We start from the raw sequence: 57,671 nt of genomic DNA, 5'->3' as shown, positions 1-57,671 counted from the left end.
GTTAGTACAACCCACCTGCTTGCGCGACCTTGACCGGCTCAGAGGTGTCGATGCCGGACTCTTTGGCTACATCGCTGCCGCCATCCGCAGCCTTGGTGCCAACAATGTTGATCGGTCCCTGCGGGTAGCGAGTGCGCTTCTCTCCCACACGCTCCGCCACGAAATCAGCCACCTTGCTCAGGCTCACACGCTCCTGGCTCATGGAATCACGTTCGCGAATGGTCACGGCCTGGTCGTCGATGGTGTCGAAGTCCACGGTGATGCACAGCGGGGTGCCGATCTCGTCCTGACGGCGGTAACGACGGCCGATGGCACCGGACTCGTCGTAGTCCACCATCCAATCATGCTGGCGCAGGTCAGCAGCCAAATCCTGAGCCAAGCCCTGCAGTTCGGGTTTCTTGCTCAGCGGGAACACCGCGGCCTTGACAGGCGCCAGGCGCGGGTCGAGACGCAGCACCGTACGGCGATCCACCCCACCCTTGGTGTTGGGAGCCTCGTCAACATCGTATGCATCCACCAAGAATGCCATAAGAGAGCGCGTCAGGCCAGCTGCCGGCTCGATGACGTACGGCACGAAACGCTCTCCGGTAGCCTGGTTGAAATAGCTCAGGTCTTCGCCGGAATGCTCGGCATGTGCCGAAAGGTCAAAGTCGGTGCGGTTGGCGATGCCCTCGAGCTCGCCCCAATCCGAACCTTTGAAGCCGAATTTGTATTCGATGTCGACCGTGCGCTTGGAGTAGTGCGAGAGCTTCTCCTTGGGGTGCTCATAATGACGCAGGTTTTCGGGGTTGATACCCAAATCGGTGTACCAACGGGTGCGCGTGTCAATCCAATACTGATGCCAGTCCTCATCGGTGCCGGGCACCACGAAGAACTCCATTTCCATCTGCTCGAACTCACGGGTGCGGAAGATGAAGTTGCCGGGCGTGATCTCGTTGCGGAAGGACTTGCCGATATTGGCAATACCGAACGGTGGCTTGGAACGCGAAGAAGTCATGACATTCTTGAAGTCCACGAAGATCCCCTGTGCGGTTTCAGGGCGCAGATAGTGAAGGGCGTTGTCATCGTCCACCGGGCCGAGCTGGGTGCGCAGCATCATGTTGAAGTCACGAGGCTCAGTCCATTGACCACGTGTACCGCACTCGGGGCAAGCAATGTCTTTCAGTCCGTTCTCCGGCATCTTGTCGCCGTGTTTCTCAGCCCACGACTCCTCAAGCTTGTCGGAACGCTGACGCTTGTGGCAGTTCAGGCATTCGATAAGCGGATCGTTGAACACGCTGACATGGCCGGAAGCCTTCCATACCGCCGAAGGCAGGATGACGGATGTGTCCACGCCCTGCACATCGCCGCGGGTGACGACCATGGAACGCCACCACTCACGCTTGATATTGTCTTTGAGCGCCACACCCAACGGGCCATAGTCCCAAGCCGAGCGCGTACCACCGTAGATTTCCCCGGCGGGGAACACGAATCCGCGCCGCTTAGCCAGCGACACCACCTCATCAAGTTTGGAAACAGCCACAATCACACCTTCTGGTCAAAGACAACAACGGATAAAGATATAGCGCCATGCTAGTAGCAGTTACTGACAGCCAAAACCGCCGATTGAGCCATCCGGCAGAGTTCTCCTGCCGTGTTTCCCGCACTCGCGGCAAGCCGACGGGGCTACTTCTTCACACCGCCGAATCTGCGGTCTCGGTGCACGTAATGGTCGATGGAGCGCCACAACGGCTCACGGCCGTATTCCGGGAACAGTTCGGGAGCGAAATCCAACTCGGCATACGCCGCCTCCCATGGCAGGAAGTTCGACGTGCGCTGCTCCCCCGAGGTGCGTATCATCAAATCGCAATCGGGGATGTCCGGATTGTACAGGTGCTGGGCAATCATCTTCTCGGTGACGCGATCTCCGCTGATCTCACCGTCGCGTACCTCACGGGCGATTTGCGCGCACGCATCCGCGATCTCCGCACGGCCTCCATAGTTGATGCAGAACACCACATCAATGGTCGTGTTATGGCGCGTGCGTTCCATCGCGGTTTCCAACTCGTCGATTACCGACTTCCACAATTTGGGACGTCTGCCGCTCCAACGCACACGCACGCCCCACTCGTCCATCTGCGCTACACGGCGATGGATGATATCTCGGGAGAATCCCATAAGGAAGCGAACCTCCTGTGGGCTGCGCTTCCAGTTCTCGGTGGAGAAGGTGTACAGGCTCAGATACCGCACACCGGCCTCGATGGCACCGGCGATGGTGTCGAACACCACGGGTTCGGAAGCCTGATGCCCGTTGGTGCGCGCCAATCCGCGGTTCTGCGCCCAACGTCCATTGCCGTCCATGATGACACCGACATGACGGGGCACGGAGCCTTTCGGGAAATCAGGAATGATGTCAGGGTCGGAGAATGGTGCCGCAGGAACACTCAACGACTGATAGTCCACTTGTTCAAAAGCCATACCTATGAATGTAACAACTGCCAAGAACGGATGGGGCGTTCCAGGTAATATTCGCACCATTCCTCCACAAACCGGCATGTCTGCTGATCTGGAACAGTCCGGTCAAGCACCGACCAATCGCCTTCAAGCAACGCCTCGAGCAGCTCACGCCCTTCCAAACCGATGGGTCTGGACTGCCGGGTGTGATGTACAGAGCACATCACACCGCCCGCTTCCGAAGAGAAATACCCCAGGTCGTCACGTGTGGAACACACCACACACGAGTCCAGACGCGGCGTCCACCCAGCCAAGGCCAAGGCTCGCAACGCATACGAATAGCCGACGCTCGACGCTTGGTGCCGGTTCAGCTCCAGCGCATGCAAGGCAGAAATGAGCAACAGATACTGAGCTTGAGCCGGTTCGTCTTCGTTGGACACCAGCTTGTCGACCACCTCGACCATGGCGCTGGCCGCACCATAGGATTCATAGTCCGCACATACCGTGCTGGCATAAGCCGAAATCGAGGATGCTTGGGAAATCACGTCGAGCGAGCGTCCCTGAGCCACCAGCAGGTCGCAGCGCATGAACGGTTCAAGACGACCGCCGAAACGTGATTTGACACGACGCACCCCTTTGGCCACAGCACGAATCTTGCCATGGTTGCGCGTCATGAGCGTAATGATGCGGTCGGCCTCGCCTAGTTTGACCGTGCGCAGCACCACGCCTTCGTCACGATACAATGCCACGGCCGTCTCCTCTCCGTGCCGGTTTCCTACCGATCTAGTAGATGAACAGCCCCCAGAAAGCGAAGACCAGCAGCATCTGCAGCATGGCCGCCGCCACCACCCAGAAGAAGATTCTGCCGAATCGGGTGGTAGCCAGTGCCGGTTCGTTCTTCACCGATGACGGCTGCGCAGTCTGCAGGGATAAACCTTGCTTCGTCTTGGAGAACGGCAAACGCACCCTGCCGGTCTGCGTCAATTCCACAAGACGTGCCACGACTCGCGCCCACGCCCAGACCATGACCACGGCAATAATCTGCACTACCGGCCAGCTCCAATGCATCATGCCCGGATCTTCATCGGGTGCGCCTCCCCAACCAAGCTTGACCAGCGCCATGATGACTTGACCCAAACCGGCTCCGAACAGTATAAACGTGGCGAATGTGGTGACCGTGATGGCCAGCAGTTCACTGCCGAAGCCATGCCGGAACCCGAACACACGGCGCTTGTCACGACGCAACCATCGCACAGCCTTCATCACCAAAGCGACCAACGAAAGTACTATGGCCACTGCCAACAGCACCAACATGGCAACATGCACAATGCATCCGTACACCGTCAGCGGTCTGTCGGCATGCAATTCGGTTGGCACCGCCGTGGACTGGTGGATGGTCACCCCCGCCACACGCTCGCTCGTCTCATGCAGTCCGGCTAAGGTGCCGACCGTCCAGTCAGTGATATCACGCTCATACTCGTCGGCGAACGGAGTGCCGGCTTCCGCCTCGTCTCCCAGACGCAGCACATGGTTGGCCACAGGGTAGCTGCGTACGGTCACATTCTGGTTTCCTGCTTTATGTGCGGAATCGAAGATGTGTTCAGCGCCTTGCACCTGCGCGGTCATCACATCTTTGGCGCCATACATGACCATGGTGGGAACCGAATATGCCTCCGGCAAATCCACCGGTACGTCCAGATTATGCATGCCGAACATATCTGCATCAATGTGGAACAGACGGCGCACAATCGACTGGTATCCATCATTGGCACCGACCAGAGAGAAGTCTTGGGAGACAAAGAAACCGAGCGAAAGCCTAGGCTGGTAAACCATAGGGCTCAGCAGCAGTTGGAAGGCAATACGCTTGTCTTGCTTGATGACATACGGCGAGATCCATGTGCTCTCCGAAGTGGCATACAGACCGATGTTGTCGGGATTGACGCCAGGCAGACCGCGTACGTAGTCGACCACCTGGTCGTAGGCGACCGCCGACCCCGGATAGTCTCGGGTCAGGTCGTTGGTATTCCATACCGGTTTGTCGAGCACCGCCGTCACGAAACCGGCCGAGGAAAAATCAGTGGCCACGTCACCAAACGAGTTGTCACACGTACCATAGCCGGCGCCATGCAAGAACACCAGACCCGGCATGCCTTTGGGCGCACCCTTCGGCTCGCGAATGTTGACGTTGATACGTTGCACCGCACCGGTCGAAGGCTGCTTGGCATCGATTGTGATATGCCGGCTCGTTACCTCGTAGTCGCCTTTCCTGTTCAAGTGCACACCTTGTGGGTTGTCGAAGTGCACGCTGGTGTCGGGCGTCAACGTTTCGATGCGCTGATCGGTCGGCTCCTTGTTCCATGAGGTCGCTGTGGCACCTGATATGGAAACCAGCAGTCCCAGCATAATCACGAAGATGGGCAGCGTGGCAAGCATACGCTTGCCGAACGTCCATGCCTTGGGGCGCTCGGCACGCTCAGCCTTCTCGTCCGGCTGCTCGGCACCGTTCATCACATCACTCAAACTCACACCAACCTAGGGGACGTCACCCCGCCCGCATAATCAGAAACGATACCCGTTGCCGCCATTGCTCAGCCCGGGGAACGTGACATTGGGAATGCCCATGTCGCTCTGTTCGTCCTCATAGAGAGCATCGTCATAATGTGCTCCGGCATCTGCGGATTTGCCATCGAACTGAGGTGCGGGAGGGGCAGCGGGGGCCGGGGCATTTGCCTGTTGGCCCATACTCGCCAGGGCAGCAAGCGAGGGGCTGGCTGCGGCAGGAGCCGGAACGTCGCTTTCCACTGGCTGCGGGGGCACCGGAGCTCCATCAAACGACGAGGGTGCCGGAGCCGGAGGAACACTGGGGGCGAATGATTCCGTCGCACTGAAAGCAGCAGGAGCCGGAACGGGAGCTGAGACAGGAGGAGCTGGATAGTCAGACATCTGACTTGCACTCGGTGCTACCTGCGCCGACTGCGAAAAATCCGGTGCAGGCGGTGCCGCAGGAACATCCATCGGTTCCGGCTCATATGCAGTCGCAACCGGTTCATAAGCGCTGTGCTGCTCATACGCATTGCGCGGTTCAACAACCGAATCATCTACCGCCGAATCACCAAAATCATCGTCGAACCCGAAATTCGAAACGCTGGAACCAGCATTGAACGGCTCAGCAAATTCATCACGTGAATCGTCCTCAAGCTGCCCGCCAGACGCATAGTCGAAACCATTGGCGTACTGCTCGTCCGCAGCGCTGTTTGGCATCGGCGCTGGTACTGCAGCAACCGGCACGGGAGCAGAAGGCGCGCCATCGAAAGCACCGGCAGAACCGACACTTTGCTGATAGCCATCCAGACGGTTGTAGGACTCAATGCGGTTGAGCAGGTCCACACAGTAGCTCAGAAAGTAATCGACCTGACGCTGATCGTAGCCGCGCGAACCTTTACGCTGGGTAAAAATAGAATTCGACACGCTGGTGGAACTAAGATTATCCAACTTTTTGGATTGCTTGATGTCATCGTCCATGCCCAATCCCAGGGCGATCTTATCGACCACCATGTTGACGAGCTGATCGACTTGCTTGACATCATAGGAGATACGTTTCCGCTCGCCCCTGGCGAAACGGTGCTTGGCAGGACGCTCAGCATGGTTCTCCACCACGCGGTACAGATGCCGGGTGCGTGCCTTCCATCCCTCGTTCCCCTGCTCATTGAGTTCACGTGCGGTCTGCTTGTCTGCAACGGCACGGCCCAAACGAGCCAGGGCGGCATCGACCTGGCCGATAGCGTAGCCTCCGTTGACCAAATGGAAGGCGGCGTTTTGGATATCGTTGAGCGTCAGCGGCATGCGGTCGCTGTCGTACATGGCATGCGCCCTGTCCAGGAACGCGTCCACCTGATCCACGTCATACCCGCGCTTGCGACTGCCGACACGGGCAATCCCGGGCATTTTCTGACCAGTCTCGGTTTCCTCGGCCATAGGATTTGCCTCCTCAAGGTAATCGTTGACTGCGTCAAGTTTACGCGAGCGCACAGACGCATCAACGAGAAAAACCAAACTACAGCAGCTGCACACACCGGTTATGCGCGCGTGTTCCGCCCTGCCGCGGCAACGATTCACTGAAGTTGACCGCACGGTGCGCTACAGTATGAATCTGCAACGCGAACATATGAAGCATGTACGATTGCGGGCGATTAGCTCAGCTGGTTAGAGCGCCACCTTTACACGGTGGATGTCGGGGGTTCGAATCCCTCATCGCCCACATCTCTTTAAACACTTGAAATGCAAGTATTTCACTATGAATGAAGCCCCGACAGGCGTGTAAGCATGTCGGGGCTTCATTCATCTCAGCGGCCTTTGCCGAAAGGACGCAGCCGTATTCCGTTCCAATCCGGTGCCACAGTGAGCGGTGTGGCGGCATTCATGCCGGCGGTCTTGGTCGCAGACTGCACTATGTTGGGATTCGCGGACCCTGAACGACCAGGCTTGGGGGTAATCAGCCACATAGGACCGTCATCTCCAATCACCGCATACGCATCCACAATGGTGTCGCTCAGACCATCTTCATCATCGCCGTCGCGCCACCAGATGATAGCCCCGTCAACTGTGGAGTCGTAATCTTCATCAACAAGGTCTTCGCCTGTCAACGTTTCAATCTTCGCACGCACGGAGTCGTCAACGTCATCGTCCCAGAGCCACTCCTGGACAATGTCGCCTTCGCGAAAACCGAATTCTTCAGCGTTTTGAGATGCCGTTTCATTCACGTGGCTCATAGTAGCAAACGGCTGCGAACTGCGTCACGTTTTGTCGAAATACGCTGTGCAGCAACGTTGTAAGGCTAGCGTTGAGAGCTCCGCCCCGCACCACTGGCCGAGCAGTGTGGCAGTGATTCGCCACGCCCCTGTCCAATGGCTTCGAGCGCACGGTACGCATCGTCAAGCGTCGCTACCTTCACATCGCGCAACCCTTGCGGCACATGACCTACCACTTCCCCGCAGTCTCCCGCAGGAGCAATGAACCATGTGGCGCCGTCACGTTTGGCACCCTGCATTTTCAGCGTGATACCGCCGATCTTCCCAACCGTTCCAGCTTCGTCTATGGTACCGGTGCCGGCAATGACACGCCCTCCGGTCTCATCGCGAGGCGTGAGCTTGGACAACACGCCGAGCGCGTACATCATGCCGGCCGACGGGCCTCCCACATCCTTGCTGTGCAGGGTTATTTTCGCTCCCTCCACATCTATCCCTCGCTGCTTTGCATATGCCAGTGCAGCCTTCGAAGCCTCATCCTGGGATCCGCTCATCTGCGAGTCGGACTCATGCTGATACTCCTTGGCACTTTGACCCACCGGGAACACAGCCTCACTCGGTACGACTTCCTGATTGCTGTCAGCCAACGCAGGAATAACTCTGGACACGGGCACCACATATCCGGGAACCCCTTCAACACTGACGGTGACCATCAGCAGTTTGCCACGAGATTTGTGTGCTTTCACCCCGTCCAGGGCAATCACCTCAGTGCCGTCAACGGTACCGAGCACATCCTGGGTCGGTCCTGGAGATTTGATGACGTACGGGCTGGGAACAAGCATGGCCAGCAGGCAGAGCATCACACACCACGATCCCACATGCAGACCTGTGTTGCGCCTACGCCTGTTGCCGGAAGCCGATGCCTTGGAATCAGGCTTGTTACTTGGTGCGTTACGAATCTTCACTCGGTTATTCTATGACCCGCTGCCACCAACATCGCGCGGGGCGGAAGACCATGCGAACCAATAAGATTGGTCGTGATTCAGTTACGACGAGTTGCAACCCGAGGAGCAAACGATGGATGAGAATGCAATCCACCAGTGGATCGTTGAAAGCTTTGGCCCCGTGCAGGGAGAGTTGGTATGGAATCAGATTCAATCCATGCCTTCTGTGGTGCGCGACCAGCTGTTCAGCCAGGATGTATCCAAACTCCCCCGTCCCTCCGAAGTGCAGGCCATGATGCAGGCGTTCACCTCACAAGGATTCAGCACAGTCGGAGACATGACCGATGCGATGCAAGGCGGCTCCATCAACGCCAAGTTGGCCTCTTCCATCGCCACAGCGCAGGCCAACGACGAGTCGAGTGAGAAAATCGTAAGCGCCGAGAACGCACAGGAGGTGCGCCAGGCGATGAGCGAAGCAAACCTGTGGCTTGACACCACCTGCGACATCGACCCTGCACACGGGGAGGTGCAGGTACAGACCCGTGCCGACTGGGTGAGCTCCACGTTGGACGCTTGGGTGGATATCGCCAGCCCGGTGGCACAGGCAACCAACGACGCACTGGCTGAAGTGATGACCGACCGTTTAGGAGACTCGGGCGAGATCTCAGGAGTCTTTGCCGGACCCATCCCCATTTCCATACCTGACAACATGAAAGATCCTGCGAGTCTTGTCAAGATGCTGGGCAGTACCGCATTCGCCATGCAACTAGGAAACTCGGCGGGAGAAATCAGCCATGAGGTACACGGCAGTTTCGATCAAGGTATCGCCTTGCAGAACAATCCCGCCGGTGCGATTGTGGCTCAAAACGTCTTCGCTTATGCGGACGATTTGGGTATCGACAAAGCGGAGGTTCTGGCATATGTGGCACTTGAGGAAGCTGCACATGCAAGGCTCTTCGCAAACGTGCCCTGGCTCATGCCTCGTTTCAAGGCGCTTATCGGAAAATATGCCCGTGGTGTCGATATCGATCTGGATGCCGTAGAGGAGCAGTTGCGCGATGCCACTAGCATGGATCCTGAATCTCTCTCCGGAGCCGTGGATCTTTCCAAAGTAGCCATTCCCGATACCCCGGAACAGCAGGAAGCCCTGCGAGCGCTGGAAAATCTGCTGGATCAGGTCGAAGGCTGGGTTGACTGCGTTACCTGGCATGCCGGCATGGCCCATATTCCGCATATCGAGCAGCTGCGTGAGATGGCACGTCGCGAGCGTGCGGTCGGAGGCCCCACCGAACATACTTTCTCCTCCCTGCTGGGCTTGAAACTTAAGCCCAAGCGTATGCGTGAGGCCGCTGCTTTGTGGGAACGCCTTACTGCCGAGCAAGGAGTGCAGGGACGAGATCACGCTTGGTCCCACCCCGATCTGCTGCCCCAAATCGACGATTCGACTCCACGCATCGACGCACAGGATGCCTCTGCAGAACATCCCACAAACACTCCTTCCCCGGAGCGGCAGAGCGAATCCTCGGCGAGCGCCGATACTGAACACGGCACCATAGATTGGGATGCCGAACTCGCCAAGCTACTGCGCGAAAGCGATATGGGAGCAGCCGATCAAGGCGGTACCAATCACAACGACTCAGATGAGGGCGGTTCTGCACAGGCAAACAGCACAGATTCCGGAGCCGGCGCACCTGACAGCTCCGGCGAAATAGACACAGCGAGCGACGATGATGCTTCAGACGGCACAAACCGTCCAGCTGCAAACGGCGGGCAGGGGCAGGAACCTACAGGAACCGACTCGGCGAACGAGTGAGCGAACCGGTGCCGTCCTTGCTGCGCGCGTAAGAGATGTGCAGCGTGTCCTCGGCACGGGTCACTCCCACGTAGAGCAGCCTCCGCTCCTCTTCCAAAGCGTCGCCCTCAGCAGGTGATCCGTACGGCAGCAGGCCTTCCGAGCAACCGATAAGGAAGACATGCTTGAACTCCAAACCCTTCGAAGCGTGAATCGTCGAGACCGTCACCGCTCCGGCGGCGCGCAGGCCCAATGCCTCCAACGCCGCGCGCCGCGATTCGTTATCGTCTTCCAATACGGAGCTTTGTGCGGCTCCGTCGCGTCTCATCCTGTAGTTCAGACCTGCCGCCCTAAGCGCTCGACACACCACCTGCTGTTGCGCGTTGATGCGGGTCAATACCGCGCAATCAGCCACATCGGCGCCCGATTCCACCAGTTTTACAATACGATGAGCCACGTCTTGCGCTTCTTGCACGTCGTTGTCGTACACAGTTCGTAGCACTTTCCTGCCACCAGCTCTCACTGCTTTGAGACGAAGATAATCCTGGCGGTTTGGGGCTTTCTCCAGTACTTTGTTGGCGCTGGAAACGATTGCTGCCGTGGAACGGTAGTCGATGCCCAAATTGATGTCGGCGCTCAACGGTGCGAATTCATCGGCGAACCCCAGCAAATCGTAGCTACTGGCTCCGGCGAACGAATAGATGGTCTGTGCCGGATCCCCCACCACGCATACGTTGGTGTTGCCGTTCAGCCATAACGTCATAAGCCGGTGCTGCAGAGGCGATACATCTTGGTATTCATCAACGGTGAGCCAACCGATGGAGGAACGTATGGAAGCAGCGGCCTCGGGGAACCGGTCAAGCACATGACAGACCATGAGCAAAATGTCATTGAAATCCATCTCACCTCGCGAGGTCTTCTCCTGCTCGTACGCCGTGTATATATCAGCAAATTCCGCTGCCTCTAGTCCGGCAGGCGGCTCACGATGGGTTGCGGCGCACACTCTGACATAGTCGTCGGGTGCCACCAAAGACACTTTCGCCCAGTCGATCTGCGCCATGAGATCCCTCACTTCGCTGTCACCGAAACGATCCGGGTCGTCGAACCGCTTGAGTGCCCGGTGCATCACCTCCTGTGCGTTCTCCACAAGACGCGGGAACGGCGCTTCGCTGATTTGCTGCCAGACGCGACGCAGTTGATGCAGGGCCGCAGAGTGGAAGGTGGCTGCGGTGATCGACCCGTCCACACCAAGGTTTTCGAGACGTCGACGCATCTCGTCTGCCGCTTTCACCGAGAACGTCACCGCGAGTGTGCGGCTCGGATCCCATGCCCCCGTGGCGCAGGCGTAGGCGATGCGCCTGGTGACCGTACGGGTTTTGCCTGCACCGGCACCGGCGATGATGCGCACCGGCCCTTCCAACTCGGTCGCGGCGGCTCGCTGGGAGTCGTCAAGGCCCTCCAGCAGGGCTTCGGCGTCGTCATGGGGCAAGGTCGAGGTGGTCATGGTTCCATTGTGGCAGTCGCATGCCCCAAATTTTTTGGACGGCTGGCCGAAAATTTCCTCACGGGGGTGCACTGTATTACTGTAGGGGTGTGACGACTTTACAGAGCAAGCTTACGTTGGCAGCACTAGCCTCGGCCGCGATGCCGTCCATCGCCGTTGCCGGCGTGCGCGACGTACACCAAACGAATGAGACCGATGAGGCCGCAGGCATAGCATTTGCCGTGGTTCAGGACACACGCGGCCGCTTTTACGACGTATATGCCGCCCGTAGCGAAGAAGGCCGCAAGCGCCTTGCCGAGCGTGCGCAAGCCTCCCAGACACTGGCGGGGACCCGTGGGCCCAATGGACTGGGTTTCTCTGTGGACGATATCAGCGCGTTCGAACCCGGTGGGGACGAGTCTGTGCTGGTGGCCCCTCACGTCAACGGCGAATCTCGCTCGCTTGATCTGCTCACCTTCGAGGACTGTGCCAGCGCCGGCACCGCCATCGGTGCGATTCACCGTCTCAACCCCGATTTTCTTGAGTCGGGCGGCTACGCGACGTTCACCACCGACGAGATCCGCATCCAGCTCACCACATGGATCGAACGTCTGCAACGGGCAGGACACATCCCTCAGGCCATCACGTCCAGTTGGGCCAAGGTCATCAATACCGACGGTCTGTGGATGTTCTCCACTTGCCTGGTACATGGCGGGTTCAACGATGGCGATTTTGTCTTCTCAGGCTCAACCATCAACGCGGTTACCAACTGGCAGAGCATGCAGTTGAACGATCCGGCACGAGACCTGGCTTGGATATTCTCCAAACTGGACGAAGAGCACCGCAACCAGCTGATGAGCGCCTACGGGCACATGATGGGTTCACGCGTGGATGATCTGATCATGCTGCGAGCCAACCTGTGGATGCAGATGGAACAGGTGGGCGAGTTCATCGAGGCTCTCAGCCGCGCCGATTCCCGCCAGATCTCCAAGTTCAAGGCACAGGTTGAGAAGCTGGCGCACGAGCTGACCGTGCTCACCAACCGCAATGAGGCCAAGGCCAGCGCGGAGCGTGAGGCGCGTCAGGCGAAGGCCGCTGCTGAGGCTGCTCGACGTCAGGCCAGCGAACAGGCGCAGGCGCAAGCCCGTCAGGAACAGTCCGACGAAACCTTCGACGGCGACTACACGCAGGATGAGGACATCGTCTCCGACAACACACTCGACGAAGACAACACCTTCGACGATGTGCCGGTGAGCGACGACACCTTTGACAACGACAACACCCATGACGAGGACATCGTCTCCGACAACACACTCGACGAAGACAACACCTTCAGCGCTGAACGTCCGGCCTCTTCGGGCACGCAGCGGCCAAACCCTGGCAGCAAGGCGAACAGTCCCTCCTACAAGGACATGCCGGATCCCTCGTCGTCAGCCACGGTTGTGATGGCAGCCGGCACGGTGTCTGCCGGCAACGAATCGCAGACCATCGATCAGCCTGCGCCAGACAATGCTGTGCACGCTGCCGCAGCCAACGATCATTCCACCCACAAGACCACGCGAGACAGCGGTCTGCCTCCCACCTTGTTCATCCCCAAGCTTGAACAGGAGCAGCAGGCACTGCGTGATGCCCAGGAGGGACTTGACGAGTACGAGAGCCGCAAGTTCGCCCAGACACCGCAGCCGGGAAGCTCAGCGTCAAACGAACCGGATGCGGAAGATGACACCAATAGCTCTTTCCACTTCTCCGACATCACCTTCGACCATACGGCAGGCAGTGACGATACCACGGACAATAAGCGGACAGAGTGAACGCCAGTACGCAACGGCGTACAATCATACGACAAAGCCAATATGCGGCCGGCGGATACCGGCAGCGGCCTAACAGAAAAGGAAACACACATGGACGTTGAATTCGGCATTCAGAATGTAGCGCGCCCCGTTAACTTCAGCACTTCGGACAGCGCCGAGAGTGTGGAGGCTGCGGTGGAGCAAGCGATGAACGAAGGCAAGCCCATCAGCCTGCTCGACGACAAGGGCCGTCGCATCATCGTACCCGCCGGAGCATTAGGCTACGCAATGATCGGTTCCGAGACCAAGCATGCCGTAGGGTTCGGCGCCCTTTAAAGCACCTGACCGCTCACTATTGCCTCGCACATTGAAATTTCACGTGCGAGGCAATTTTGTTATCGTTATCTCCTCGCACGCTATGTGATGATTGCAAACTCGCTATTCGCAGAACGTATCCGATTTGCCCGCCCGATTTGCCCGAAAATCTTGTTAGGGCAGATTACCATCAATGCAATCGACTGAACGCACCATTGCGCCGCACAAGATGGTCAACTTGTTGCAAGCTCTGCACTGCGGCTGATAATCTCAGCCACCGTGTCGTCATCAGTAACACACTCCCCCAGAAGATTCGGCTTGCCTTCCCCATGCCAATCCGAGCCTCCGGTGACCAACAAATCATTGCGCCTCGCCAATTCCAGCAACCGGGCACGTTGCTCGCTACTGTTGCCCCGGTGCCACACCTCGAGACCGCCTAGCCCAGCTAGCGCCAAGCGATGTATCTGTTCGTCGCTCAGCAATGTGGCGTTGCGGCTGTGATCGCCCGGATGCGCCACCACGCTCACCCCTCCTGCTTGTCGCACTGCCTCGACCACTTCAACGGCACTGGGAGACGGCGTGGGAATGTAATATTCGCTCGAGGCTGAAATTGCGCCGGAAAACGCATCCGACCTTGTCGGGTAAACACCTGCGGCCACAAGGGCATCGGCCATGTGCGGGCGGCCTACTGTGGTCTGATCGCCTTTCTTGGCCTGCTCCAACACACTCTCCCAGCTGATGGGAAAATCGCGGGACAGGTGTTCCACCATAATCTGCGCACGCTCAAGCCTTGCCTGACGAGTGCTGGTAAATAGTCGCACGATGTGCTCGCTGCACGGGTTGTACGCATACGCCAACATGTGCACAGAAGAAATATCAAATTCAGCTGTGATCTCGGAGCCGCATAGCAGCGGCATGTGCAACGTTTCCGCCTGTCGCCTCGCCTCATCCCAGCCTGCTGCAGTGTCGTGGTCGGTGATGGCCACCCCATCCAATCCGCATGCCCGGGCACGCTTCACCAACTCCGCGGGAGTGGTGGTGCCGTCGGAGTATACCGTATGGCAATGCAGGTCCCAGCCGTGCGCGGGAGGCGTCGATCGCAATATTCGTGTCACCCTGCTATCGTACCAAAGCATGAGCAAGAAGCAGCAATCCACTGACCCGTCGCAGCGGTCAACAGCGCCCGCTCTCAACAAGGAGAACGCTCCGGAAGCCTCTGCCGTCCCAGCTGCAAAGTCTTTTACCGGCTTCTGGCACAGTTCCACGTGGACATATGCCGTAATGCTGGTCGGAGCTGCACTCGGGCTGCTCAGCGCGTTTACCTTGTCTGCAGAAACACTGAAGCTGGCACGCAACGGCAACGCCCCATTGAGCTGCGACGTAAACACCGTGGTTTCCTGCTCCTCAGTAGCTCAGTCACCGCAAGCCGAACTCATCACAATCGGCAGTTTGAGCTTTCCGAACGCCTTCTTCGGCATCGCGGCCTACAGCGTGTTCATCACCGTGGCCGTAATCGGTCTGGCACAAGTCAAGTTGCCTCGATGGTTCGCCGGCGCCGCTTGGGGCGGTGGCCTGCTGGCATTGCTGTTCAGTTATTGGCTGTTCTCCCAGTCCTTGTTCGTCATCAAGGCGCTATGCCCGTGGTGCATGCTCATGATGGGAGCCACCACGGTAATGTTCATGGCCTTAAGCCACGCTACAGTCACCGTGCAAGGGCTGGGAGCCAACGCAGGGTGGTTGCGCACCTACTACCGTCTGCATTACGACTGGATGGTGGACGTGCTGTGGATCGCAGCCATCGTGGCACTCGTAGTCATCACCGAAGGCCCAGCGCTCTTCGCATAGCGAAGTCCCTCATGGCATACGGCCGCTGATATGCATTCCTGTAATTGCGTGTCAGCGGCTGTTGTGTTTCTTGGTGAGGCCTTGCCCTAACTCGCACGGGGCTTGATACCCCTCACGTTACAGCTGCTCCGGCTCAACGTTTGCCACTAGGCAAGCGTCCCCGGTAAGTTTCACATCATCATCGCTCACCGCCACATGCAGCACCCCGCCGCGCACGCGGATATCCCACTGATCCACTCCCGTCTTGGCACGCAGCGTGACCGCCGTGGCGCACAAGCCGGTACCGCACGACAGCGTCTCACCGCAGCCTCGCTCGTAGACGCGCATCGTGGCCTCGCCAACCCCTCGCCTGGCATCCAACCGGTCAACTCGCACAAACTCGACGTTCTGCCCATGCTCCAGCGCGGGCGTGACCGTAGGAGCGCGCGACAAATCAAGCTGTTCCACATCCGGCCACGCGCCTGCACCAACCGGCAGTGTGCCGCGAGCGCCGTCCAAAACCACCACTACATGCGGGTTGCCCATGTCGACGAAGGTGCCTGCCCGCACACCTTCCAACCCAGGCAGTGAGACCTGCAGCGCGTCCACCGGGCCGATCTGCCAACGTCCGACCGACACCTCGAACACGTGCTCACCGTAGGGAACCGCCTCACCCAACGAGCGCAGCGTCTTCACCCCGGCGCGCGTGCCCAGCAGGAACGGCTCGCCTCCAGGCCCGGCCGCAATACCTTCGCACTGTGCCAACAGGGTGATTGCGCGCGTGCCGTTGCCGCACATCTCGGCGATGGACCCGTCAGCGTTGCGATAGTCCATGAACCACTGAGCTCCTGCCTGCTGGCAACGCTCCACGTCCGATTCTTCAAGATCGGAAACATCGCACGGGTGTGCCAAACGAATCAGGCCGTCGGCACCGATGCCGAAATGACGGTCGCACAGGCAGCGCACCTCGTCGGCGTCAGGCTCGTAGCGGCCATCCGGGTCAACATAGAGCACGAAATCATTGCCGGTGGCGTGAGCTTTTACGATGTGTCTTGGAATCGTCATACCCCCAAGTCTAACGCGCCGTTCGCCGCCAGCACAGCCCAGCTCCTACAATAAGGAATATGACAGGAAGGGACAGTATGACTGCAGACGCTCCCATCGGCGTGTTCGATTCGGGATTGGGCGGTATTTCCGTAGTCCGCGAGCTGCGCTCGCTTATGCCGGCCGAGCGGATCGTGTATTTCGGCGACTCCGCCAATGCACCGTACGGCACGAAAAGCCCGAGCGAGGTGCGGCAGCTGTCTTTCGACATCGTGGAACGATTCGCTCGTATGGGTGTCAAAGCGGTCGTGATTGCCTGTAACACCGCCACTTCTGCTGCGGTGGACGATTTGAGGGCCGCGTACCCCTTCCCTATTATCAGCATGGAACCGGCGCTCAAAGTGGCGTGCGATCGGGGCCAGGGGCGAGCGCAGCGGGTTATTGTAGCTGCCACTGACCTGACGTTGCGCGAGCACAAGTTTGCTGCGCTGATGAGCCGTTTTGAGGACACCCATACCATTTACCGCCAGCCGTGCCCTGATTTGGTGGAAATCGTGGAGCAGGGGATGCTTGGCGACCGGCGCGTGGTCATGAAGGCGCTGCACCGCTATTTTGACGCGTACGACCTCGATACTATTGATTCTGTGGTCTTGGGCTGCACCCATTTCGTGTTTTATCGCGAGTATTTCCAAGAACTACTCCCCTCCACCTGCGCCATCATCGACGGCAACGCAGGCACTGCACGGCGAGTGCGCAGTCTGTTGCAGGAGCGAGGCGCGCTGGCGCCTCTTCCGCAGGGAGACGGTGCTCATCAGCTTGGTGCGGTTGAACTGCACAATTCCGACCCGAGCCCAGCCAAACAGCAGCTTGCGCTTGACCTGCTGAACCGGTGAGTTCGCGTCGCCGATGTCCGCCAGCGCCGCGTATGCTGAGCGTATAATACGCATCCGCTGCTGGACAACTGGAGGAACTCATGACACGAACCGCAATGATTGATGTTGGCGGCGGCTACCGTTCCATATTCGGCGTTGGAGTCATGGACCGCATGGCCGAGCTGGGCCTGACCATCGACCACGGGTACGGCATCTCTGCCGGTAGCGCCAACATCTTCACCTTCTTATGCAAACAGCCCGGGCGCTCCTATACGTTCTACACGCAGTACGCATTCCGCAAGGAGTACGCTAGCCCCAGCAACTTCTTCCACGACCGCAACTTCGTCAATCTCGACTACATTTACGGCACACTGTCTAATCATGACGGCGAATATCCAGCCGACTATGAGGCGTTTGAGCACAATCCTGCCGACTTCACCGTAGTGGCATGCAACGCGAACACCGGCCACCCCACTTACTTTGGGCGTGACGACATCAGCCAAGATCATTACGAGACGATGATGGCATCCTCTGCAGTGCCGGTGGCCAATAAGGCGTACATGATTAACGGTGTGCCCTATTTTGACGGCGGACTGGCCGACCCGGTACCGGTGCAGAAAGCGCTCGATGACGGCGCAGACCGAGTGATTCTCATCTTGACGCACGAATACGATTTCGTCCGTCAAGCTAAGAAAGACGCCATTCCTGCCGCAATGTTGCACCACTCCTACCCTGCTGCGGCCTACCAGCTCAAGATGCGCTTCAAAACCTACAACGATGAAGTGAACCTCGCCAAGCGCTACGAAGCGCAGGACAAGGTGCTCGTTCTGGCTCCCAGCGACCTGTGCGGACTGGACACGTTGTCCAAGAATCTGGAAGGCTTGGAGCGCATGTACCAGCTGGGGCGCGACGCCGCAGAACGCATCCCTGCATTCCTGGAGCGGTGAGCCACCGAGAATTGACGGCCGCACCCAGGCTTATCATTATCGTCAATTCTCGGTGCCAATTGGCACCTTGCTAGTACTCATTACAGTCGGTTACGACGCGTACACTCCACTCACCGCACATAACCGACACTCACACCAGCTCAGCGACGGTTCAGCCGCGCACCCTGCACCAAACGCAACAGAAACGTCGCTCACTCTGACTCAGCGTCGGTTTGGTTGCATACTCCATACCCAACGCAACCAAACCGACGACTGCATTGTCTCACCGACGATTTTGCCGCTTCACCACTCACTTTACACAACACAACCGTCGCCCAGGTTCGTCCCGCAACGGTTTACTTGCGACTCTATACCAACGCAACAAACCCGTCGCTCACACCACCTCAACGACGGTTCAGCCGCGCACCCTGCACCAAACGCAACATAACCGACGCTAGCATCGTCTCAGCGACGGTTCCGTTACACCTCCACCACTCAACGCAACCAAACCGTCACTCACACCACCTCAACGATGGTTCCGCTACTCCACCGTCACACAACGCAGCAGAACCGACGCTCACCTTCAATAAGCGACGATTTCGTTGCATTAAGCCGACAGCCTGCTGATACCTCACCGGGCCATGCGACGGTTCTTCCACCACCGAAACACCGCAGCCACACCCAACAGTATGACCGCCACCAGGATCGAAACAGCAATACCCTGACCACCAGTAAACGGGAGAGCATACTGCACGGTTGCCCATTGGGCATACAAGGTCACACCACCAACAGGCAGCCTGTCATAGGATTGCCCCGGCCAATACGTAACACCTGAACCATCCGCCTTCGTATTCCACCCGTTAAACCGGAACCCACGACGAGCAAACCCACTATCCGAAATCGTGGCACTACCATCAGTCACACCAACAGTCGGATCAGTAGTTCCCGTTACCACGCCATCACCAGGATTAGGATCATACGTAATATCCGCAGCCAACGGCTGCCAACCCGCATACACCACAACATTAGCCATCATCGGTGTAGTGAAATCGTACGTGGTATTACCATCGAACGGGCCACCAGAGCCAGTGACAGGAGTGCCTGACTGCGCCGTCTTCCACCCAGTAAACTTATAACCCGGCACCTTCGTAGTGTCACCAACCGTCCAACCAGACTGATCTGTCGTGCCTAAGTTGAACCCTACAGTCTGCGCAGTCGGCGTTACAGGAGCAGTATGCCCAGTTGGCGTGTTCACATCAAACGATAGGGTCTTATCCGAACCCCACACCGCATACACTGTCACACCCGGGGAAACCATCGTCACCGACGTCTTGATATGAGACTGTGCTGAACTCCAATCGGCAGCAGTATTCACCGTCCCCAACAGCGTATCACTCCAACCCAAGAAACGTGCACCAGGCTTCGTCAACATCGAAGCATCCCAGCAATCGCTATCCTTCGCACCCGTCGCCAATGTCACCGCTCCGACGTTGTGGTATACCTGACAACCGCCGATACCATTGGCAATGTCAGTTGGCTTCTGCCCAGTTCCCCCGTTGGCGTTATACGTCAGCGGATACGCAATGCTGAAGTTCACATCGTCAATGTCGCTCCATCCGTTCACTGCCGCATAGGTGAAGCGCGTGACTGTTTGCCCCGCTGGAACCGTATAATCGCCAGCATAGGTGTCCCAATACAAATCGTGCGCATTCGTGCCTTTAGTAGGCGTAGTCATCGTGGTTGACGTCGCGCCGATGGTATTGCCGTTTTGACTGGCCGTCCTCGTGGCAGGCTGCGCGGTTGTCTTGTTCGGCGCGCCGATCAACACTTGCATAGAATAGGTATCTTTATTCCACGCCGACGTATGCTTCAGACTCCAGTGGTAGACCGCCCTAGGAACCGTAGCAATGTCTTGGTACATGATGCCGTTACCCATCTCACCGTCGGCTTGTCTGATGCCAAGCTCGCCTACCTGATTGTTGTGCACGGTGTCAAGATCGAACGTCACCGCGCTGCCACCAGTCAAGCCAGCCACATCATTCTTCCAGCCAAACACGCTTGGACTATATGATCCCCAACCGGCGCAATCACCGTAATCAACCTTATAATTCCCGGCGGTATTAGTGACGAACTGAATATGCCACCGGTCATAACCGGGACTGGTGATCGAGAATCTGTTCCAGCACTGTGTATCGGTGTTATAGTTCGGGTAGCTGAAATCTCCATTAACGAGATGGTCAGGGTATGAAGCCGCCCGCGTCATGTCTTGAGAGGAATCTGTAGTGCTGCTGGAAGCGTCCTGTTTGGCCTGCGCATCCGCAGAAACTGCAGCCGAGTCCTTATCCGTCAAAGCCGACTGAGTATTCGAAGCACTGTTTGCGCCTATCGTTCCAGCTTCTTTACTGGTTTGCTGCTGCGCAAGAAGAGAAGATGAGGAATTCGCACCATCCTCGAGAGTGTGAGGTTGTGCTACCTCAGTTTGCTGTTGGACTGCAGAGGCATTTAGATTACCCCCTCCCCGCGAATCGCGGAGTCACCGGCAACATCGGCCGAAGCAAATGCCGAAATCCCCAGCATCACAGCCAGCGCCGCAGCAGTGGCTGACGCGGCAACTGCACGCCTCTTTGCACCCATACGAACCATAATCACATCCTATTCTCAGCCGCACACACCAAACCACATCATGTGCCACAGGTCATATACAAACAACACACAGCATAACAGAACCCGCATATATTCACCAAACTACATACGAAACCATCCACCAACTAAATGCACGTGCACAATACGAGGATTTTCCCAACAGATCTACGCATGAAGATATCAGCGCAATTACGCAACCATACGCCGCAACCGTCAACACCAACTTACAGAGTCACCGTCGTTCACACAAACAGCAAACCGCACCCAACGCGACAAAAACGACGCTTATATTCACTCAGCGACGGTTGCGTTGCGCACTCTCTACACCAACGCAACCAAACCGACACTCATATCATCACAGCGACGGTTGCGTTGCGCACTCCACACTTACCGCAACGGAACCGACGCTCACCACCGCTCAGCGACGATTCCGTTGAGCCCCAATCACCAAACACAACAAAACCGACACCCACACCTACTCAGCGACGGTTTGGGTGCGCACATCACACGCAATGCAACAAAACCGACGCTCACCACCGCTCAGCGACGATTCATACGCTTCACCGGTACGCAACGCAACAGAACCGTCACTCACACCCACTCAGTGACGGTTCCGTTGCGTAGACTCCACATCCTGCTATACACTCACCGAAACACGCGACAACATGCCATAACCAAACCAACACCCATGACACGCCATACCGAACACCAGTTTGCCTTTTGCATGCAAACGTCCCGATGCGCAGCGGGTGCAACGGGACGTATATGCGAGAACACAGACCGAAATCCGCGCATGATGCACAGCTACAGTCCGCGAACGTCTATCCTCACAACGAGGGATCGATCATGATCTTGACCTGCGATTTGTCGCTGGCAAGCGTCTTGATGCCGTCTTCCACAGCGTCGTCAAGGCTTACCTTCTTGGTGACCAGCGGCATGAATTCGTCACGGTTGTTGTCGATAATGCCGAGCACCGTGTCGAAGCTGTTGTTGTAGCACAACGTGGTGATCAGATCAATGCCCTGCATGATGACGTCATCAGTCATGTTCATGCTGATCGGCTTACCGAACAGTGCCACAATCTGCACTTTGCCGGTGCGACGAGTCACCTTGAGAGCTGTGTCAAAGGTGGCTTGCACGCCCGCCGCCTCAAAAGCGACGTCCACACCGTTGGGATAGTCGGCACGAATGGCGGCCACCACGTCTTCCTTCGCCGGGTTAAGCACATCGGTGAAACCAAGCTCGCGAGCCTTGGCCAAACGAACCTCGGAAACGTCGGAGATATAGACACGGTTGGCACCGGCAATACGCGCCAGCAGCGCCGTGGTCAGACCGATGGGACCGGCACCCATCACGGCCACGGTCTGACCTTCGCGCAAGCCACACTTCTTGATGCCCTCGTAGGAGACAGACACCGGCTCACACAGCGCACCCAGTTCGTAGGGCAAACCTTCAGGCAACTTGTGGGCAAAGACGTCGTCGATGTTCGCATATTCGGCCATGCCACCGTCCTGCGAGAAGCCGAGGAAGTTGCCAGCACCGTCTTCCGCCACCACATTATCGCAGAAATTGTAGTTGCCGGCACGGCAGTTCGCGCACTTGCCACAGGCCAACAGCGGTTCGACGGCAATGGCGTCACCCACCTTCAGGTCGGTGACATCAGCGCCTACCTTGACAACCTCTCCAGAGAATTCATGCCCCAGCGTGATTGGCACGGTCTTGCCGGTCAGCGGGTGCGGATGAGTGGGAAGACCCCAGCCTTCGGAATAGGCATGAAGATCGGAGCCGCAAATGCCGCAGTATTTCACCTTGATCTGCACCTGATCCGCTTTTGGATCCTCAATGCTCACATCCTCGACGCGCACGTCCCCTTCACCGTAAATGCGTACAGCTTTCATAGCCGTTCCTTTCTTGTGCATCTTCGCCGCGCACGATGGCGCTTTACTGTCTTGGCTCACGCACCACTGCAGTAAACCAATGCATGTAATTGTACCCGATGCCGCTATAATATGCAATTCGCCACACCAATATCTTCACGTCCGCAATATAAATCACCACACTGCCGTCTGCGCGTCCGCGCCCCTGATAGAATGGCACATTGAGACCCCCAGATGACCGCGGTCAGACCCCTCATGGGGCGAGACTGAGGAACTTCCGGGCTCCACAGAGCACGATGGCGGATAACGTCCGCCCAGGGCGACCTGAGAGATAGCGCAGCAGAAAGCAAACCGCCTGTTCCGTTGGAACAGGTAAGGGTGAAACGGCGGTGTAAGAGACCACCGGGACGTTGGTAACATCGTTCGCGAAGGCAAGCCTCATCGGGAGCAAGGCCAAGCAGAGGGAATGCAGTAAGCATGGGTTGCTCGCCCAGTCCTTCGGGTAGGCTGCTAGAGCCTGACGGCAACGTCAGGTCGAGATGGATGGTCATCCGGGCATTTGCCCGACAAAACCCGGGGTATGCGGGGGTCTCACTCACTTCTTACCCGTCACTTGCCGGTTGCTCCACCGCCTCAACTTCACCGTTCTTCGAAGCGGTCATAAAGAATTCTTATGAGCAAATCTGTGACACGCGGCACATCATGACGGCAGATGCGCTTTGATGGAAGTTACTTAAGCGAAGTACTTAAACCATAATGAAACACCACCATAAGCGAGGAATCATGAACGGATTCGCCACTTCAGCCGTACACAGCGGATACGAGAGCCAAGAACACCAGAACGCAGCCAGCGTACCCATCTACCAGACCGCCGCGTTCGGTTTGGTCGATGCCGAGCGCGGAGATGCGCTCTCCGGCGGCACGCTGCCAGGCTACTCTTACTCGCGACTGGCCAATCCTACCGTCTCCACACTCGAGCGGCGTATCGCCGAACTGGAAGGCGGGCAGGGCGCGGTGGCCGTGGGATCCGGCATGGCAGCCGTCTCGTTCGCACTGCTATGCGCAGCGGAAGGCGGCGGTCGTATCATTGCCTCAAGTTCGCTCTACGGCACCTCGGTCGATGCGATGGCCACATTCTTCCCGAATTTCGGCATACATACCGATTTCGTGGCCGACATCAACGACTTGGATGCCGTCGAAGCACTCATCGGCGAGGACACTCGAGCCATTTTCACGGAATCCGTAGCCAATCCTTCCACACTCATCGCCGACATTCCCGGACTGGCGGATCTGGCTCACCGGCATGGTGTGGCGCTCATCGTCGACAACACCCTCCCCACACCATACCTGTGCAACCCCATTCGCTTCGGCGCAGACATCGTGGTGCATTCCACCACCAAGGGCATCAGCGGGCACGGCAACACGTTGGGCGGCGTGATTGTAGATGCCGGGCGCTTTGACTGGAACAACGGGCGCTACCCACACATGAACAAACCGGAGCTCGTGATCAGCGACGAGCGCGCGGGCACCAGCAGAGGCTTTGTTGATGCGTTCGGCAAGCTCGCTTTTCTCGAACGGGTACATACCAAGTATCTGCACACATTCGGCGCGGTAATGAGCCCGTTCAATGCCTACTTACAGCTCACAGGACTGGAAACCCTGCCGCAGCGAGTCAGTGCAGAGGTGACGAGCGCGGAACGCCTTGCGCTCCATCTTGCAGCACTCCCCCACGTCACGCAGGTGCATTATCCCAGCCTTGCAAACAACCCGGCAAACAGCCAGACGCAATGCAACGACAGTGCGCCCGACAATCATTGTGCACAGCCTGACCGTATGGAAAGCGGCATAACCAAACAAGATGCGGAACGCCACTGCAAGACTCGTGCCACTCAGAATGAACTAGTGCACAAACTGCTGCCGAACGGTGCCGGCACCGTGCTCTCCTTCAACGTGGAGGGTGGGTACGAACGCGCCTCTCGCATCGTAGACAACGTGCACGTCATGACATACATGCCCAATATCGGCGACAATAAGACACTGATCGTTGACCCGGCACGCATTACTCATCGCGAAGTGCCGGCACCATTGCGTGCCGAAGCAGGCGTGAGCGACGACCTGCTACGCGTTTCGGTAGGTTTGGAAGACATTGACGACCTGCTGGCCGACATCGATCAGGCAATGGAGCGGGCATACAGCGACTGACCCGGTGCGTCTGCTGCATCGAACTGTCAGACGCACGAGCCTGCCACCAGCCGGACTCGGCACCGCCCCAATCAGACAGTCTCGTTGAGGCGCTTGCCCGTCACGCTGCGTTCGTCGTTCATGACGGCGAAGTTATAGCCGATGAGAATGCCGCCACCCACGAAGTTGCCCAGTAGAGCCACAACGATGACCAGCATGGCCTTCCACCCGTTGATTAAACCACGCATACCCAAAATTAGGAACACTGCCGAATCGGCCACCGAATGCTCGAAACCGCAGAAGGTGAAGACGAAAACGGCCACTATCATGATGCAGCATTTGGTGAAATCGTTGCTCAGCTTGCCGTTGTAGACCATGAGCATGGCGATGTTGATGCAGAAGTTACACAGGATGGCACGCACGAACAAGTCGGCCACACCCATCGGCGAGTCCAAGTAGCCGATTTTGATGTTCGCCGCCGCCACCATCTGATCGAGGCCCGGCCCCGAAACCACGGTGGAAAAACGAACAATGACCGACACCACGAGCGCGCCCAGCAGGTTGCCGCCAAAGCACAGCACCAGCAGACGCAACGTGTGCAGCCAGTCAATGCGGTGATGGTACGCACCAATGCTCACCAGCATCATGTTCGAAGTGAGCAGTTCGGAATTCGTGTAGTAGATAAGCACCAACGCCCAGCCGAACGTGGTGCCGGCAATCACCTTGCCGGCAAGTTTGGTTCCGGGGCCGCCAAGGCTCGCCTGCCCCTGAATCATGAAGAACGCCGATATGAAGATGCCGATGAACAGGCCCGCCATGACCGCACGTTGCACATACTGACCCGCCATCCGCCCGGTCATCTTCTCCTTGCTCTCGAGCACATGGAGCACCGTGCTGATGAACTCACGCCCGGGGAACAACGGTTTGGCGCTTTCCGGACTCACATTCTCCGGTTTTGGTGCGGCGGGACGTTTCCTGGTGGGGTGCATCGTGTGTGGCATGTGATCTCATCTTCTTCTCAGCGTGGAAAACTCAAACAGGTTCATTATGTCGCACGGAAGGTATCTACGGTCACGTTTCTCCCGCATTTCGACGGTTATGTAAGCAACGACACAGTCATACCTCACGTTCACCACCGCGACGCGCCGAGCTGCACAAGTCGAAAGAATCGTGTATAGTCTCATTTGTTGTGCGAATGAGAGTTGCCTTCTTGGCGACTCGCGTTCCGCTCCACATGGTGGATATAGCTCAGCAGGTAGAGCATCTGATTGTGGTTCAGAAGGTCGCGCGTTCGAACCGCGTTATCCACCCCATCAAAGCCTCACGGCCGTAAGGCTTGTGAGGTTTTCTTTATTGCGCAGGAGCACAAAAGCGTTTGGGACCACCACGGGTACGTCCAAATGCACATTGCTTCATCGCCCGGAAATATGGCTTATGATTCCAGATCCGCGGGTGTGCGAGCCTCCCGAGAGAAGCTCGCACACCCGCAGAATCAGCCAAACAGCAGCAAAGCCTAATGTTGCACGCTCATAAACCCATCATCCTTCAGATAATTGCTGCCCGCAGTCACATCATATTGGATGAGCTTGTAATCCTCCATCAACTGTTTGGTTTCCTTGTCGAACTCCCCAGCATTCATCGGGTTGCCGTGTGCATCCAAATAAATTGACTGTCCCTCGGGGATACGGTCCCAACCTTGAATCTTGTTGACCACCGGTGGTTCCATGGCCGCCACCTTGCCGTGCAGCTGTGTCAGGAACGCCAGGAAGGGCGAGACCTTGGCATCCATCTGCTCGGCAGCCTGAGCGATAAAGAAGTTCGGCGAGGAATACGCGCTGTTAGGATTCTTCGTACCCTGCCGCCCCGAGGCCTTGTTGGACCAGATGAAGTAATCGGTCTCGTGCAACGCCAGCGAATTGGCAGAGTCGTCGCTGGCGGTCTTGTAGATGCCGGGCAGGTGGTCGCCGTAGAAGACGACCGTCACCGGCTTGTCAAGCCCATCCAACTGATCCAGGAACTTTGCAGTGGCCTCATCGGTCTGGTTCACGCCTTTGGCGTATGTGTTGATGGACTCATTCTCACTTTGCCCCAGCGGCGCGGCGGGATTGGAACTCGTGGCCTTGAACGTGTTGCCCGGATACCAATTCTGATACGGCATATGGTTCTGCATGGTGGCCAGCTGGATGAACTGGCTGCCATCCGCTTGTTCAATCTGTTCGAGCGTGCTCTGGTAGGCCGACTCATCGGACACATAGGGCGATGTTCCCAGCTTCTTCTGATGGTCGATGATCTCGGGTGGCTGGATGGTGTAGAAGTGCGAGATGCCGAACTTCTTGTAATTGCCGGCACGCGAATACATCGACGGCTCATAGGGGTGCAATGCAATGGAGTTCTTCTTATCTCCCCACAGCTGGTTGACACTGGGCGTCCACTTCTCCCCCGGCACCAACTGTTGGTAGGGGCTGGTGAGCGAAGGGTCGAAGTTGACCATCGACATGCCCGTCAGACTCATGTATTCCAAATTGGCTGTACCGCCGCCATACCCCGAGGAGAGCATAAGTCCACTGGTGGTATTGCCTTTGATGTCTCGGATCTTTGGCATAGGATCCTGGTTAAGTTTGACGCCCGGCACCCGAGTGGGATCGGAATATGACTCGGAGAGGATGAACACGACCGTACTGTCATCTATGTTGGCTGTGCGCTGGGCATTGATGGATTCAGCCGACGCACGGTAACGATCGGCCACCTTCTTCATGGTGTCCTTGCTGTAGCCCTCTGGCTCGTCCATGACTTTGGGTTTGACCTGCCCCAAGAACGAGACAAGCGGACCGTTGCGCTGCGCGTCGTAGACAGAATCCCACATCGAGGGAATGTCACCCATGGCGTGCGAGAACTTGTTAGCCCACGATCCGACTACACTCACCTGCATGGTGTACCCACCAAGCAGCAGCACCGGCATGATGGCCAGCACGATGCGCAGCGCCGCTCCAAGCCCTTTGTGCATTGACTTGACCACGCGGCCACGGCGCAGATCGAAACGGCTGAGCACACGCGCCAGCACCATGACAGCCACTATGGCCAGCACGGCGAGCGCAATGATGAGGCCGGAACCTGCGGGCAGGAAGCTCAGCAAGCTGCCGGTATCGGATTTCAGGAAGTTCAAGTCGGAAGGCAGAATCGTCTCGTACCGTGCTCCAACCTTGAAATGTTCGACCACCGAGATGAAGATGGCCGCTACGAACAGTGCTCCCGTAGCCACCCAGAAACGATTGAACACCATGATGAGCGCCACATATACCAGCCCCAGCAGCACCATGTTGAGTACCAGAACAAAGTTGCCTTTGGTAAACAGTTTGACGATCATCGACCACGGCGTCTCGAGCGGGCTGGACAGGTCGGTGCGGGTGGAGGTGAGAGTGACACCCTGTTGCAGGACCAGTACCGCAAGGAAGTCAAAGAGTATGAACAGTCCTACATAGGCGAACCATCTCAGGTGCACTGCATGACTGAAGGTATGCGAACGCGATTGGCGAGACGATACGTGCCGCTTGTGCTCATCGTCGTTCGATGACTCTTCTCCGCCCTGCGTTTGCGGTGCGGCGTCTGTTTGCACCCCGTCTCCCGCATCGACCCGCTCTTCACCGGTCTGCAGGCGTGGGTATTCCCTACTCGTCTCGGATGCCGCCTCGACAGGCGCGGCATCCTGTTGTTCCTTATCCATATTATTCATCGCCCAAAGCCTACCCCACATCTCATACAGTTCAAACATGGCGAACATCATCCCCGTGGCCGATTGAACGCTTGTTGAGACGCGCTTAGGATGGTGTCAGAATTTACTGCCGTCACGGGCACGGGTACATAAAGCGAAGGTAAGCCATGGATTGGTTTTTTAAGATACGGTTGATCGGCGGCTGGCTGCCACCCACCATGATGGTCATCACCATCGTGGGCATCGCGCTGGTGGTGCTGCTCAAGTCCAAGAAGGGATGGCTCAAACCACTGTTGCTCCAACTGGGCATCGGCATTCTCGGCTTCTTGGCGGGTGCGTTCGTGGTGTGGCTCATCTCCGATGTGTTCCGCGTGTTTGGGGTGAGTTTGGGATGGGCGGTCATGACCACCATCGCCATAGGCGTCGGTGTCATTACCGCTCTGGTGGCAGCAGCGGTGCAATCCAAGGGGCTGCGTCGGGTTCTGGCTCTGATTATGGCGTTCATATCGCTGCTTACGTGCATGCTTCAGGTCGACGGCATTTACGGTGAGTACACCACGATGGGTTCCCTGTTCGGTCATTCGCAGTTCTCCAAGCTTGATACCTCAGCGGAACGCAAAGCGGTAATGAGCGTGAAACAATGGGAGGACCTTGCCGATAAGGGCAAGCTGCCGTCGATGCCTGATCGAGGAGAGGTGCATGCGGTGCGCATTCCCGCCACGATTTCAGATTTTCGTGCCAGAGGAGCGAACGTATATCTGCCTCCGGCAGCACTGAGCGAGAAACCACCGGCACTGCCTGTCATGATTGTGCTTGCCGGGCAACCAGGAAACAGCGATCGCTTCTTCACCGCAGGCCGTTTGGGTCAGATGCTCAACGCATACGCCAAACAACACCACGGATTGGCCCCTATCGCCGTTTCTCCTGATCAAAACGGTGCCATCTCCCGCAACTCACTGTGCGCCGACACAGACGTCTACGGCAACGCCGAAACCTACATCACCAAAGATGTCAGTGCTTGGGTAAAGGCGAATCTTCCCGTCTCCACCAAAGCCAAGGACTGGCTTATCGGCGGTTTCTCGCAGGGCGCCACATGCAGCACGCAGCTGGGCCCCGCCCATCCCGATCTTTACGGCCATGTGTTCTCTGCCGGCGGTGAGATCGAGCCGGTTGACGGTTCCCGGAAAGCCACGGTGAAGAAGTTCTTCGACAGTGACGAGCACGCTTACGAATCGCACGTTCCCATCACCATCATCAAACGGCACAGCCCCAGCACACAGACATGGTTCAGCGTGGCCGGCGAATGGGACAGCAAGTCGCAAAAGAACCAGCTGAAAATCGCCACGGCGGCCAAGCAGGCAGGTATGCGCACCACCACCGTTATAGCGCACGAATCAGGCCACGACTGGCATACCGTGCAGGCAGCCATGGAGGCGCAAGTCGACATGTTCGGCACAGAGACCGGCATGGGTTCCACAGGCAGAGACATTGCCGACTATCCCAAGCTCACCCTTGTAGACTCGGCAACCACCATAAGAACAGACTGACGAGGCATGTTGTAAGCCACACGCATCCCACCCATCCAAGTTTCACCATTAACAGAGGGCATTATGCAGGATAACGACACCACCGAGCCGCTGAATGGCCATTCCGCCCCAGCTCGCGCAGCACAGAGCGAACCTCAGTGTGCGCCGGGCACAGCTTCCCGCCCGGGCGAAGCCGAAGACGGCAGCAGCACTTCGAAATCCGCAGCTTCTGCACAGCACCCCTCACCGGACTCCTCAGAACCTGTCTCGAAAAACTCTGAGCGACCATTCGAGCACGGAGATGCCACAGGCAAAACCAGGACGGACGCGCCACACCCGCAGCCTCAAGCTCGACCTAAGGCAGCCAAACAACCAAACCGTAAACAAACGCCTCAATCAAGCTGGAGAGTACTCGGCAGCGACCTGCAACGCTGGATGCACGGCCACGTCTTCGCCATCAGCGTGTCCTTGCTCTTCGTACTGGCCAATTTCACCCGGTGGATCTGGCGCGCATCACGGCATATCGTCTCCAACCCGACCGTGCACAGTCTCAGCCTGTCCCAAGCACTTAAAGACCGGCATCTATTGCCCGGCGGATCGGTACAGGCCAATCATCCCGATCTTCTCACTTGGCTCAATCATGTGCTGGGTTCAGTCGTGTTTGTGCGGGGTCTGTTCCAGCTTCTGCTCTACTTCGTATTGCTGCTTGTTGTCATCAGCTCGGTACAGACACGCCTTGGAGTATGGAAAACCATAGCCACCTCCCTGTTCAGCGCCATTCTCGGATCAACGTTGGGCCTTGGCATATGCATGTTGGTGAGTCACACCATCACCGGTTGGTCGAGGCTGCAGGAACTTCCGGTCACACTCTCCCCTCTCGTGCTGATTGTGGGGGCACTTATGGCCCAAAGCGCGTTCGAGTCCGTACTGTGGCGCCGCCGCATAGTACTCATCACCTACACCACGGTGGGCACACTCCTGCTGTTCAGCGGCAATCCAGGCGACTATTGCAACCTCGCCGCCGCAGTGGTCGGGCATGCCCTCGGCCTGCTGATGCGCGGGAAAACGGTCGATAAGGTAAGTTGGAAACGTGGCACCGACTATGAGATTCGCCGTCTGTTCACCTTCGCTCAACTCGTGCTTGCCATCGGCCCCATTTTCTCACTGACCTCCACCTCACGCTTCGGCCTGTTCACCTCGCTCGGTCTCTTCTACTCTTCGATGGTGGGCGATTCGTCCCTGCTGCGTTCATGCAGCGCCAATCAAAGCGTGCAAAGCTGCATCATGGTCTCCGGGCAGCACCATCTGGAACTGCTGGGACTATGGATTCATATCCTGCTGCCGGTGGCCGCACTCGCCGTGGTGGCTTGGGGTCTATACCATGGACGCCGTCTTGCAGCATGGACCAGCATGGCCCTCAACACTTTGGTAGTTATCTTCACCGTGCTCTACTACGTGGTCTTCCCCATCTGGTTCGCACCTTTGGGTGCCGGCCCCTCAAAAAACCATGCCGTGATGCCGGCCTTCATCCTCACGGCGTTACCGCCACTGCTTCTGGTCATGTTCATGGCACGACAGCTCGAACATTTTGAAATCGCCACGCCCGCCAGCCGCATACGACGCGGTATCGGCACCATCGCACTCATACTTGTCGGCACCGTGGCAGGATATACCGCATTCGCATTGTCCTTCCCCGATTCGTTCAAGCCCAAGCCAGATCTCAAACTCCTGGTACTCGACATGCTGCGCCGTCTCCTACCTTCGGGATTCGCAGGACGCAGACCATCCATCATCAAACCCGACACCGTACCGGCAACACTGGTGAGCGAGGGATTCACCACCTTGTTCTGGCTCACGGTGTTGGTGGTGTTCATTCTCTGGTTCAAAGACAACGTCACGCCTGACGAGCACGATCGCGCCAAAGCGAACCTGCTGGTGCAGGCCGGTGGATCCTCCATGAGCTTCATGACTACTTGGGAAGACAATCACTACTGGTTCTCCCAGTCCGGCCATAGCGCCATCGCCTATCGCGTGCTGCATGGCATCGCCTTGAGCGTGACCGGCCCATTCGGCGACGAACGGGAGTACCGTGACGATCTTGCACAGTTTACCGTCTTCTGCGAAAACCGAGGCTGGAGTCCCGCATTCTATGCGGTGCACGACGACCAACGCACCATACTCGAGAGCATGGGCTGCAGTTCCATACAGGTAGGCACCGAAATGGTGATCGACCCGAACCAGTGGCAGACGCGCGGCAAGAAATGGCAGGATATCCGCACCGCCATCAACAAGGCCAAACGGGACGGCATCACCGATGAACTGTGCACCTACGACACTGCGGGATTCGACATTCAACAGCAAATCGTCGAAATCTCCGAGCAGTGGACTCAGCTCAAAGCCCTGCCCGAAATGAAGTTCACGTTAGGCGGTTTGGAAGAACTGCGCGATGAGCGCGTGGCATTGCTCTACGCCAAGGATGCCGACGGGCGAGTGCTCGGCGTGACCAGCTGGCTACCCACCTACCGGGCCGGCCGTGTGGTGGGATGGACGCTCGACTTCATGCGTCACCGTACCGACAGCCCCAATGGCATCATGGAATATCTCATCGCACGCATGGCGGAAAGACTGCGCGACCAACGCCTCGCCAACCCTGACGGCGGCGTGGAATTCATGAGTCTGTCCGCCGCTCCCCTGGCCGGTATGGGCGAAGGCCGGGGCACAGCACAAAGCGGAGCACAGCACAAAGCCGACAATCCGCACCATACCTCCGATTGCGGAACCGGTGACGCCGGTACTTCATCCAATCCTGTACCGGCGCAGTCCGGCACCGAGATTATCGAGCATGCCTTGCAGATTGTGGCAGACATCATGGAACCGGCATATGGGTTCAAGTCACTGTTCTTCTTCAAGCGCAAGTTCCAGCCCAGACCGTCCCCCATCTACGTCTGCTACCCAGACGCAGCGAAACTCGCACAAATCGGCATTTCCGTGGTAAATGCGTACGTACCAGAACTCAAAGCCAATCAGGTCGTGGATATTCTCAAGACCATGGCGTCAACGAAGAAAACCTCGAGCAACAGCGACCACAAGGGGCGCGAATAGCTTCACGTAGACGGGGTTATGAAGCATGCTCGCATGCCCAAGCGCAACTTTAGCGAACCAGCTGAATCGTCTTCACGCCCGGCTTCTTGGTGGGACGATACAGCACGAAACGGTGGCCGATGACCTGCACCACCTGAGCGCCGACCTGACCAGACAGTGCCTCGCTGACCTCTTTCTCGTCGACAGGGCAGCCGTCCTGCAGAGAACATTTGAGCAACTCGTGCGATTCCAACGTTTGTGCGGCCTGGCGCACCGTCTCATCGGTCAGACCATTCTTGCCGATCCACAGCATCGGCTCCAATGTGTTCGCCAACGTGCGCAGCTGCTTAATCTGCCTCTTGTTGAGTTTGCGCTGCTTCGCAACCATTCCTTTACCCCTACATTCCATAAAACCCGATACCCGATCGAGCTCTCACAAACGACGCACCGCCGCCTGCGCACACAACCATCCGCATTGCGTATGCAAGCGGACTGCACTGCGCACCATCATACAGACACCTCCGGGATATAAGCTCCATGGCGAATGTCTTGGATGCTTGGCCGGGACGTCATCGCATTGAGCCACATTTGTAGACAAGTCTCGAATGAGTCAATCCTTCGAGAACAAGGTTCGTTGTCCACATGCAACATTGTTATTGCCAAGACATATTTCCCAGAGCCTGGGTACGAGTTGACTCTGGAGCACGTACCTGAAACATCCGCATCCAGAGGTTCGATGACACTACCCTGTGTCAACCGTCTTCGCCCACCCTGACGGGCAACTGGTCGGATACATTTCAGCGCAACAGTCAAAACGCTACTACCCATATATCAAACGCCGCACGCATGCTCCTGCTGCATAACAGCCACCAGTCAGGGTGGCAAAAACCCGAACTCCAGCTCCAGATACTGCCGCCGAGATTCTAGCCGCGGCTAATGAACACCTGAAGCATGATAATTATCAAAGGTGGCGGCATTTACTGCTTGACTTTCATACGCATTATGCGTATTGCTTAGGTATGAGGTTCAAGGAACTCGAGAAACGGCTGATGGCAGACGGATGGCAACTGTACGCGTAAGCGGGCAGCCACTGCCAATACACGCACCCCAGCAAGCCCGGCAAGGTGACCGTGCCCAAACACAACGGCGACCTCGCCCCTTCACCGTCAAGTCCATCTGGAAACAAGCCGGCACCAACGAAAGGAAAATCAAATGAAACTCGTCTACCCCATCATCCTATACCCCTCCGGCACTCCGGATGGTTGCACTGTTACCGCCCCAGATATGCTAGGACTGGTTACCGAAGGCAATAATCTGGCTGAAGTGCTCACCATGGCACAAGACGCGGCCAGCGGCTGGGTCCTCACCGAACTCGAGGCAGGACGCCCTGCACCCAAAGCCACCGATGTACACAATGTTATGCCAGAAGAAAGCGATGGCATCGTCACTCTGATCACCCTCGACATGGACGACTACGCTGCTAGGTATGGCAGCAGAGCCGTGCGCAAGAACGTCACCATCCCCGCATGGCTCGACACCTATGCAGAGCAACACCATATCAACTACTCGCAGGTGTTGCGCGACGGTCTCGAGACCAACTACCGGCGCGAACTACAAAACGCATAGGAACATCACATGAAAATCGGTATGCGCAAGCCGAGTGTCAAACGCTCTATCCGTGCCAGAACCACGGGCAGGCTCAAACAGCAAGTCAAAAAAGCTGTCATACCCGGGTACGGGAAGAAAGGCATGGGCTGGATCAAAGACCCCAAGAAAGCCGCTTACAACAAGGCCTACCGCAAAACCACCTTCAGCCTAGGCGACCTTGCTCAAACTGTTCAAGTAACACCTTAGACTCCATTAAACCGGGGGTCTTCCCATATCCGCAAACTCTATCAGCCAAAAGTCCGGGCTATAGGAATTAAACGTGGTGTTTAAGTTGCTTGTCCGCCCTTGTAGGAGTAAGTGTTTCGTGGTGTGTTTAGTGCCTGTCGCCATTAATCGCGGGTGTGCGGTGTTGCATGGCGAGTATGAGAACCACGTCGAGGAGGGCCCGTTTGTGCCCGGTATGCCATGGGCCGATGAAGAAGAACGGAAGAGCCGCTTCGGGTGCGCAGCGTTGGAAATGCGTGGCCTGCTCGTTCTGTCGCTCGGGTGACGTGGGATCCCGGGGAGTCTATCGATTCCCCGGGTCCGGCTCCAAGCTGAAAGGCCTGGCCGGAGATTGGACCTTAAATGCAAGGGCCAAGGAATTTGACCCGCTCAGCGTTTCGTGTGCTGTCCATTATGGCCGCGTCTGTGATATGCCATAGGCTTTGATGTGGTGTGCCGGGAAGACTGGTCGGCCGCTGCCGTTGAATCGGTGGTGTCGTGTGTCTTTCCAGAGGAGCCGAATATGCCGAAGCAGTCCAGCGTACACCGTAGCAACACGCAAAACGTCCGTCCTGTTATGCATGTCCTTCAGTTTTTGAACCGGGGCATGGTCGGCGGTCTGCTGGCCTTGCTTGGCGCAGTGGCGGGGCTGTTGCTAGCGAATTCGCCGATGAGCCAGGTCTTCTTTGATTTTTCCAATTGCCGTATCGGGCCTGCCGTAATGGGACTGCAACTGTCGGTGGGCCAGTGGGTGAGCGACGGTCTGTTGACGGTGTTCTTCTTCGCGACCGGTCTTGAGCTCATCACGGAGGTTCGTCTGGGCAGTCTGCGCAACCCTCGTACTGCTGCAGTGCCCGTTCTCGCCGCGTGCGGGGGCATGGTGGTGCCCGCACTCATCTACGCTGCCGTGCTCGTGCTGGGCGGTGACACCGGCGATCTGCGTGGCTGGGCCATACCCGTGTCCACGGATATCGCCTTCGCGCAATGCGTGTTCGCCCTCGCGGGCAAAGGGCTTCACCGGTTCCTGCGCGTTTTCCTGCTCACCCTTGCCACGGTCGATGACCTGCTGGGCATCCTTGTCATCGCTTTGTTCTACGCCAGAGACATCAAGCCGGTCATGCTGCTGGCGGCGCTGCTGCTCACGGCCGTCTTCGCGTGGCTCGCCCGCTGGCGCAGGCCGCAATGGTGGCTGATGATAGTGGTCGCTCTGGCCGCGTGGGTGTTTATGCTGCACTCGGGCGTGGAGGCCACCATCATCGGCGTGCTGCTCGGCGTGTCGGTGCCGACCCGGAAGGTCGGCGACGACCCGTTACCGCGTTCGGTGTACGTGCAGGAACGGGTGCAGCCGTTGACCAATGCCGTGGTACTGCCAGTATTCGCGCTGTTCGCCGCCGCGATTCCGCTGGCAGGCACGGGAGTGAATTCCAGCCCGTTCTCTCAGACACTGTTGTGGGCTGTCGTGGCCGGCCTGTTCATCGGCAAGCCGTTGGGAGTCATGGCTGCGACGGCTGCGGCCACGCGTTGGACCGGCCTGGGGCTGCCGGACGGGTTGAGGCTACGTAACCTGGTGCCGGTCAGTATGCTCTGCGGCATCGGCTTCACCGTGTCGCTGCTTATCTCCGGGCTGTCACTGACCGGCCCCGCCTATGATATCGGGCGCCTGGGCGTGCTCATCGGTTCCGTCGCCTCCGCATGCGCGGGTGCCGGCACGATGCACATACCCTACTTCAGAGCAACGGAAAAGAAGAACAACTCGTAATCTATCACTGACTTTTACGCTGACTTCACATATCTCTGCGTAAAACAGAACCGTTGAAATCATTGAGATTTCAACGGTTCTGGTGACCCCGGCCGGATTCGAACCGGCGACCTACAGATTAGAAGTCAGTTGCTCTATCCAACTGAGCTACGGGGCCGAGCATCTCTACGAGACGCGCCTTCACGAGTATAGCAGCCGCTCCACCTGACTTCACGCAACGACACTCTCAGGCGTACCGGTACGCAACAACCTTGCCAACAGAACAATATCCATAACCCGTCTGGCGCGCAGACTCCAGCCGGGTTTTACTAACAATACTGCCGCTCGTGGCGGTTCACTTGCATCAAACGATGCGGCACATCAGGGTCGCTGGCTTCGATGTCCTGCAACGACCCATCTTCAACCAGTGTCTTGGTGAACTCGCGCTCATACTCTTCCACGCTCAGCCTTCTACGACGCTCCAGCATGCGCTGATGCCCTTGCGCATCGAGTCTCTCGCGGAAGCCATCCTGCAGCGTACCGAAGAACAGTTCAGCCTCGGATCCTGAACCATAACTGAACAAGCCGATGCGGTCGCCCGCTTCCAAACTGCCATCCTGTTCCAGCAACGAGATCAGGCCAAGATAGAGCGAACCAGTATAGATGTTACCCACCTGCTGGCCGTAGACAATGCTGTGCTCGAACCGCGCGGTCAGGCGGCCGTATGTAGCAGCATCCACTTTGCCTTCAAGCGTACGCAACCCCTTGCGTCCCATCTTCGAGAAGGGAATGTGGAACAGCTGCGCTGCCAGCCCGGCACCCTGCGTCAACCCCTCATTGGCGGCGCGATGCCACAGCGAAGTGAACATGCCCAAATAGACTTCTTCGGAATACTTGCCCTTGGCGAAGGCTACCGATGAGTAGTTTGGCCGCCAGAAATCGAAGGTGCTGCGGCTCATGGCCACTGATTCCGGCTCAATCGCCAGTATTCGCGGGTCGGCACTCACCACCATGGCCACGGCTCCGGCACCCTGCGTCACTTCCCCGGGCGTATTCAACCCGTAACGGGCAATGTCGGAGGCGATGACCAGCGCTTTGCGGTGCGGATGCGCCCGCACGAAATCCAGCGCGGTCTGCAAACCTGCGGTACCCCCAAAGCAAGCCTCTTTAATCTCCATGACGCGCATGGCTTCAGGCAAGGCGAGCATGCTGTGCACAAACAATGCTGACGCCTTGGACTGATCGACACCTGATTCGGTGCCGACTATCAGCAGTCCCAAACTCGCTTTTGTTTCCTCATCGAGCAACGGTTGCGCAGCGTTGGCACCCATGGAAGCGATATCTTGATCCAGCGGAGCCACAGCCATCTGCCGTTGACCGATACCGATCAGATACTTATCCGGATCCACTCCCCTGGCCTGCGCCAAATCGGTAAGATCCAAGTATTGATTGGGCGTGTAGAAGTTCATACTGTCGATGCCTACGGTCGTCATATGTCTCACGTTCCTTTCGTACAGTCTATACAGTGGCGAAGTGTTGTCTATCGTGCAGCCCGCACGTTAGCCAGTAAGGTGCGGGCTCGGTCCAGTCCGGCAACGGAAGGCTGAGCTCTCAATTCCGCGGCTACCTGTTCGATCTCGTGCTCCTGAGCGCCTGCCATAATCGCCAAGCTGCGGAATTGCAGATTCATGTGGCCGCTTTGAATACCTTGCGTGACCAGTGCGCGCATTGCTGCCAAATTGGAGGCCAGTCCCAGACTTGCCATGATGCCCATCAGTCTTTCAGCATCAGGCGACCCCAGCAAACGCATGGCGAGCTTGGCCATCGGCAATGTGGAAATAGCTCCTCCCACCGCACCTATGGGCAATGGAATCTCGATACTGCCAACCAGGCAGTCCTCTTCGAGACTCCACGACGCCCAAGTGCGTTTGCTGTCGGTCAGTGACGAATAGGCAGCTGCGGCAATATTGCGCGTGTCGTTGCCCGTGGCCAGTACCAATGCATTGATGCCGTTCATGATGCCTTTGTTGTTGGTGGCGGCTCGTGCCGGTGAACACTGGGCGAAACGATAGGCTGAGACGATGCGCCGTGCCACGGTCTGCCCGCCCATGCTTGCCGTAGCCAACGCACTGAAAGGAAACTTGGCTTGTGCCCGTGCCGTCTGCCCCGGTGCCTCGTTGGAGAGAATGGCCATAAGCAAATCCATTTCAGGCAGTTCATCTGCCAAATAGTGGGCCACTGCCTCGCTGACAGTGTTCACCACGTTGGCTCCCATGGCCTGCGCAGGATTGATAGTGAGACGAAATTCGGTGTATTCCTCACCATCACTGCTATAGGTCAGCGCTCTCGCATCGCTCAGACCTCCACCATGCGTTTGGAGGCTAGGGTGCGCCTGATGTGCCACTGTACGAATATGCTCCATATGCTGCTCAAGGAAACTTTGTGCGGCATCCATATGACCGCTGAACACAATCTGCCCTACCACGCCGTTGCGAACAGAAGAAGTAACGAAGCCTCCAGTCGATCGGCACCGCTTGGCTGCATTACTGGCTGCGGCAATCACGGACGGTTCCTCCACGGCCATGGGTACCAGTACCGGCTGTCCGTCAACGACAAAATTCTCTGCCACGCCGAACGGGACCGGAAAGACGCCAATCTGATTTTCCACCATGTTCGTGGCGATATCGGCGGGAAGCGCCGCGCAAGGCTCCAGGAGGTGCACATCCTCTTTGCTCAGTACGCCGTCGTTCGCCAGCTGTGTCACACGTTCAGACGTGGTAAGTTCATAGAATTTACGACCGCTCATCATGTCTCCTCACATCATGCACTATGCCGTTCATGAATACGTGCCATCTCACAGCCCTACCGCGCATACCGATTTTCAAACGCTATATTCGCTCAACTTCAAGCGCAATGCCCTGACCACCGCCCACGCACAACGAAGCGATGCCGCGGCGCAGGTCAAGCCGTTGCAACGTATGTACCAACGTGGTCAGTATGCGTGCGCCAGATGCCCCGAGCGGGTGCCCCAGCGCAAGCGCACCACCGCACACGTTGTACTTCTCGTCGACGATCCCCAGTTCGCGCTGCACCACCAACGCCTGCGCTGCGAATGCTTCGTTGACTTCAAACAGGTCGATGTCGTCCACATTCTGCCCGTTGCGTTCCAGGAGCCTGCGCACTGCCGGCACCGGCGCATACCCCATGATTTCGGGGTTGCACCCGGCTTCGGCATATCCGCTGATGCGGGCGAGCGGACGCCAACCCATGCTCTGTGCGGTTTCAAGAGAGCAAAGCACCATCAGGCTTGCTCCATCGCTGATTGGTGAGGCGTTGCCCGCTGTCACCACGCCGTTCTCGCAATATACCGGACGTAGACCGGCCAAAGTCTGCGCGGATGTTTCGGGACGTATCGACTCATCACTACTTACCTCAGCACCCTCCCCCGTGGATGATGCTACATGCACGGCAATGATCTCGTCGTCGAACCACCCCTGCTCTTGTGCACGCGCTGCGCGTTGCTGCGAGCGCGCCGCGTATTCATCCTGTTCCGTACGGCTCAGGTTGAATCGCTGACTCAGGTTTTCGGCAGTCTGACCGACTGGATAGCCGTGGAACGCGTCGTTCAGCCCGTCATCGAATAGACTGTCTCCCCAAGCTGAGGTGTCGAAGCTCTTTTTTCCGGTGCGTCTGGCCAACGCGGGAGCACACGACATGCTCTCAACCCCGCCTGCAACCACCACGCGCGCGTCACCCATCATCAAGGCCGACTGTGCCAGGCGAATGGCTTTCAGCCCTGAACCACACACCTGGTTCACCGTCATGGCGGTGGAGCTTTCTCTCATGCCTGAGTTCAGAGCGACTTGGCGGGACACATTCTGCCCCAACCCGGCTGCGAGCACGTTGCCGAGAATCATCTGGTCAACTGTTTCGGGGTCGATGCCGGAGCGTTCAAACATGGAGGTGCACAACGCCGTACCCATCTCGGCAGCACTCGTCGAGCCGAAAGCTCCACGGAACTTGCCTATAGCGGTACGGCTTGCCGCAATAATCACCGTGTCTGTGGGACGCAAACTCTCCATACCCGTTCTTTCAAACTCGTCATTCCTACGCCGCATTAAACACGGCCCTGTTGGGTTACCATATGCCACTATAGAGCGACATGCTTCGCGACGGGCACACACGCGCAAACCTTTTACAAGATTCACACAATCTCCACATGCGTACAGCCGATTCTTCTTCTGACGCTCTAAGCATTCAAGTAGCATGTCATTATGACCGCTCATGCCTCGCAACACAAAGATTTCGACCATCAGACCTCAACATGGCAAGATCTGACGTTCGCCTATGCGCGGCCGGCGTTCGAAAAAGCCGGCGTACCGTGGAACGACGAGACGCTAAGCGAGCTGCACTTGCGCTTGGAGGATGGACAATACTCCAACGTCGCTTTGCTCCTGGCAGACCAGTGCCCATTCCACGTTAAATGTACGACGTTCGCGGGAGACTTCAGGACCACCGTGGCCGCACGGGATGACCTTTCAGGCTCGCTACTCAAGCAAATCGATGACGCCATGGCATGTTTGGAACATCATGATTCCGACCACGCGTGGCCGAAGGAGGCGCTTCACGAATCGCTGATCAATGCGCTGCTGCACCGCAACTACATGCTCAGCGGCCCCACCCTCATCAGCATGTTCGACTCGCGTATAGAAATCGTCTCGTTGGGCGGACTGACGGGTGGACTGGAAGTCAACGATCTGCTCAACGGGGTGAGCCAATCGCGCAACCCGTGGCTCGCCGACCTTTTCGCACGGCTCAACTTGAGCGAGAACTGCGGCACCGGCGTGCAGCGAGTACTCGAATCCTATGCGCATTCCATGGCGAGCCCGCAATTGCGAGTCGGCCCGACCTCCCTTGCCATGGTGCTGCCCAAACCGGTACTTGACAGTGAAGCCTGGCCTAGTCCCACGGTGCGCTCGTCATCTAGCAGTGCAGAACTCGACCAGACCGGAACGGGTGATGGAGCTGAGCCGGGGCACGCCAAACGCTACCGTTTCCCTACCGCCAAGCCTTATACCACCGACGATCCTGCAGCAGCGCTGGCCGGTATGCGCGTCATCGGAGTGGCTCCACTGAGCACGTTGGTATTGGCCTCTCAACACGGCGATGCAGCATCAGAAAAGCAACAGGGGGAACACGGCGCACACCCGCAACCCGCAGGCAGCGAGTTCGGTTTGGAAGTCGAAAAGCTTTCACAACACAATCTCGAGGAGGTTACCCTGCATCTCTTCGCCCAACGCGGTGTGCAACTGACGCGCGCCGAAGTGGAGCGCAAGCTCGGCTCCCCCAGTGGTCCGATTGCGCAAGCCTTACACGCGTTGACCCAACAGGGCAAGCTGGAGAAGGTTCACGAAGAGCAAGAAGCCGTTTACCGGTTGAGCCGCGCATAAAACGCACCGTACCGAAGCGCGCTGCATCAGATCGAACGCCTACTCGATAAGGAACGCCAAGCCGAGCAGCACTGCTAGGAAGAGCACATTGACTGCAGTATATACCGCCAGATAACGCCCCTTGCGGTCAGGATATTTGCGTGTGAGCTGTTGATAGGAAATAAGGGAAGCCATGGACGCAATAAGCGTGCCCAGACCGCCCAGATTGGTACCGATGATCAACGGCCTCCACTGACTGCAGAAACCGGACAGCAGAATCGAAGTCGGCACATTGCTCATAATCTGACTGGCACCCACCGACACCAACAATGGCTGCTTGTTGACCAGCGCAGCCACCAGAGCAGCAAACGCAGGCACCCGGCGCATGTTACCGATGAAAATGAAGAACATGATAAACGTTAACGGCAGGCCCCAGTCCACTTTCAAAATCGCCCTACGGTCGCATACCAAGAACACCGCAAACACCACCACGCACATCACCCACAGCGGCACCCAGCCGCCGACAGCCAGAATGCACAGCACAAACAATGCCATATACACCCAGGCACGCCAGCCTCCAGAGCCCCCTTCGCTCAGCAACGGGTCGAAGCTGTGCCCTATGCGACGGCGCCGAAACGCCAGGACTATGGCGAGCATGAGCATGACCAGAGAAAGCAGCGAATACGGTCCCATCACCATGAGGAACTGACCGGTAGGCATGCCTGAAACCGCTTTGAGATATAAGTTGTGCGCGTTTCCGATGGGCGTGAGCATGCTGCCGGTGTTGGCACCCAAGGTCATAAGCGTGACCACCAGCACCGACGCCCGCTCCATGCCGGCCATCGCCAGCACCGACAGGGCGAAAGGAACGAAAGTGACCAACGCGACGTCATTGGTGACGAACATGGCCGAGAAGAAGGTAAGCGCCACCAACGTGATGACCAGGCCGGCTTCGCTGCCTACGCGCCGCAGCAGCGACGTACCGATGCGCTGGAAAGTACCGATGCGCTGAAAACCGCACACCACCAGCATGAGGCATACCAGCTGGGAGATGGTGTTGACATGCACATATTCGAGATATTGGCGATCTGGATGGACGATGCAACAGGAAATGAGGGCGAGCACTGCGGCCACCACCGCAATGGTGTTGTTCTTAACCAGCCTGACTAACACACTGCTCATATCTTCCCCCACACCCAGGCCCAAGCGTGCCCCTGCACGCCCAGACCGGCGGCAATCCATACCGGATATCCGCCACATTCACCATCATTGTAGGACGACGCATGGCTTTTGCTACGCGGTCGTGTTGCCGTACACTTGCGCCTGCATGTCCTTACGCTCCGTTTCCAGCGACGTGATGCGTCCAAGCAACTCCAGTTTCTCCTCGCCGTCACCCAGCTGAGCCATCCGCCGTTTTGCTGCAGCAATACGGCGCATATATCCCAAATCAAGCAGCCGCGCCATCAACTCCTCGGCATACCTTCGCTCCTCCATGCTCGGATGGCGCAGCCGCTGACGTTCTGGATCCACACCCTCTCCGGCATGCCCTGACTGCTCTGTGGCGCGCAATCCCGAACTTTCCGATTCAGGCAGCGGCAACGGCAGCACCGCCAGTTCCGTGACCACCTGGGACAGCACAGGGCCGGCAGCCTTGTTCAGATTGTGCATCCACAGCCCTTGCGGCATGTCTGCTTGCGGCAATCCTCCTGCAGCGGTGACTGCTTGGAACAGGGAGCGGAACACGTCAGTCATAAAATTGTCGTCGTTCAGCTTGGCAAAACCGTCCGGCGGCACAGCAAGCGGCATTTGAATGAGCATGGCCATAAACTGCTGCTCGCTGATAAACACCGAATCGTCCACATGGTAATAGGTCTGATTGTCGGCGTTGCGCCGTTCGAGCGCCTTGCGTGCGGCAGGGTTCGAATACGGGTCTGCGTTCCGGTTTTCAAACGGGACGGCGTTGCGCCGTTTAGTGGCATATGCGTCGTCATCCTTGACATGCAGCTCGCGACGTGCACGGTTGACTTCTCGGCGCATGACCTCCAACTCCACTCCAATGCGGCGGGTGGCCTTGCGCGTGTACATATCGAGCATCGAACGGTCACGTATCTGTGCAATGAGCGGAGCCACCGCCTTCACCGCCCCCAACTGACCGGTGGTGAACGAGGTGTCGAAACGGTCGATGACGTTGTTCACCACGAAATCGTAGAGTGGCGACGCCCCGCTGATCAGCGCGCGCACTGCCTCGTTGCCCCGCTCGATGCGCAGATCGCACGGGTCAAGGTTGTCGTCGGCCACAGCGACGAATGTCTGCGATAGGAACGCGGCATCCAGACCGAACGCATGGATGGCCGCCTTCTGCCCTGCCGCATCGCCGTCGAAGGTGAAGACGATGCGCGAGCTGAGCGACTGCCCGTCTACATGCAAGGGTCCTACCAGCTGCACAGCGCCCAGTGAATCATCTGCGACCAGACGGCGCACGATCTTGGCATGCTCCTGACCGAACGCGGTGCCGCACGTAGCCACCGCCGTGTCGATGCCGGCAAGATGGCATGCCATCACATCCGTGTACCCCTCCACGATGACGACCTGGCGTTTTTTGACGATGCTCGACTTGGCTATGTCAATGCCGTACAGCGCCTGTGTTTTTCGATACAGCTGCGTGTCCGGCGTGTTGATGTATTTGGAGCTGACATTGTCGTCGTCATACAGTTTGCGCGCACCGAACCCAAGTGTGCGGCCTGTGGAATCGCGAATCGGCCAAGTGGCACGACCACGGAAATAATCGTAGACTCCGCGCTGTCCTTGCCTCGCCAAACCGGCGTCGAGCATCTCCTGTTGCGTGAACCCTTTGCCGGCAAGGTGACGCACCAAGTTGTCCCATCCTTGCGGCGCATACCCGCAACCGAATCGCTCGCAGTCGGCCTGACTGAAGTTACGCCCGCCCAGCAGCCTGCGTGCCGGCAGCGCCTCCTTGGAAAGAATCTGAGAGGTGAAGAACGCTTGCGCGGCCTCGTTGGCCTCCAGCAGCCGGGCGCGTTTGGAACCGGTGTGTTCAGGGCCTCCGGTGCCGGCCACATAGTGCAGTTCAATATGATATTTATCGGCAAGCAGCTCCACTGCCTCACGGAAGTCGATGTTTTCCTGCTGCTCCACGTAGGCGAATACGTCACCTCCCAAGCCGCAGCCGAAGCAATGCCACACGCCGAGCGTGGGACGGACGCTGAAACTGGGGCTCTTCTCATCATGGAAGGGGCATAGTCCCATGAACGTCCCCGTGCCTGAGGCTCGGAGCGTTACCGTGGACGAGACGATGTCGTAGAGGTCCGCCACAGAGCGCACCTTTTCCACGTCTTCCTTTTGAATCATGCCAGCCATAATTGTTCACCTTAGCGCCAGGTGTCGGCGCAGGTTCACGAGCAGAGAATGGAATGCATCGTCAACGCCGAACCGTCGGTCAGACTCGCCACCTGATCCACGGCCACGCGCAGCCTTTCTTCGTCGCTTCCGGACTCATTCCAATCTTCAAGGAACACGGTTTCGAGTGCATCCGAGGGGCGTGGCGAATCAGCCATGAGCACATCGATGAGATCTTCGACAATGCTGTGCTCCTCCTGATGCATCGGTTCCGCTTCTTTGGGTGCCATGACGAAGTAGACCGCGATGCCTTTGAGCGCCACGATCTCATATTCCGTGTGCTCCGGAATGACCACCGAAGCGCTGTAACGCGTGAGCGGCCCTTGTCCGTACCGTTCGCGCGTAGCTCGCTCCACCGAACTTGCGAACCGGCCGATCAACGAACTGGTGATGTTCTTGAGCTGCGCCAACGCTTGACGAGAACCGTTGAAATGCGATGGGAACATGTGCTGCGCGCGCAACCTGCTGTAGGCTTCGAGCAGCTTATCGGGATCCCATTGTGCACCGTACCAGTCGCGCGTTATGCCGATTACCGCGTCGATGATGCGCGCATCGGCGAGCGCCAGCGGGTTGAACGCGTTGGTGGCGATGGCATCCTCCACGTCGTGCACTGAATAGGCGATGTCATCGGCCAAGTCCATCACCTGGCATTCCATGGGTTTACTGTCCTGCGGAGCATCTCTCTTGAGCCATTGGAACACCGGCATGTCGTCGGGGTACACGCAGAACTTAAGGCTTCGCTCGCCTTTGGGGTGCAGCGGCGCCTCTTCGAGCGTCCATGGATATTTCACTGCGGCATCGAGCGAGGCACGGGTCAGATTCACCCCGGCCGAACGTCCGTCGGTGTGGAAGATTTTGGGCTCCAACCGGGTCAGAAGACGCAATGTCTGGGCGTTGCCCTCAAACCCTCCTATGGCACCGGCAATGTCGGCAAGGGCACGTTCACCGTTGTGCCCAAAGGGAGGATGACCTAAATCATGCGCCAAGCATGCGCAGTCCACCACATCGGGATCGCAGCCGAGCATCGCACCGATTTGCCTGCCGATCTGAGCCACCTCAAGCGTATGCGTCAGTCGGGTTCTGGCAAAATCGTCGGTTCCGGCCACAAGCACCTGGCTTTTGGCTCCCAGTCTGCGCAACGCCGAAGAGTGGATGAGACGAGCCCTATCGCGTTCGAAAGCCGTTCGGGATTGCGATTTGGGAGGTTCCTGTGCCCAGCGTTCCTCGTCGAAAGCGTTGTAGCCTTCGGAACGCAATGTTTCCACATGCTCTGTCATCTCAATCTCCTTGGCTTTCGTCCTCTGCTGCAAAACTCCGGCAACACTGTGACTTTGCACTCACAGCAACAGTTTTGATGGCATCAGGCTCATGTCTTGGGCGGTCAGCACCTTGGCGGAGTTGAGATACAGGCGCGGCACACGAGGAGTCAAGCAGGTAAATATCTCATAGCTGATGGTATCTGCGGCGCGCGCCCAGTCGTCGGCGGTAGGCTCTGCGAACCGCTCGCCTCGCCCTGGTCCGAACAGTTCCACCGTATCCCCCTCACGCACACCAAGGGCATTGGCATCGCCGTGCAGATCGAGAATGAACTGATCCATGCACACCCGTCCCGAAACGTGCAGTATTTCAGGCCCTTGCTTGGTCATCACGCGCACGGGCCCTCCGACCTTACGCTCGTGCCGAGCTCCGATTTCGTCAAATCCTGAGGCTGAACGGTGGATGCCGTCCGCGTACCCAAGGGGCACAATGGCCGTGCTGGTGCGCTCGTCGGTAACATAGGTACGCCCATAAGAAATACCATGTTCGGCTTCCACCTCTTTAACGGTGGAGAGTTGGGCCTGCAAGGTCATGGCTGGCGTGAGGCCATATTGTGCCGGTGTTCCCATGGCCGGATCCGCTTCATACCCATACAGTCCGATGCCCGGGCGAACCAGTTCAAAATGGGTTTCCGGGCGGGACAGCGTGGCTGCCGTATTGGCTATATGACGTATTCTCGGAGCGACACCCGCCTGTTCCATACGGCGAGTGAACCGGTGGAACGCTTCGATCTGAGCATCCGTGACATCTACAAATTCCGGGACATCGACAGCATCGGCCACCGCAAGATGACTCCACTGTCCCACAATGTCGAGTACGCCTTCCTTGGCAAGCGGCACCAAACTGTCCAGCGCGGTTTGGAAGCTCTGTTCGGTGAACCCGTTGCGCCCGAAACCCGTGTCGGTTTTGACATGGACACGAGCCGGTTTGCCCAGCTTGCGAGCAGCCTGCGCCACCGCGTCTATGCCGTCCAGGGAACCTACTGAAAGGTCGATGTCGCTGGCGATGAGTTCAGCCAATGGAGCCTCGCGGCCGTTGTACATCCAAGTCAGAATGTGGCACCGATCGGGGCCAATGCCCGCCATGCGCAGCATCAACGCTTCTCTCGGCTGTGCAGTGCCGAGCCATGTCGCACCTCCAGCGAGTGCGGCCAGAGCCGACGGTACCAACCCGTGCCCGTACCCATCGGCCTTCACCACACCCATCACTTCGGTGTCGCCGTGCGAACCTGCGACAGCTTGCACAAGCGTACTCATGTTGTCGCGCAATGCCACCATATCAACGATGGCCTGGCCGGGGTACTGCCGCCTTGCGGCCTCGTAATTCGCCTGCCCCTGCTGCGAGGAGAAAACCCACGGTTCCAGTGCACTCAATGTCATGGCCTCATTGTCGCGCGGGAGTATGACGTTTGTGTTTCCAGACAAGACCGAGGGCAGGTACCCACGTATGCGGCTTTACCGGTCGTGCCGCTGGTAGGCTATGCGCACATGGTCACCATCCGCCAACTGATCGACTTGGATGACACCGCACTGCGTGAACCCTTCGGTTTCGAAGACGTGTCGCATGGCGGCATTGTCGGGATGGGTGTCAACTCGCACGTTACCGCACCGTTCGACTGTCCAGTCAATGCATGCCCGGGCACTGTGGGGCACCAGCCCCGATGAGGCGAGACGATGCATGCACACATAGTCATCGTCGTCAAGCCATGCGCCGTCGATTTCAAGGTAGGTGGGCTCCACCCCCTCGCACAACGCGAACTGGGCAAGTAGACGTTCGGCACCGTGTTCACCTTCATCATCCACCAACAGCATGAGCCTACCCAGCTCGATGTCTTCTTTCACCATGGATTCCGGCGGGTGCGTGAGCCCCCACTGGTTCGGGTTGCCGTTATCGATCATGAGCTGGCGCGCCCTGGCGTACACAGCCTGAACAGCCGGCAGATCATCCTCACACGCCGTTCTGATTCTCATGCCCTCAACATGTAGCGTTTCCATGGTTGCTATACTCCTCGATACTTCACAGCAAAACGCCACCACCATACCACGCGCTCGCCCGTCCCCAAGAAAACACCATCGCCTGCGGCAGGGCATATACCGAACCGCAGGCGATGACACACGTGCGCCTGTTCACAGCAATGATGGAACTTTGCGCGTGGCTGCAGGTAACTCAGACCACCTTGCGCTCGAACGCGTCGGAACTGATGCCCTTGGCCAGAATATCCTTGCACCACTCCTTGGCGGTGAACAGGCTGTGGTCGCGGTAGTTGCCGCAACTCTTGATGTCGGTTGCCGGCACATCGTCCCACGTGGCTTCGTTGGCGATGAACTCCAGCGATTCCTTGAGTGCGCGCGCCACATCCTCGGTGCTGTGCTCGCCCCATGTGAGCAGGTGGAAGCCGGTGCGGCAGCCGAACGGCGAGCAGTCGATGTAGCCGGGAATACGCTCACGCAGCAGCACCGCGATGGTGTGCTCGATGGTGTGCAGACCGGCGGTGGGGATGGCGTTCTCGTTGGGCTGCACCAAACGCAGGTCGTAGTTGGAAATCACATCGCCGTTGGGGCCGGTCTCGGTGTCGATGAAGCGCACATAGGGTGCCTTCACCTTGGTATGGTCAAGTTCGAAGCTTTCCGGCTGTGGTGTGGTGTTGTCTTGCGTCATGGGTTCTCCTTAGAAGATGGTCGGTGCCTATGTGGAACATTCTACCCAAGCCACGCTAAGTCATGCCGACCGTCTCACACCGCACGTGTTGAGTGCGTCCTCCCAGTTCTCCGCATTGAGTTTGGTGATGATGTTGTGACGGTGTGTGAACACCGTACCGGTGGAGATGCCCAGACGAAGCGCCGTCTGTTGGGCGCTCAGGTTCGCAAACCCGCTGCTGACCACGGCGTGTTCCTGTTCCGTCAGATGGACGGTGCGCAACCGAATGTCCCGTAGGTCCACGATGTCGAGTCTGCGATTCATCTCCTGCAGATCCAAGGTCGCCGCAGCCTCCCATCCTGTTTCCGGGTCGGGCTGGTGCGTCGCCGACTGGTCAGGTTGCCCATGCAGACTGAATAATCTGGGACGTCTGGTCGGGAAATGCCTCGCTTGTTCAGCAGCATCAATGACACGCAGGCACGGTTTCACCGAACCCGCACGTCTCACAGTCTCGCCTCGGCATTCCAACGCCGAACGCAACCGTGGCGAATTTTTGATGATGCGTTTGAGCATGTCTTCCAGATTTTCCGAATCCCACAGCCATACCGCTCCATACTGACATGTTAACCCTGAACTTTTCAGCGCCATATCCCTGGTGATTGACTGGTGCGGCACGATACCGAGCACGGTGATGTCAGGACGTGCCAATCGCATTCGCAGAACGAACCGAAGCCATTCCTCAGGCATTCCGTTAACATCCACAATCACCACATCGGTAGCGTTGCCGCTGTGCAGACAGTGATATGCGGCAACGTGGCATTGGACCGCCTGCCAGCAGTGCAATTCGTGGGTCTTCGCCACAGCACCAGACATGACCGCATCGTGCAGTCTACGCAGTCGAAGCGCAGAACGCCCGACAAAGCCGACGTGAATTTCGGCTGCATGATACGAAGGTCGAGAAGGAATCATGCGGCCGATTGTAGGGGACAAAACCCGTCAAACCTAATGCTGTCCCAAAATCTCAAGTGGCATTTTCCGCAACGCATGTATAGATGGCTCGTGTGCTCACTGTCCAATAGACGCCACACCCAGCAAAGGTTTTATCCTTGCCGCATACCAACAACAACCAGACCGCTCGGCCTCGGCGACTCTTGGGGTAGAGTGGGTGTATGAGACATCACAACCGTGTCGGAGGATTTCATGGCTAAACACACTATCGAACCGTTCGCCCTCGAACACGCCACAGTGGTCACCCCCACCGCAGCGTCCGGAAGCGACAATGTCGTCACTTTAAACAACACCACTGTGCAGGTGGGAGCGACAGGCACCATTGAGGCAGTATCACCCAGCGATGACGCTCAGGTACCCACCGGCTACCACCGCATCGATGCGACCGGAAAAGTGGTCACCCCCGGACTGGTCAACGGGCACGTACACACGTTCGGCGACGGCAAGCCGCTTGGCTCCGACAACGCCACGCCGGAAGGCCAGGAGAAGCTCGTCAAAATCCTGCATACCCTGCCAGGCCGCGCATACGCCTATTCCACAAGCAAAAAGAACGTGATGACTCTGCTCAACTCAGGTGTCACCACCTTCCGCAGCGTGGGCGACATCGGTTATGAACTGGTCACGTTGCGCGACCAAATCAGCGAGGAACGTCTTGTAGGTCCGCGAATTCTGCCGTCCGGCCCGCTGCTCGCCATTCCGGGAGGCCACGGCGCACCTTTGATCGCCTTGGAAAGCAGCACGGTCGAAGAGGCACGGGATGCCGTGGAACGCAATCTGGATCACCATGTGGGTGCCATCAAAATCGCGGCAACCGGTGGCGTAACGGATTCACAGACGTTGGGCGAAGCCGGGGCTCCGCAGATGTCAGTGGAACAGATGAGTGTGATTTGCGAGCAGGCCCATGCTTCCAACCTGATCGTCGCGGCTCACGCGCAAAGCCAGGAAGGCGTCCGAAACGCTCTGCAAGCGGGAGTGGATACCATCGAACACGGGTGCGCGCTGAACGATGAACTCATCGATCTGTTCCTGCACAATCCCAAGTCATTGCGCGGCTATTCGGCATTGGAACCCACCCTTAGCGCAGGACTGCCAATGGAGTTCATCGAACAAAGCAAGCTGGGACTCACCGATGTACAGATGGAGAATTCCCACGACGTGGTTCAGGGCATGCTCGCCGGAGCCAGGAGCGCGCACGAGAACGGCATCCTGGTCGGTGTGGGCACCGACACCGCCATGCCGTATGTTCCACAGTACGCCACATGGTTGGAAATGCAGCTGTTCGTCCAATTCGCAGGATTCACCAACGCACAGGCATTCCGCGCAGGCACGCAGACCACTGCGGATATTCTCGGCGTAGGCGAGATGACCGGATCGCTCGAGGTCGGCAAATTCGCAGACTTGCTCGTGCTTGAGAGTAATCCGATACTTGATCTGCGCGCATTGGAGAATCCGCTGCTGGTCGTGGCTGCAGGACACCCTGTGTTCCGCCCCAGCGTTGAGCATCTCGATGATATCGACGCCACACTCAACGAAATCTACCATCTGTAGTCCTGCTGCATATCGCCGGTGAAGTGCCGACACGGAACGGCACGGCACTTCACCGGCTCAGCATAGCCGCCTTCTCACCACCGCGGCGACACCACGTGTGCCTCCCTGGCTGAGCGATTCCTCCAGCGCATGCAAGTCCGATGGCATCTGCGCGGCCGGCATTGATAATCACCGCGTCACGGCGCATCAGAGCCAAACGGTGCGCATCGACAGCATTCGCATGGTTCCATCAGTGTCGATTCGGTTCGCTTCGTCTCCCGGAACCCGTTCCACGGGATTGTCTGGCTTCTCCCATCTCGTCACGAGGTGCCACAGAACCGGAAGATGTACCGGATCCATGCAGTATGGCTCGTATCTTCTCCAGACGCTCCCCTACTTCATGCTCATAGCCACGATTGTTGGGATGATAGTATTCTCTGCCGTTGAGCTCGTCAGGCATGTATTGCTGTGCCGCCACGGCACCCGGAACGTCGTGCGCATAGATGTAGCCGTCATGGTTGCCCCACTGCTCCATGAGTTTGGTGGGGGCGTTGCGCAGGTGCAATGGAACCTGGCCGACATGGCCTGCGTCCACATCTTTCAGCGCTTCGTTGATGGCATTGTAACTTGCGTTTGACTTCGGGGCGGTAGCTACGGCGATAACCGCTTCCCCCAAGATAATCCGGGCTTCCGGCATGCCCACCATGGCAACGGCCTGTGCGGCAGCCACAGTGACTTGAAGTATCTGCGGAGCCGCCATACCGACCTCTTCCGCTGCGGCGATCATAATGCGCCTGGCGATGAACCTGGGGTCCTCCCCTGCTCTGAGCATCACGGCAAGATAGTGCAGAGCAGCATCGGGATCCGAACCACGCATCGACTTGATGAAAGCGCTGGCCACATCGTAGTGATCATCACCGTCCTTGTCGTAACGCACTGTGGCCTCGTCCATCACCGTAGCAACCACATCGGTGGTGATGATGGGTTTGCGAGCGCCCTTGGCCCGCGCAACGTCTCCCGTCACCGCACCTGCTGCAGCTTCGAGTATGGTAAGTGTTTTACGGCCATCACCGCCGGCCATGCGCACGATTTCCTCAACGGCGTCCGGTTTGATCTTTACCTCGCCCTTCAGCCCGCGCGGGTCGGCCACAGCTCGTTCCACCATGGTCTCAAGTTGTTGCGGTTCCAACGACTCCAGCTTCACCACCACGGAACGACTGAGTAACGGCTTGTTGATGGAGAAGCTCGGGTTCTCCGTGGTCGCTCCGATGAAGGTGACGTCACGGTTCTCCACACTTGGCAGCAGTGCGTCCTGTTGGGATTTGGAGAATCGGTGCACCTCGTCGATGAACAGCACCGTCTCCTTGCCTCGCCCCACCAGTCGCTCGTGAGCGCGATCCAGGACCGCACGAACGTCCTTGACCCCTGATGTGACTGCGGACAGTTCTTCGAATTCACGACCGGACTGTTGAGCGACGATGTAAGCCAGTGTAGTTTTGCCTACTCCTGGAGGGCCGAAAAGAATAATGGAACTGGGCGCGGTCAGAGAGCCCTTTGAAGCGGGATTTGCCAGTCGTCGCAGCGGAGAGCCTTCCGTCAAGACCTGTTCCTGCCCGATCACCTCGTCCAAGGTGGAAGGGCGCATACGTACCGCGAGTGGACGGGTCACGTCACTCAGCGCATCGGCGGCACTGAAAAGATCCTCGGTCATATCTCCACCCTAGTCCATCGTTCGAACATACGTTCGAATATCGTGTTTCTTCCGTTCACTCCAGCAGTCACCCCTGCTGAGGCCCCACTCGATAGTCCAAGAAGACCACTTCTCCCCCCTCTTGTGTGGTGTCCAAATCCACCGTGGCAACAATGGCCCAGTCACGGTCCCCATCGGAATCGTCAATGATTTGCCTCACCTTCCACACATGCTCGCTGGTTTCCAAGGAATCGTCGAGCACGAACAGTTCGGCACTGCGCGCCTGCTGATCCACGCCCACATACTCGTGCGCATCATAGTAGTCATCGAGCGTATCCTCCCACTCGTTGACGCCATACCCCCAGTCCTTGTCGAGCGCACCGAGCTCTTCTGGCCGATCCAAGTCCATGAGCTGCACACGCCTGAACAACGCGTTGCGCACCAACACGGTGAGACCACGCCTGTCCTTCACCACTTGTTCGGCATGCGGCGCCACAGCCGAGAGCGCCTGAGCCTGGGCATCAACGGCCCCTTGCCTATCGGCGTTCTCCCACTCGTCCACCAGACTCGAATCGATGGAACGCACCAGAACACTGAGCCATGCGATGATGTCTTCCAATTCGTCGTTACGCTTCTCCACAGGCACCGTACGAGCCAAAGACCGGTAGGCATCCGAAAGGTAGCGCAACAGCGTACCCTCCGAACGGGCGATATTGTATCGGGCGATATACCCGGTGAAATCGCTGGCGGTCTCCACCATGTCCCGCACCACCGATTTGGGGGCGATCCAGAAATCAGCCGCCCAAGGCACGTCCTTGCGGTATTGCTCGAACGCCTCTCCCAACAGATCTTCCAAAGGCTTGGGGTAGGTGACGTCCTGGAGCTTGTCCATGCGCTCTTCGTAGTCGAGCCCATCGGCCTTCATCTCGCTCATCGCCTGGTCGCGAGCCTGTCTCTGCTGTGCCTTGAGCACCTGCTTGGGATCGTCGAGCGTGGCTTCCACCATGGAGATCACATCGAGCGTATAGGTGGGCGAATCCGGATCAAGCAGCTCAAGCGCGGCCAGCAGGAACGGCGAAAGCGGCTGGTCGAGCGCAAAATTGTCCGGAACATCGACGGAGAGGAAATAGTCGGTTCCCCCTCGCCCATTAGGCTCGGTCTCGATGACGTTGGTATCTATCATGGTGTCAAAAATCTCACCGGCACGCTCGTGCAGATATTCCTTCTGCTCTGGTTTCTGCGCCGAATCATCAATGAGCTGATCCACTCTGGCACGGGCGTCGCCTCCTTGAGCCACCTCGTTGAGCACCATGGAATGCGTGATGCTCATATGCGGATTAAGCGTTTCCGGAGCCGCTTCTATGAGCTTTTCGAAGGTGCCTTTATTCCAAGAAACGAAGCCTTCCTGAGGTTTTTTGCGCTTGATTTTCTTGAGTTTCTTAGGATCATCTCCGGCTTTGGCAATGGCTCTGGCGTTCTCGATTTCGAATTCAGGAGCTTCTGCCACTACCAGACCCTCAGTGTCGAAGCCCATACGGCCGGCACGACCGGCAATCTGATGGAATTCCCTGGCCCGCAACCGCCGCATCTTTGTGCCGTCGAATTTGGTCAGCCCGGTAAGCACCACGGAATGAATGGGAACATTGATGCCCACACCGAGCGTGTCGGTGCCGCAAATGACCGGCAGCAAGCCCTGCTGCGCCAACTGTTCAACCAGGCGCCGGTAACGCGGCAGCATGCCGGCATGATGAATGCCGATGCCGTTGCGCAGCAGCCTCTGCAAAATCTTGCCGAAAGCCGTGGTGAATCGAGTTCCTTTCATCGCTTCGGCGACCGCCTGCCGCTGCTCTTTGCTCGACACACCCGTGCTTGCCAACGCCTGAGCCGTCTCAAGGGCCGCGTCCTGCGAAAAATGCACCACATACACCGGTGTGTCCTGCGATTGCACCAACAGCTCAACGGTTCCTGCCAGCTGTTTGTCGGTGTACCGGTAGCTCAACGGCACCGGGCGCGGAGCGTCATCAATGACATCAACATCGTGCCCGGTCATCTCTTCTAGCCTGTCGGCGATGGAATCCACATTGCCCAAGGTGGCGCTCATGAGCAGGAATTGCGTGTGAGGCAGTGTGAGCAGCGGCACTTGCCAGGCCCAGCCACGATCGGCATCGCCGTAGTAATGGAACTCATCCATGGCCACGCAGCCGATATCAGCACGCTCCCCTTCACGCAAGGCCTGGTTGGCCAGAATCTCTGCGGTGCAGCAGATGATGGGAGCGTCTGGGTTAATGCTGGTATCACCGGTAATCATACCCACGTTATCTCGCCCGAATGCTGCTATAAGGTCGAAGAATTTTTCCGACACCAACGCTTTGATAGGTGCGGTGTAATAGGAGCGACGACCGGTGCATAGCGCAGCGAAATGCATGCCAAGCGCCACCAGTGATTTGCCCGAACCGGTAGGGGTGCTGAGAATGACATGGTCCTGCGCCAAAAGGTCGAGCACCGCCTCTTCTTGGTGCGGCCAAGGGGTGATGCGTTTTTCGTCGCGCACCCATCTGAAGAACCGGTCGTAGATTTCATCGGCTTCGAGTTCCGCCGTTTCGTCACGCCATGAGGGGGCAAGGTGTCCAAGTTCCTGTGTCATACTTCAATCCTAGTGTCTGGTTGCGATGCAGACCAACCGGGCCACACGTCGATATCGGCTCTGCGGGCAACGCCATGCACAGCTGCGGACGGTAACAACACTTTTCTCCGCACTGACCAGATATGCAAAACCCGTTCCAGTACACGCAGGAAAGCTCCGCATGTACAAGAACGGGTTACCCGAGTAGGCGCGCCTACGAGTCAGGAACAAACGTTACCGTTTGTCCTTATCGTTCTGGGAGCGCGACTCAGGCGCTTCCGTCTTCGGCCTGATGAAGTCAGGCAGCTCGAATGAATGCGGCTCGATTTCCGAATCCGGCTGGGTGTCGTCGTAACCCTGACGGTAGCGGTCACGCCGCCAGCCACGTGCAGAAGCGTTCGAACCGCTATGGTGCACGTGATGTCGCATCGGCGCCCCGCCGTATCGATCCTCACCAGCTTCTTTTGCCACGGCAATCTGGTTGACGTTCGAGGGATCCATGATGGCGATAGGTGCCACAGGTTCCGGTTCGGTCGGCGCGGCTGTGTGCACCTGCATGCGCGACGGCAGCCACTCGGCAAGCTTGGAAAGCAGCCAGCAGACCACGAAGTAAATGACCGCAGCCACCACGAGCGTCTGGAGGATGTTGAAGTACATGGATCCCAAACGACGGGATTCCTGCAGCAGATCGGTATACATGATGATCGAGCCCAATGCGGTGTCCTTGAGCACCACCACCAGCTGGGTGACAGCTGCCGGCAGCATGGCATAGACCGCCTGTGGCACTTCGATGGTCATCAACGATTGCGTGCGCGTGAGACCAAGTGCCAAGGATGCCTCATGCTGACCTCCGGGAAGATTGCCCACACCGGAGCGAATCAGCTCGGCAACCACGGACCCGTTGTAGAGAATCAACGCGAGCGTGACCGCCCAGTAGGAGGCGCTTTGCATGCCGGTGGCCGCGAAGAACCGCCAGAAGAAGATCATGAGCAGCAGCACCGGTACGGCGCGGCAGAACTCGACGATAACGGCAGATACCGCTTTGAGAATCGGATTGGGCAGCAATCTTCCGATGCCGAACACGAAGCCGAACAGCACCGATCCAACGACCGCCACTACGGATGCCTTGAGCGTCATCCATAGACCAGGCAGATAAAAATCAGTCCATGCCTCACTGTCCAAAGCCGGCTTCCAGAGCTGCCAATCCAGCTGATTTTCGCCACCTTCG

Annotated in this window: 43 protein-coding genes, 3 tRNA genes, 1 other RNA gene and 2 pseudogenes (1 of these 49 only partly in view); 19 read left to right on the top strand and 30 right to left on the bottom strand. The window is 57.8% G+C overall.

Going from position 1 to position 57,671, the window contains the following annotated elements:
• Position 1: 1 nt before the first annotated feature.
• The 5 genes from AC3B5A_RS00475 to AC3B5A_RS00455 form a co-directional block, all read right to left on the bottom strand.
• Positions 2-1,522 carry a glycine--tRNA ligase gene (locus AC3B5A_RS00475; protein ID WP_489797993.1) on the bottom strand — a complete coding sequence of 507 codons (1,521 nt, stop codon included), beginning with the start codon at positions 1,520-1,522 and terminating at the stop codon, positions 2-4.
• A 143-nt stretch (positions 1,523-1,665) separates the two neighbouring features.
• Entirely contained in the window at positions 1,666-2,457 is a 792-nt protein-coding gene (locus tag AC3B5A_RS00470; protein WP_489797991.1) for an isoprenyl transferase, read from the bottom strand.
• A 2-nt stretch (positions 2,458-2,459) separates the two neighbouring features.
• Positions 2,460-3,182, bottom strand: a complete 723-nt coding sequence (gene recO / locus AC3B5A_RS00465; protein ID WP_489797990.1) for a DNA repair protein RecO — start codon at positions 3,180-3,182, stop codon at positions 2,460-2,462.
• A gap of 34 nt (positions 3,183-3,216) precedes the next feature.
• Positions 3,217-4,941 (bottom strand): alpha/beta hydrolase family protein, encoded by a 1,725-nt coding sequence (locus tag AC3B5A_RS00460; RefSeq protein ID WP_489798471.1) that lies wholly within the window; start codon positions 4,939-4,941, stop codon positions 3,217-3,219.
• 51 nt (positions 4,942-4,992) lie between these two features.
• Entirely contained in the window at positions 4,993-6,408 is a 1,416-nt protein-coding gene (locus tag AC3B5A_RS00455) for a DivIVA domain-containing protein (protein ID WP_489797988.1), read from the bottom strand.
• Between the two features lie 209 nt (positions 6,409-6,617).
• On the opposite strand from AC3B5A_RS00455, the gene AC3B5A_RS00450 reads away from it, so the two are divergent.
• A tRNA-Val gene (locus AC3B5A_RS00450) sits at positions 6,618-6,691 on the top strand.
• Positions 6,692-6,776: 85 nt separating this feature from the next.
• On the opposite strand, the gene AC3B5A_RS00445 is transcribed toward AC3B5A_RS00450, so the two are convergent.
• Both AC3B5A_RS00445 and AC3B5A_RS00440 read right to left on the bottom strand, forming a co-directional pair.
• Positions 6,777-7,193, bottom strand: coding sequence for a DUF3052 domain-containing protein (locus AC3B5A_RS00445; protein WP_489797986.1), 417 nt, complete (start codon positions 7,191-7,193; stop codon positions 6,777-6,779).
• Positions 7,194-7,267: 74 nt separating this feature from the next.
• The gene (locus AC3B5A_RS00440) at positions 7,268-8,137 is read right to left on the bottom strand and encodes a YlbL family protein (RefSeq protein ID WP_489798469.1); all 870 of its coding nucleotides are present in this window, start codon (positions 8,135-8,137) and stop codon (positions 7,268-7,270) included.
• 118 nt (positions 8,138-8,255) lie between these two features.
• Between AC3B5A_RS00440 and AC3B5A_RS00435 the strand changes: the two genes are divergently transcribed.
• Positions 8,256-9,935, top strand: coding sequence for a zinc-dependent metalloprotease (locus AC3B5A_RS00435; protein ID WP_489797984.1), 1,680 nt, complete (start codon positions 8,256-8,258; stop codon positions 9,933-9,935).
• On the opposite strand, the gene AC3B5A_RS00430 is transcribed toward AC3B5A_RS00435, so the two are convergent.
• On the bottom strand, positions 9,907-11,418 hold the full coding sequence (locus AC3B5A_RS00430; RefSeq protein ID WP_489797982.1) for an ATP-dependent helicase: 1,512 nt from the start codon (positions 11,416-11,418) through the stop codon (positions 9,907-9,909). The two genes, AC3B5A_RS00435 and AC3B5A_RS00430, sit on opposite strands and share 29 nt — an antisense overlap.
• Before the next feature lie 140 nt (positions 11,419-11,558).
• On the opposite strand from AC3B5A_RS00430, the gene AC3B5A_RS00425 reads away from it, so the two are divergent.
• Together AC3B5A_RS00425 and AC3B5A_RS00420 are read left to right on the top strand one after the other, a co-directional pair.
• Entirely contained in the window at positions 11,559-13,208 is a 1,650-nt protein-coding gene (locus AC3B5A_RS00425; RefSeq protein ID WP_489798468.1) for a phosphotransferase, read from the top strand.
• A gap of 90 nt (positions 13,209-13,298) precedes the next feature.
• Positions 13,299-13,523, top strand: a complete 225-nt coding sequence (locus AC3B5A_RS00420) for a DUF3107 domain-containing protein (RefSeq protein WP_489797980.1) — start codon at positions 13,299-13,301, stop codon at positions 13,521-13,523.
• Between the two features lie 212 nt (positions 13,524-13,735).
• On the opposite strand, the gene AC3B5A_RS00415 is transcribed toward AC3B5A_RS00420, so the two are convergent.
• A complete protein-coding gene (locus AC3B5A_RS00415) occupies positions 13,736-14,638 on the bottom strand; it encodes a PHP domain-containing protein (RefSeq protein ID WP_489797978.1) in 903 nt (300 codons plus the stop codon).
• Here AC3B5A_RS00415 and AC3B5A_RS00410 point away from each other — a divergent pair.
• Positions 14,637-15,347, top strand: coding sequence for a vitamin K epoxide reductase family protein (locus AC3B5A_RS00410; protein ID WP_489797976.1), 711 nt, complete (start codon positions 14,637-14,639; stop codon positions 15,345-15,347). The two genes, AC3B5A_RS00415 and AC3B5A_RS00410, sit on opposite strands and share 2 nt — an antisense overlap.
• A gap of 117 nt (positions 15,348-15,464) precedes the next feature.
• Here the strand turns inward: AC3B5A_RS00410 and dapF are convergent, their stop codons facing one another.
• Positions 15,465-16,391 carry a diaminopimelate epimerase gene (dapF, locus tag AC3B5A_RS00405; protein ID WP_489797974.1) on the bottom strand — a complete coding sequence of 309 codons (927 nt, stop codon included), beginning with the start codon at positions 16,389-16,391 and terminating at the stop codon, positions 15,465-15,467.
• 77 nt (positions 16,392-16,468) lie between these two features.
• On the opposite strand from dapF, the gene murI reads away from it, so the two are divergent.
• On the top strand, positions 16,469-17,263 hold the full coding sequence (murI, locus tag AC3B5A_RS00400) for a glutamate racemase (protein ID WP_489798466.1): 795 nt from the start codon (positions 16,469-16,471) through the stop codon (positions 17,261-17,263).
• A gap of 80 nt (positions 17,264-17,343) precedes the next feature.
• Positions 17,344-18,189 (top strand): patatin-like phospholipase family protein, encoded by an 846-nt coding sequence (locus AC3B5A_RS00395; protein ID WP_489797973.1) that lies wholly within the window; start codon positions 17,344-17,346, stop codon positions 18,187-18,189.
• Between the two features lie 610 nt (positions 18,190-18,799).
• Here the strand turns inward: AC3B5A_RS00395 and AC3B5A_RS00390 are convergent.
• The 3 genes from AC3B5A_RS00390 to AC3B5A_RS00380 form a co-directional block, all read right to left on the bottom strand.
• Positions 18,800-20,518: an InlB B-repeat-containing protein gene (locus tag AC3B5A_RS00390; protein ID WP_489797971.1), complete on the bottom strand. Its 1,719-nt coding sequence runs from the start codon at positions 20,516-20,518 to the stop codon at positions 18,800-18,802.
• A gap of 152 nt (positions 20,519-20,670) precedes the next feature.
• Entirely contained in the window at positions 20,671-20,811 is a 141-nt protein-coding gene (locus AC3B5A_RS00385; protein WP_489797970.1) for a hypothetical protein, read from the bottom strand.
• Positions 20,812-21,638: 827 nt separating this feature from the next.
• Positions 21,639-22,709: a 2,3-butanediol dehydrogenase gene (locus AC3B5A_RS00380; protein WP_489797968.1), complete on the bottom strand. Its 1,071-nt coding sequence runs from the start codon at positions 22,707-22,709 to the stop codon at positions 21,639-21,641.
• A gap of 201 nt (positions 22,710-22,910) precedes the next feature.
• Here AC3B5A_RS00380 and rnpB point away from each other — a divergent pair.
• Both rnpB and AC3B5A_RS00370 read left to right on the top strand, forming a co-directional pair.
• An RNA gene (gene rnpB / locus AC3B5A_RS00375) (RNase P RNA component class A) lies at positions 22,911-23,286 on the top strand.
• A 185-nt stretch (positions 23,287-23,471) separates the two neighbouring features.
• Positions 23,472-24,890 carry an O-acetylhomoserine aminocarboxypropyltransferase/cysteine synthase family protein gene (locus tag AC3B5A_RS00370; RefSeq protein WP_489797966.1) on the top strand — a complete coding sequence of 473 codons (1,419 nt, stop codon included), beginning with the start codon at positions 23,472-23,474 and terminating at the stop codon, positions 24,888-24,890.
• Positions 24,891-24,961: 71 nt separating this feature from the next.
• On the opposite strand, the gene AC3B5A_RS00365 is transcribed toward AC3B5A_RS00370, so the two are convergent.
• Positions 24,962-25,870, bottom strand: coding sequence for a formate/nitrite transporter family protein (locus AC3B5A_RS00365; protein ID WP_489797965.1), 909 nt, complete (start codon positions 25,868-25,870; stop codon positions 24,962-24,964).
• 236 nt (positions 25,871-26,106) lie between these two features.
• On the opposite strand from AC3B5A_RS00365, the gene AC3B5A_RS00360 reads away from it, so the two are divergent.
• A tRNA-His gene (locus tag AC3B5A_RS00360) sits at positions 26,107-26,182 on the top strand.
• A gap of 200 nt (positions 26,183-26,382) precedes the next feature.
• Here the strand turns inward: AC3B5A_RS00360 and AC3B5A_RS00355 are convergent.
• Positions 26,383-28,599 carry an LTA synthase family protein gene (locus AC3B5A_RS00355; protein ID WP_489797963.1) on the bottom strand — a complete coding sequence of 739 codons (2,217 nt, stop codon included), beginning with the start codon at positions 28,597-28,599 and terminating at the stop codon, positions 26,383-26,385.
• A gap of 146 nt (positions 28,600-28,745) precedes the next feature.
• Here AC3B5A_RS00355 and AC3B5A_RS00350 point away from each other — a divergent pair, with 146 nt between their 5' ends.
• Both AC3B5A_RS00350 and AC3B5A_RS00345 read left to right on the top strand, forming a co-directional pair.
• Positions 28,746-30,125, top strand: coding sequence for an alpha/beta hydrolase (locus AC3B5A_RS00350; protein ID WP_489797962.1), 1,380 nt, complete (start codon positions 28,746-28,748; stop codon positions 30,123-30,125).
• Between the two features lie 63 nt (positions 30,126-30,188).
• Positions 30,189-33,206 carry a bifunctional lysylphosphatidylglycerol flippase/synthetase MprF gene (locus tag AC3B5A_RS00345; protein WP_489797961.1) on the top strand — a complete coding sequence of 1,006 codons (3,018 nt, stop codon included), beginning with the start codon at positions 30,189-30,191 and terminating at the stop codon, positions 33,204-33,206.
• Positions 33,207-33,255: 49 nt separating this feature from the next.
• Here the strand turns inward: AC3B5A_RS00345 and yhbY are convergent, their stop codons facing one another.
• Entirely contained in the window at positions 33,256-33,573 is a 318-nt protein-coding gene (gene yhbY, locus AC3B5A_RS00340; RefSeq protein WP_489797959.1) for a ribosome assembly RNA-binding protein YhbY, read from the bottom strand.
• Positions 33,574-34,204: 631 nt separating this feature from the next.
• Between yhbY and AC3B5A_RS00335 the strand changes: the two are divergent.
• From AC3B5A_RS00335 to nhaA, 5 genes and pseudogenes are all read left to right on the top strand, one after another.
• Positions 34,205-34,401 (top strand): annotated as a pseudogene (locus AC3B5A_RS00335) (type II toxin-antitoxin system HicA family toxin).
• Positions 34,398-34,811: a type II toxin-antitoxin system HicB family antitoxin gene (locus AC3B5A_RS00330; protein WP_489797957.1), complete on the top strand. Its 414-nt coding sequence runs from the start codon at positions 34,398-34,400 to the stop codon at positions 34,809-34,811. The pseudogene AC3B5A_RS00335 and the gene AC3B5A_RS00330 overlap by 4 nt, the downstream one beginning before the upstream one ends.
• Positions 34,812-34,820: 9 nt before the next feature.
• On the top strand, positions 34,821-35,039 hold the full coding sequence (locus AC3B5A_RS00325) for a hypothetical protein (protein WP_489797955.1): 219 nt from the start codon (positions 34,821-34,823) through the stop codon (positions 35,037-35,039).
• A gap of 176 nt (positions 35,040-35,215) precedes the next feature.
• Positions 35,216-35,326 (top strand): annotated as a pseudogene (locus tag AC3B5A_RS00320) (transposase-like zinc-binding domain-containing protein); the annotation flags it as partial.
• A 308-nt stretch (positions 35,327-35,634) separates the two neighbouring features.
• On the top strand, positions 35,635-36,816 hold the full coding sequence (nhaA, locus tag AC3B5A_RS00315) for a Na+/H+ antiporter NhaA (protein ID WP_489797953.1): 1,182 nt from the start codon (positions 35,635-35,637) through the stop codon (positions 36,814-36,816).
• A gap of 80 nt (positions 36,817-36,896) precedes the next feature.
• Here nhaA and AC3B5A_RS00310 read toward each other — a convergent pair.
• From AC3B5A_RS00310 to AC3B5A_RS00295, 4 genes are all read right to left on the bottom strand, one after another.
• A tRNA-Arg gene (locus tag AC3B5A_RS00310) sits at positions 36,897-36,973 on the bottom strand.
• 151 nt (positions 36,974-37,124) lie between these two features.
• Positions 37,125-38,288, bottom strand: coding sequence for a hydroxymethylglutaryl-CoA synthase (locus tag AC3B5A_RS00305; RefSeq protein WP_489797952.1), 1,164 nt, complete (start codon positions 38,286-38,288; stop codon positions 37,125-37,127).
• Positions 38,289-38,335: 47 nt separating this feature from the next.
• Positions 38,336-39,601, bottom strand: a complete 1,266-nt coding sequence (locus tag AC3B5A_RS00300; protein ID WP_489797951.1) for a hydroxymethylglutaryl-CoA reductase, degradative — start codon at positions 39,599-39,601, stop codon at positions 38,336-38,338.
• 82 nt (positions 39,602-39,683) lie between these two features.
• A complete protein-coding gene (locus AC3B5A_RS00295) occupies positions 39,684-40,877 on the bottom strand; it encodes a thiolase family protein (RefSeq protein WP_489797949.1) in 1,194 nt (397 codons plus the stop codon).
• Between the two features lie 192 nt (positions 40,878-41,069).
• On the opposite strand from AC3B5A_RS00295, the gene AC3B5A_RS00290 reads away from it, so the two are divergent.
• Positions 41,070-42,245: an ATP-binding protein gene (locus AC3B5A_RS00290; protein ID WP_489797947.1), complete on the top strand. Its 1,176-nt coding sequence runs from the start codon at positions 41,070-41,072 to the stop codon at positions 42,243-42,245.
• Positions 42,246-42,284: 39 nt separating this feature from the next.
• On the opposite strand, the gene AC3B5A_RS00285 is transcribed toward AC3B5A_RS00290, so the two are convergent.
• From AC3B5A_RS00285 to AC3B5A_RS00255, 7 genes are all read right to left on the bottom strand, one after another.
• Positions 42,285-43,406 carry an SLC13 family permease gene (locus tag AC3B5A_RS00285; RefSeq protein ID WP_489760823.1) on the bottom strand — a complete coding sequence of 374 codons (1,122 nt, stop codon included), beginning with the start codon at positions 43,404-43,406 and terminating at the stop codon, positions 42,285-42,287.
• Positions 43,407-43,517: 111 nt separating this feature from the next.
• Positions 43,518-45,602, bottom strand: coding sequence for a DNA primase (dnaG, locus tag AC3B5A_RS00280; RefSeq protein ID WP_489797946.1), 2,085 nt, complete (start codon positions 45,600-45,602; stop codon positions 43,518-43,520).
• Positions 45,603-45,637: 35 nt separating this feature from the next.
• Positions 45,638-46,918, bottom strand: coding sequence for a deoxyguanosinetriphosphate triphosphohydrolase (locus tag AC3B5A_RS00275; RefSeq protein ID WP_489797944.1), 1,281 nt, complete (start codon positions 46,916-46,918; stop codon positions 45,638-45,640).
• A 60-nt stretch (positions 46,919-46,978) separates the two neighbouring features.
• The gene (gene alr / locus AC3B5A_RS00270; RefSeq protein ID WP_489797943.1) at positions 46,979-48,337 is read right to left on the bottom strand and encodes an alanine racemase; all 1,359 of its coding nucleotides are present in this window, start codon (positions 48,335-48,337) and stop codon (positions 46,979-46,981) included.
• A 75-nt stretch (positions 48,338-48,412) separates the two neighbouring features.
• Positions 48,413-48,928 carry a GNAT family N-acetyltransferase gene (locus tag AC3B5A_RS00265; protein WP_489797941.1) on the bottom strand — a complete coding sequence of 172 codons (516 nt, stop codon included), beginning with the start codon at positions 48,926-48,928 and terminating at the stop codon, positions 48,413-48,415.
• 196 nt (positions 48,929-49,124) lie between these two features.
• Positions 49,125-49,616 carry an S-ribosylhomocysteine lyase gene (locus tag AC3B5A_RS00260; protein WP_489797940.1) on the bottom strand — a complete coding sequence of 164 codons (492 nt, stop codon included), beginning with the start codon at positions 49,614-49,616 and terminating at the stop codon, positions 49,125-49,127.
• A gap of 60 nt (positions 49,617-49,676) precedes the next feature.
• The gene (locus tag AC3B5A_RS00255) at positions 49,677-50,309 is read right to left on the bottom strand and encodes a helix-turn-helix transcriptional regulator (RefSeq protein ID WP_489797938.1); all 633 of its coding nucleotides are present in this window, start codon (positions 50,307-50,309) and stop codon (positions 49,677-49,679) included.
• Positions 50,310-50,795: 486 nt separating this feature from the next.
• Between AC3B5A_RS00255 and AC3B5A_RS00250 the strand changes: the two genes are divergently transcribed.
• Positions 50,796-52,151, top strand: coding sequence for a metal-dependent hydrolase family protein (locus tag AC3B5A_RS00250; RefSeq protein WP_489797936.1), 1,356 nt, complete (start codon positions 50,796-50,798; stop codon positions 52,149-52,151).
• A gap of 229 nt (positions 52,152-52,380) precedes the next feature.
• Here the strand turns inward: AC3B5A_RS00250 and AC3B5A_RS00245 are convergent, their stop codons facing one another.
• The 3 genes from AC3B5A_RS00245 to AC3B5A_RS00235 all read right to left on the bottom strand — a co-directional run.
• Positions 52,381-53,841, bottom strand: a complete 1,461-nt coding sequence (locus tag AC3B5A_RS00245; RefSeq protein ID WP_489797934.1) for a replication-associated recombination protein A — start codon at positions 53,839-53,841, stop codon at positions 52,381-52,383.
• Between the two features lie 67 nt (positions 53,842-53,908).
• A complete protein-coding gene (locus AC3B5A_RS00240; protein WP_489797932.1) occupies positions 53,909-56,464 on the bottom strand; it encodes a DEAD/DEAH box helicase in 2,556 nt (851 codons plus the stop codon).
• 213 nt (positions 56,465-56,677) lie between these two features.
• Positions 56,678-57,671, bottom strand: the 3' portion of a protein-coding gene (locus tag AC3B5A_RS00235) for an amino acid ABC transporter permease (RefSeq protein ID WP_489797931.1). 143 nt of this gene lie beyond the right edge of the window; the window shows 994 of its 1,137 coding nt (coding positions 144-1,137); the start codon falls outside the window, past its right edge; it ends in the stop codon at positions 56,678-56,680.

The sequence above is a fragment of the Bifidobacterium sp. ESL1133 genome (assembly GCF_058107325.1).
The sequence above is the reverse complement of the archived record's forward strand: the minus strand, read 5'-3'. Positions and strand labels throughout refer to the sequence as shown.

What these genes read in the sequence shown, in the direction of transcription:
- AC3B5A_RS00325 (WP_489797955.1), top strand. Translation starts at nt 34,821, where the DNA reads ATGAAAATCGGTATGCGCAAGCCGAGTGTCAAACGCTCTATCCGTGCC.
- AC3B5A_RS00240 (WP_489797932.1), bottom strand. Translation starts at nt 56,464, where the DNA reads ATGACACAGGAACTTGGACACCTTGCCCCCTCATGGCGTGACGAAACG.
- AC3B5A_RS00430 (WP_489797982.1), bottom strand. Translation starts at nt 11,418, where the DNA reads ATGACCACCTCGACCTTGCCCCATGACGACGCCGAAGCCCTGCTGGAG.
- AC3B5A_RS00275 (WP_489797944.1), bottom strand. Translation starts at nt 46,918, where the DNA reads ATGACAGAGCATGTGGAAACATTGCGTTCCGAAGGCTACAACGCTTTC.
- AC3B5A_RS00455 (WP_489797988.1), bottom strand. Translation starts at nt 6,408, where the DNA reads ATGGCCGAGGAAACCGAGACTGGTCAGAAAATGCCCGGGATTGCCCGT.
- AC3B5A_RS00470 (WP_489797991.1), bottom strand. Translation starts at nt 2,457, where the DNA reads ATGGCTTTTGAACAAGTGGACTATCAGTCGTTGAGTGTTCCTGCGGCA.
- AC3B5A_RS00250 (WP_489797936.1), top strand. Translation starts at nt 50,796, where the DNA reads ATGGCTAAACACACTATCGAACCGTTCGCCCTCGAACACGCCACAGTG.
- AC3B5A_RS00370 (WP_489797966.1), top strand. Translation starts at nt 23,472, where the DNA reads ATGAACGGATTCGCCACTTCAGCCGTACACAGCGGATACGAGAGCCAA.
- AC3B5A_RS00345 (WP_489797961.1), top strand. Translation starts at nt 30,189, where the DNA reads ATGCAGGATAACGACACCACCGAGCCGCTGAATGGCCATTCCGCCCCA.
- AC3B5A_RS00410 (WP_489797976.1), top strand. Translation starts at nt 14,637, where the DNA reads ATGAGCAAGAAGCAGCAATCCACTGACCCGTCGCAGCGGTCAACAGCG.
- yhbY (WP_489797959.1), bottom strand. Translation starts at nt 33,573, where the DNA reads ATGGTTGCGAAGCAGCGCAAACTCAACAAGAGGCAGATTAAGCAGCTG.
- AC3B5A_RS00365 (WP_489797965.1), bottom strand. Translation starts at nt 25,870, where the DNA reads ATGCCACACACGATGCACCCCACCAGGAAACGTCCCGCCGCACCAAAA.
- AC3B5A_RS00245 (WP_489797934.1), bottom strand. Translation starts at nt 53,841, where the DNA reads ATGACCGAGGATCTTTTCAGTGCCGCCGATGCGCTGAGTGACGTGACC.
- AC3B5A_RS00460 (WP_489798471.1), bottom strand. Translation starts at nt 4,941, where the DNA reads ATGAACGGTGCCGAGCAGCCGGACGAGAAGGCTGAGCGTGCCGAGCGC.
- AC3B5A_RS00300 (WP_489797951.1), bottom strand. Translation starts at nt 39,601, where the DNA reads ATGAGCGGTCGTAAATTCTATGAACTTACCACGTCTGAACGTGTGACA.
- AC3B5A_RS00350 (WP_489797962.1), top strand. Translation starts at nt 28,746, where the DNA reads ATGGATTGGTTTTTTAAGATACGGTTGATCGGCGGCTGGCTGCCACCC.
- alr (WP_489797943.1), bottom strand. Translation starts at nt 48,337, where the DNA reads ATGACATTGAGTGCACTGGAACCGTGGGTTTTCTCCTCGCAGCAGGGG.
- AC3B5A_RS00330 (WP_489797957.1), top strand. Translation starts at nt 34,398, where the DNA reads ATGAAACTCGTCTACCCCATCATCCTATACCCCTCCGGCACTCCGGAT.
- AC3B5A_RS00395 (WP_489797973.1), top strand. Translation starts at nt 17,344, where the DNA reads ATGACACGAACCGCAATGATTGATGTTGGCGGCGGCTACCGTTCCATA.
- nhaA (WP_489797953.1), top strand. Translation starts at nt 35,635, where the DNA reads ATGCATGTCCTTCAGTTTTTGAACCGGGGCATGGTCGGCGGTCTGCTG.
- AC3B5A_RS00415 (WP_489797978.1), bottom strand. Translation starts at nt 14,638, where the DNA reads ATGCTTTGGTACGATAGCAGGGTGACACGAATATTGCGATCGACGCCT.
- dnaG (WP_489797946.1), bottom strand. Translation starts at nt 45,602, where the DNA reads ATGGCTGGCATGATTCAAAAGGAAGACGTGGAAAAGGTGCGCTCTGTG.
- AC3B5A_RS00305 (WP_489797952.1), bottom strand. Translation starts at nt 38,288, where the DNA reads ATGACGACCGTAGGCATCGACAGTATGAACTTCTACACGCCCAATCAA.
- AC3B5A_RS00285 (WP_489760823.1), bottom strand. Translation starts at nt 43,406, where the DNA reads ATGAGCAGTGTGTTAGTCAGGCTGGTTAAGAACAACACCATTGCGGTG.
- AC3B5A_RS00355 (WP_489797963.1), bottom strand. Translation starts at nt 28,599, where the DNA reads ATGAATAATATGGATAAGGAACAACAGGATGCCGCGCCTGTCGAGGCG.
- AC3B5A_RS00265 (WP_489797941.1), bottom strand. Translation starts at nt 48,928, where the DNA reads ATGAGAATCAGAACGGCGTGTGAGGATGATCTGCCGGCTGTTCAGGCT.
- dapF (WP_489797974.1), bottom strand. Translation starts at nt 16,391, where the DNA reads ATGACGATTCCAAGACACATCGTAAAAGCTCACGCCACCGGCAATGAT.
- AC3B5A_RS00425 (WP_489798468.1), top strand. Translation starts at nt 11,559, where the DNA reads ATGCCGTCCATCGCCGTTGCCGGCGTGCGCGACGTACACCAAACGAAT.
- AC3B5A_RS00385 (WP_489797970.1), bottom strand. Translation starts at nt 20,811, where the DNA reads ATGGTTCGTATGGGTGCAAAGAGGCGTGCAGTTGCCGCGTCAGCCACT.
- AC3B5A_RS00420 (WP_489797980.1), top strand. Translation starts at nt 13,299, where the DNA reads ATGGACGTTGAATTCGGCATTCAGAATGTAGCGCGCCCCGTTAACTTC.
- AC3B5A_RS00290 (WP_489797947.1), top strand. Translation starts at nt 41,070, where the DNA reads ATGACCGCTCATGCCTCGCAACACAAAGATTTCGACCATCAGACCTCA.
- AC3B5A_RS00435 (WP_489797984.1), top strand. Translation starts at nt 8,256, where the DNA reads ATGGATGAGAATGCAATCCACCAGTGGATCGTTGAAAGCTTTGGCCCC.
- AC3B5A_RS00295 (WP_489797949.1), bottom strand. Translation starts at nt 40,877, where the DNA reads ATGGAGAGTTTGCGTCCCACAGACACGGTGATTATTGCGGCAAGCCGT.
- murI (WP_489798466.1), top strand. Translation starts at nt 16,469, where the DNA reads ATGACTGCAGACGCTCCCATCGGCGTGTTCGATTCGGGATTGGGCGGT.
- AC3B5A_RS00255 (WP_489797938.1), bottom strand. Translation starts at nt 50,309, where the DNA reads ATGCGATTGGCACGTCCTGACATCACCGTGCTCGGTATCGTGCCGCAC.
- AC3B5A_RS00380 (WP_489797968.1), bottom strand. Translation starts at nt 22,709, where the DNA reads ATGAAAGCTGTACGCATTTACGGTGAAGGGGACGTGCGCGTCGAGGAT.
- AC3B5A_RS00260 (WP_489797940.1), bottom strand. Translation starts at nt 49,616, where the DNA reads ATGACGCAAGACAACACCACACCACAGCCGGAAAGCTTCGAACTTGAC.